We start from the raw sequence: 55590 nt of genomic DNA, 5'->3' as shown, positions 1-55590 counted from the left end.
GGAACTTGTCCACCGACAGGAAGTCGTCGCTGCGCAGGTGCGTGTCGCGGTCGGCGCTACCGGTGTCGATGCTGGCGGACTGGATGGTCAGCTCGGCCGACGAATCAAGCGGGTTCTCGGCGATCGTAACGCTTCCGGAGAACTCCCCGAACCGGCCGCGGACCTTGCTCACCATCATGTGCTTGGCACTGAAGCCGATGCGGGTGTGCGCGACATCCAGGTCGAAGGTGCCGGGCTCGGGGATCGTGAGGCCTTCCCAGGCGCGAGTGCTCATGTGCCATCTCTCCGTGAAACGAGTAGTTGCCGTGCGGATGTCTTCTCCAACAGATGTCTACACGAGGAATATTCCTCACGTCAACTAACGTCGTCTAGACTATGAACGTGATTCCAGCTGATGATCCAAGGCTCACCGCGATGGGCCTGCTCTCCGAGGTCCACTCCGGGCTGGCGGCCAAGATGAACCCCGTCTTCGCGGAGGCAGGGCTGTCCGAAATCGACTGCGAGACCCTGATCCGCCTGGCGCGATCCCCCGCGCGCAGGCTGCGCATGAGCGACCTGGCGGCCCAGACGTCGCTCTCGACCAGCGGGGTGACCCGGGTCGTCGACAGGCTGGAGCGCGAGGGGCTGGTCGAGCGCGTGGCCTGTGCCAGCGACCGGCGCGCGTCCTACGCCACGCTGACCGACGCCGGCGTCGCCCGCCTGGAGGCGGTCATCCCCGAGCACCTCAAGGACATCGAGACCTGGTTCACGGGCCTGCTGGCTCCCGATCAGCTGGAGACGTTCCTGAGCGCCCTGCGGATCATCCGCGACGTCGTACGGCCGTGCGCCACCGCCGGCGCCGTCGAACCTGGCGCCGTCGAACCTGGCGCCGTCGAACCTGGCGTGGTCAGCTCTCAACGATCGTGAGCTCGCCCCGGGCGTGCATCTCGCGCAGGGCGCGTTTCGCGAACTTGCCGACGCTCGTCTTGGGCACCGTCTCGACGAACGCCCAGCGCTCCGGCACCTGCCAGCGCGCGACCTTGGCCGACAGGAACTCACGGAGCTCCGCCACTCCGGTCGTACCGTCGAGCACCACACACGCCAGCGGACGCTCCCCCCAGCGTTCGTCCGGCACGCCGATGACCGCCGCCTCCACCACGGCGGGATGGCCCATCAGGGCGTTCTCCAGCTCCACCGAAGAGATCCACTCCCCGCCGGACTTGATGACGTCCTTGGCCCGGTCGGTCAGAGTCACGTAGCCGCCGGCGTCGAGCCTGCCCACGTCCCCCGTGCGCAGCCAGCCGTCGTGGAACCGTGAGGTGTCCTCGTCCAGGTGGTACGCCCCGGTGACCCACGGCCCGCGTACCTCCAGCTCGCCCACCGCGACCCCGTCGGCGTCCAGCACGGTGTCGCCCGCGCCGACGAGCCTGCCCTCGACGCCCGCCAGGAGCCTGCCCTGGGTGACCCGCAGATCCCACGAGTCGCCGTGGGCGACGGTCGCGAGCGGTGAGGTCTCGGTCATCCCCCACGCCTGCACGACGCGGACGCCGAACTCCTCCGCGAGGGCCCGCATCAGCGACTCGGGCACCGCGGAGCCGCCGCACGTCACCAGCCGCAGGGACGACAGGTCGGAACCGTGCTGGCGGGCATGGCGCAGCACGTCCCCCCAGATCGTCGGAACCGCGCCCGAGACGGTCGGCCGTTCCTCGGCGACGACCCTCGTCAGGTGCTCCGCCTGCAGGAACCTGTCGGGCATGACCAGCGAGGCTCCCGCCATGAGCGCGGCGTACGGCAGGCCCCAGGCGTTGGCGTGGAACATCGGCACGATCGGCAGCACCCGGTCGCCCGACGAGAGGCCGACGGCGTTCGCCGTGCAGACGCTCATCGAGTGGAGGTAGGCCGACCGGTGGCTGTAGACGACGCCCTTGGGATGGCCGGTCGTACCGCTCGTGTAACACATGGAGGCCGCGGCGCGCTCGTCCAGTTCGGGCCAGTCGAAGCCGTCGGGCGCACCGTCGAGGAGCGTGCGGTAGTCGTGCAGGTCCTTGCCCGCCGACCGGAGCGCCCCGGTGTCCGCCTCGCCGACGACGATCACGTGCCGCACCGTCTTCATCTCGGGAAGGATCGGCGCGAGCAGCGGCACCAGCGAGGCGTCGACGATGACGACGTCGTCCTCGGCGTGGTTCGCGATGTAGGCGACCTGCTCGGGGAAGAGCCGGATGTTCAGCGGGTGCAGCACCGCCCCCATGCTGGGCACGGCGAGATAGGCGGTCAGATGGTCAGTGGTGTTCCAGCTGAAGGTGGCGACACGCTGGTCGCCGTCCACACCGAGCCCGCGGAGGGCGCCCGCCAGGCGAGCGGCCTCCCGCCCCAGCTCGCGGTACGGCAGGCGGTGGTACCCGTCGCCCGTGTACGTGACCACCTCGTGGTCGCCGTACAGGCCGGTGCCGTGCCGCATGATCGAGGTGATGGTGAGCGGGTAGTCGGGCATGGTGCTGCGCATCAGTGCCACCTCCGCTTTCCGAGTCTGGCCCGGGGACGGTCCTGAGACAAGCGCTCGGTCGGACCAGCGACCAGGCCCGCGACCCGTGCGCAAGCCCGTAGCCAGGTGCCGAGCCCGTAGCCCGGGATACGCCATAGGTAGCCCGGGATCCGTCGTGAGTAGCCCGGGATCCGTCATAAGTGGGCCTGGACCTCGGGCTGCCGGGACTCCACGATGACCAGATCGCCGCGGAGCTTCGCCATCGCGCGCGACACCGTGCTCTTCACGGTGCCGATGCTGATGCCGAGGGCCTTGGCGATCTCCGGCTCGCTCATGTCCTCGTAGTAGCGCAGCACGATCGCCGTACGCTGCCGGGTGGGCAGCCGGTTGATCGCCTCCTCCAGCAGCTCGTGGATCTCCCCGGGGCTAGGGCCGTCCCTGACCGGGGTCTCCGGCAGCTCCTCCGACGGGTACTCCTCCAGCTTCCTGCGCCGCCACCACGAGATGTTGATGTTGACCATGGCCCGGCGCACGTATCCGTCGAGCGAGGCCCTGTCGTTGATGCGGTCCCAGGCGAGGTAGGTCTTGGCCAGGGCGGCCTGAAGCAGGTCCTCCGCGTCGGCGGGCTGGCCGGTCAGCTGGTACGCCACGCGCAACAGTGCAGGACCGCGGGCAACCACGTACTCGCGGAACTCCTCGTCTTTACCGCTCATGCGATCACCGGTGCCATGACGAAGGGCCATGATTCATTCGAATCTCGTGGTCAGAATCGCAGCCGGAAGCCATAATGCGGCTGATCCTCAATCCAGGTTTCGCCCCGTCAACGGCAAAGATCGTTACAGTCGGGTGACCCCGTGGGGCGGCGAGTAGTTCATCCTGGAGTAGGTAATTTGCTACGCGCACTGATACGGGGGGAAAAAATCGCCCCGCCAGAGCCGGTGCCGGTGGCGAACCGTGTGACGCTAGCGGACGACCGAGGAAACTCGCGACGGCAACCGGGGAGGGGCCGATGGGAGTTGAGCGTCGCTATGCGCTGGCATCCGCCGCACTCGGCCGGAGCGGCGTCCCGCCGCAGGCCGAGGTGGAAGAGCGCCCGGCGCTCAGCGGGGTGACCGGCGAGATCCTCGACATCAGCCCGCACCTCGTCATCCTGGAGAACTCCGAAGGCGTGGAGGAGCGCCTGGTCATCGCGCCGTGGGCCACGGCCTGGCACGGCCGGCCGGTCGTACCGGCCGAGCTCCCCGTCGGCGCCCGCGTCGTCATCCGGGCCCGGCAGTCCGGCCGCGTGGCCGAACGTCTCTGGGGTGACGTCACGCGCATCACGGGCGTGATCCTCTCCCTGGGCACGGAACGCAGGGACCTGACGGTCGAGCTCGACTGCGGGCCGCACCGGGGCACTCGTACGGTCGTGATCCCCTACGGGGCCTCGGGACGCCTTCGCGTACGGCATCCGCAGCTCGAACCGGGCTTCCTGTTCGACGCCATCGGAACGCGGGTGGAGGGTACGACCTTCGCGCGGCTCCCCGCGACCTCGCAGCCCGCCTACCGGGCGACCGCCGTGCCGCCTCCCCCGCCCGCGTACGGCGGGATCCAGTCGAGGATCTCCGGAGCCGCCGCCTGGTCGGACGCCTTCGACGACGGGGAGGCCGGAGCCGCGTACCCGATGTTGGAACGTGCCGATTCCGGCTGCGAGGACGCGGGGGTGTCGTGCACCGGTCTGCCCTATCTCGCGCTGGGCTCGATGCTCTACGTCGGCAACGTGTGTGAAAGCCGCGCCCTGGTCTTGCCGATCGTCGCCTGCGGATGTATGGCGGGGCGCTTCTGCGACCGGTGCGTGGAATGCGGCACCTCGCCACGGGGCCGAATCGTGGAACTGTCACCGGTCTCCTTCGTCGAGCTCGGTGGAGACCTCGCCAAGGGATGCTTCAACGCCCGTGTCGGATTGGGGTGACCGTGGAGGTCGCAACGCTCGCCGCCGCCGCACTCACGCTCCTCGTACTGCTTCTCGTCCTCGGAAGCGTTGCCAAGATCGCGACTGCCGGGACCGACGCCGAGCCCGGCGGTCTCAGCCGGCTCGGCCCCGCGATGCTCGTCCCCGAACGCTGGCGCAAGCCTGTGCTGATCTTCTGTGCCACCGTTGAGACCACGCTCGCCTGCGGTCTGGTGCTCACCCGCAGCCCGCTGCCCCGGTGGGGGACGATCGCGTTCTTCGCCCTCGCCACGTACGTGCTGTGGGAGCTGCGCCGCCGGCGGCCCGATGTGGGGTGCGGCTGCTTCGGCGAGGCGAGCGGCTCGCCGGTGGGCCTTCGCGCGATCGGCCGGGCCGTCGTGCTGACCGCGATGGCGGTGACGGTCACGCTCGTTCCCGTAACGGGCGCCGATGTCCTGTCCGGGCTTTCCTGGGATCTGGCGATCGCGCTCGCCGCCGGCGTCGCGCTGCTGTCCGTCCTCTCCACCGAGTTGGAGGAGGCGATCGCGCGCGTCAGGTATCGCGCGCCCTGCGAGCAGCGGCCCGTACCGGCCGCGAGGACCCTCTCGCGCCTGCGGTCGAGCAGCGAGTGGCGGTCGCACGCGGCGCTGCTCGTCTCCGGGGAGCCGGAGGACACCTGGCGCGAGCTGTGCTGGCGGTTCTTCGTCTACCCCGGGCGCACCGCCGCGGGGGCCAAGGCCGAGGTCGTCTTCGCCGTGTACCTCAGCGGGCGGCGTCCGCCCGTACGGGTGGCCGTGGTCGGGGCCGAGGGGACCGGCGGGACTCTGCACGAATCTACTGGCCTATCGGCCACGCGCTAGAAACCCCTAGACAATCTAATCAAGGCGGGCGCGAAGGCCCCAGCCTGGCCCTCGCGCCCGCACACCTCGCGGCCTTCCGATGCTCGGCACCGCGAATACGACTCTCTACGGCTCTCTAGCTTCCCCTCTAGAAAGCCGTAGAGAGATCAATGGGAGCGCAGAAGACCGCGCTCGGCTTGTGGGACCCGGCGCGGCCTACAGCGGCTGCGCTCGGAGGAACTTGCCGAAGTGCGGCACGGTGAAGGCGATCAGGCCGCGCTCGGCGCTGAAGATGAGTCCCTTCTTGATGAGGCTGTCGCGGGCCGGAGACAGGCTGGACGGCTTGCGCCCGAGCAGCTCGGCGACGTCGGACGTCGGCACGGGCTCGTCGCCGACGGAGGCCATGGCGTGCATGTAGTCGCGTTCGGCGGGAGTGGCGCGCTCGTAACGGCTCCCGAAGAACCCGACCGCCAGCTCCTCCTCGGCTTCGGGAGAGGCGACCCTGATGTCCTCGGCCGTGATGGGACTGCCGGGAGCGAGATCCCAGGCGACCTTGCCGTAGGCCTGGACGAAATAGGGATAGCCGTCGGCCGCCTCGTACAACGCGTCGAGCGCCTCTTGGGTGAACTCGACCTGCTCACGCTCGGCGGGGGCGATCAGGGCGAGGTCGGCGGCCTCCCGGTCGAGGCGGTCGATGCGCGCGTAGCGGAACAGGCGCTCGGAATAGCTCTTGCTGGCGCTCAGCACACCGGGAAGGTGGGGCAGACCCGCCCCCACCACGATGAGCGGGCCGCCGCTCTGCGACAGCTCGTGACACGCGGCGCACAGGGCGGAGATGTCGGGCGCCTGCACGTCCTGCATCTCGTCGATGAACAGGGCCACGCCGACGCCCAGGTCGGTCGCGACCGAGGCCGCGTCGACGAAAAGCTCGGTGAGGTCGATCTCAAGGTCGCCCGAGTCGGCCCGGCCCCTGCCCGCGGGGACGTCGATCGCCGGCGACCAGTGGGACGTGCCCTTGGCCGCGGACGGGTCGCGCATGGCGAAGGCCTTGAGCACGCCGAGGAACTCCTCGATGCGCTCGGGGGCGCGGTGGCGGGGGGCCAGCTCGCGGATCGCCATGTGGAGCGCCGCGGCGACCGGACGGCGGATCGACTGCTCGGGACGGGCCTCGATCTTGCCGGTGCCCCAGAGCCGCTGCATGGCCATCGACTTGAAGGTGTTGAGCAGCACGGTCTTGCCGACGCCGCGCAGCCCGGTGAGGACCATGCTGCGCTCGGGGCGGCCACGGGCCACCCGCTCAAGCACGACCTCGAACTGCTGCAGCTCACGATCACGCCCGGCAAGCTCCGGAGGGCGCTGCCCCGCACCGGGGGCATAGGGATTGCGCACGGGGTCCACGCTCTCGGACTTTATGACCGGATATAGCGGCCGTCCTAGATTTTCGTAGAAAGGGCTACGGCGTGTCGCGGATCTGGGTGGGGCGCACGCCTGCCTCGCGGGCGGGGAAAGCAACGCCATGGCACACCACCCCTCACCTGGGACCTCTCGGACCGAACCCCTGTTCGATCCGATGGCCACGACTGTAGCGCTCCCTCGAACATGTGCGCGAGGATTTCCGAGTAAAACCTGCGACACAGATCCCGAACGGTCTGGTTACGCCGACACATTCGGCCGAGATCACGATTTCGTCACGAGCGCGGGCGGGGTGCCCTTACCCTGGCGTATGTCCGAGATACGAAAGCTTCGCCACCTGGGCGTTCTCGCCCTGGCTTGCGTGTCGGCCACCGTCACCGCGTGCGGCACCAGCTCCGGCGTCACCGCGGAACCGCCGCCGTCGTCCACAGTGGCGTCGCCCTCCGGCCAAGCCCCCGCCTCACCGTCCGGCGAAGCCTCGTCCGCTCCGTCGGATGAGGGCTCCCCGGCAGCCGAGAGCTCCCCGACGCCGTCCGCTTCCGCGGCACCCTCTCCCTCAGAGCCGCCGGCCTTCACGTCGAAGGTCTCCGAGGTGACGGCCGGCCAGCTCAAGCATTCGTGGCGGCCCGGCTGCCCGGTCTCCCCCGAGAGCCTGCGGAAGGTCACGCTGACGTACTGGGGCTTCGACAAGAAGGCCCACAGCGGGGAGCTGATCGTCAACCGCGGGGTCACCGACGACGTGGTCGCCCAGTTCGAGCAGCTGTACGAGTGGCGGTACCCGATCGCCCGCATGGTGCCGATCGACGTCTACAAGGGCAGCGACTTCGACTCCATCGAGGCCGACAACACCTCGGCGTTCAACTGCCGCAGGACCACGGGCGCCAGCAGCTGGTCCAAGCACTCGTACGGCAGGGCCATCGACCTCAACCCCCGGGAGAACCCCTGGGTCGAGCCCGACGGTTCGGTCGCCCACGACAACGCCAGGCAGTTCGCCAGGCGCCCGCTGCACAAGCCCGGCGTCATCAACGCGGACGACCGCGTGGTCAAACTGTTCGAGAAGCACGACTGGCAGTGGGGCGGCTACTTCAACGGCGCCAAGGACTACCAGCATTTCGCCAAGGGCGGTGGCTGACACCTGCGAGAACACTCACAGGACCGTGATCTTGCTCGACTGTCGGGGTTTCCGCGTTCACCGTAGGGGTGAGTGCATCCGGAAGTTGGTCAGGACGCTTCCGCGTCGCTCTACGCGTTGCTCGGCGATGACGGTGAAGCCGCGGCGTTCGAAGAACGGCCGGGCTGTGAGGCTCGCGTTGACGGTGAGTTCACCTATCCCCTGGGACCGGGCGATTTCCGTCACACGGCCGAGGAGTGCGGTGGCGACTCCAGCGCGTCCGGCTTGGGGGTCGACGAACATCATGTCGATATACCCGGTCGAGTTGATGTCGGTGAAGCCGACCACCGTGCCGTCGACTTCCGCCACCCAGGTTTCCGCTTCCTTCCGGTAGGTCGCCCAGTCGGCCGGGTCGATGTCCGGCGATGCCCAGGCGGCGAGTTGGTCGGGGTCGTAGTCGCGCGACGCCGTGACGCGGATCGCCCGGTAGAAGACGTCCAGGGTGGCTTGGGCGTCGTCGGCCCGATATCGACGGATCACGGGCGCGATTCCGGTCATAGATCTCTCCCAATCTGCGTCATGTAGTTGGAGTCCCAGGCGCCAGACCAGCCCGGACGGCACCCCACATCATCGCGGTATCCTGAGCGGCCATGGACGCCGAGGCTTGGGAAACCGTCGACCGGCTCGTGGCCTGGCTCGACGCCGAAAGCGCGCTGGCACCCGATGTCGAACTGCTCCTGCGGTTCATGAAACTGTCGGAAGAGACGGGCGAGGTCACCGAGGCCGTCATCGGCGTCCTCGGCCAGAACCCTCGCAAGGGCCTCACCCACACCTGGGACGACGTCGACAGCGAGTTGTGCGACGTCATCCTCACCGCCATGGTCGCCCTGAGAACCCGCAACCCCGACGCGGCGAACATCTTCAAGGCGCACATGGCATCGGTGGCGAGCCGCTCACTCACGACCACGAACCGACCGCCGCACTCCCGAGAGAACCCGCCAAGAGCGAGGCCCGTTGTTCGTGCGCAACCGGCCGGAAGTACGGTCCGGGGCGCTGTGAACCCAACGTTCGACTGATCCGGAGCCGGGACGGAGGGCCGCAGGATGTGGCCCCATGGCACATGAAACGCTCCCCCCACCGCCGGAAGCCACGGGACCCGGTCAGCCCACGACGACTTCCTCCGGCAGGCCGCGTGTCGCCGCGCTCGACGTGCTGCGCGGGTTCGCCCTGTGCGGAATCCTGCTGGCCAACGTCAAGCCGATCGCCCACATGGTCGACGCCGCACCGGTCACGCAGCCTGTGGTGGCGGCGACTCGGGACGGCGCCTGGCTGGGGCTGCTCGTCGACCAGCGCTTCTTCCCGATCTTCTCCCTACTGTTCGGCATCGGTTTCTCGCTGCTGCTGGACTCCGCGGGACGCCACGTCCTCCACCCGCGGGTGCTCATGCTGCGCCGGCTCCTGGTGCTGCTACCGCTGGGCCTGGCTCACATGTTCCTGCTGTGGCGGGGCGACATCCTGACCATCTACGCCGTCGTCGGCCTGCTGGTGTTGCTGCCCTCCACCTGGTTGCCGCCCTGGGCCGTCGCGGGGCTCGCCGCCGTCCTCATCGCGACGCCGCTGATCCTCGGCGGCAACGGCGTGCCGCTGGTTCCTGGGCTGTTCCTGCTGGGCTCGGCGCTGACCCGGTACGGCGTGATCGACCGGATCGAGCGCTCCGCCCGCGTCCCGGCCGCGCTGGGCCTGGTCTTCGCGGCGGGGGCGGTGCCCGCCCTGTGGCTGCAGATCGGCGACACGCAACGCGCCTTCAGCACGTGGTTCTCCCTCGCCGGGCTGCTGATCGCGGGCGTGTACGTGTGCGCCCTGCTGCTTCTGCTCAAAACGCCGCTCCGGCCGGCGCTCCAGGCGGTTTTCGTGCCGTTGGGCCGGATGGCGCTGACCAACTACCTGTCCGCGACGATCCTCGTCCTGGTGACCGCCCACGTCATCGGCGGCTCGCCAGAGGGCTGGTCGGCGGCGGCGGTGCCTCTGATCGCCGGATCCATCCTCGTCTCCCAGTGGCTGGTGTCCACCCTCTGGCTGCGCCGCTACCGCCAAGGGCCCCTGGAATGGCTCTGGCGCTGGGCCACCTGGGCCCACCGCCCACCCCTGCGCCGCACCCCCTCTGGAGCCAGGCCAGGAGGATCCCAGCGAAAGCTCAGCGAGGCCCGCTCGATCTGACTTTCGGAGTTGGGGCAGGATAGAGGGATGGCGGCGAAGGACGGCGACGGCTGGGCGCTGTGCGAGCGGGGTCATCAGCACTGGGGGTTGCACGGGGCCTCGGGCCTGCTGGCCGTCCACTTCGACACCGGCGGCACGCCGCACATCCTCATGCAGAAGCGGTCGTGGTGGAGCCATCACGGGGGCACCTGGGGCCTTCCCGGAGGAGCCCTCGACAGCCACGAGGACGCGGTCACGGGCGCACTGCGAGAAGCCCTGGAGGAGGCGGCCCTGAAGGGCGACGGCCTGCGCGTCCTCGGCGTCTACACCGACGACCACGGCGGCTGGTCCTTCCAGACGGTGATCGCGGAGGCGGAGGCCCGCTTCCCCTCCGCTCCGGCGAACGGCGAGAGCACCGAGATGCGGTGGCTGCCCGCCGACGAGATCGGGGGCGAGGACCTGCATCCGGGCTTCGCCGAGACCTGGCCGGAGATCAGGTCCGCCCTGCCGCCGTCCGTGGTCATCCTGGACGCGGCCAACATCGTGGGCGCGCGTGCCGAGCACGGCTGGTGGCGCGACCGTGCGGGGGCGGCGAAACGCCTGCTGGATGACGTCGACGATCTGGCGAGGCACGGCCTGCGCCCTCCGGAGGGGTTTCCCGCACCGGCCAAGTGGTTCCCCCGGATGATCATGATCATTGAGGGAGCCGCAAAGGGGGTCGGCTCCGAGGGCATGGTGAAGGTCATCGACGCGCCCGGCAGCGGCGACGACGCGATCGTGGACACCGTAGGGGAGATCCGGCAGACCAGGCCGTGGGAGCGAGCGCTGATCGTGACCGCCGATCGCGAGCTCCGGCAGCGGGTCCGGGCGCTGGGCGCCGAGGTCGCCGGGCCCGGTTGGCTACTTGGGCAACTGCGACCAAGGGGACGGGTGTAGCGTCAAGACGTCTAACACCCCGCAACACCCGCCCATCAGCGCGTATCTCCCGATATCAAGAAATATCTCTTAAGCCATTTATGAGCGACCGAACCACACTCGACTGGACCGATGAGCCCGACAGTCCGGTCCCCCCGCCGACGTGGGGACGGCGAGCTCCCGAAGCACAGGTTCTCCCCTGGGTCTTCGCGGCCCTGGTGGGCTTCCTGTTCCTCGGCAACCTCCTCCTCTCACCTCACCTGACCGCGCCGGCCCTGCGCGCCTGGTCCACGATCTTCGTGGCGATCTGCGTGCAGGCCGTCCCGTTCCTGGTGTTCGGCGTGGCACTGTCCGCGGCGATCACGGCATTCGTGCCGCCGTCCTTCTGGACCCGCGTGCTGCCGCGCCGGCCGTACGCCGCCGTGCCCGTCGCGGGCGTGGCCGGGCTCGTGCTGCCCGGATGCGAGTGCGCCTCGGTGCCCGTGGCGTCGGGCCTGATGGCGCGCGGGGTGACCCCGGCGGCGGCTCTCGCCTTCCTGCTGGCGTCCCCGGCCATCAACCCGGTAGTCCTGGTGGCGACCGCCGTGGCGTTCCCCGGTCAGCCGCTCATGGTCGCCGGCCGGTTCGCGGCCTCCCTGCTCGTCGCCGTACTGGTCGGCTGGGCCTGGCAGCTGCTCGGCCGTCCCGGCTGGCTGCGCATCCCTTCCCGTACGGCGAGTGAGGGCGAGTCGCGGTGGGCGGCGTTCCTGTCGGCGATGCGGCACGACTTCCTGCACGCGGGCGGGTTCCTGGTCGTGGGCGGCCTGACCGCGGCGACGCTGAACGTGGTGGTCCCCCGGTCCTGGCTCTCGTCCGTGGGCGACGTTCCCTGGCTGTCGGTGCTGGTCCTCGCGGTGCTGGCGGTCATCCTGTCGATCTGCTCCGAGGCGGACGCCTTCGTGGCCGCCTCGCTCACGGCCTTCTCCCCGACCGCCAAGCTGGCCTTCCTGGTGGTCGGGCCGATGGTGGACCTGAAGTTGATCGCGTTGCAGGCGGGGACGTTCGGCCGGGCCTTCGCGCTTCGCTTCGTCCCGCTGACGTTCACGCTGGCCGTTCTGGTGAGTGTTCTGGTGGCGTGGGTGCTTCTGTGAACCGTATGGCCCAGAGCCTGGTGATGACCCTGCTCGGCGGGGCGATCCTGCGCGTCTCCGCCCTGTCCACCATGTACGTGAACTACGTCAAACCCGGCTTCCGGCCGCTGCTCGTCGCGGCCGGTCTGGTGATCTTCGCGCTGGGCGCGCTCGGCCTGGTCCAGGAGTGGCACAAGCCGTACGTCCCGAAGGCGCAGGCCGCCGCCGAGCACGGACCGGCGGGGGAGCACCGGCACGGGCCCCGGGTGGCCTGGCTGCTCTGCCTTCCGGTGATCGCCATCTTCCTCATCGCCCCGCCCGCACTTGGATCCTTCGCCGCCGAGCGGGACGAGACACCCCAGCCGCGACCGTCGGCGCTCGACGCGTACGACGTGCTCGCACGGGACAGGCCGGCGGTCATGCCGCTCGGCGAGTTCATCGGCCGGGCCTGGGGCGACGCGAACCGCTCGCTGCTGGACAGGCAGGTCAAGCTGACCGGCTTCGCGATCCACTCCAAGAAGAGGGGCCAGTGGTACCTCACCCGCATGCAGCTGCGGTGCTGCGCGGCGGACGCGTTCCCCCTGAAGGTGGCCGTGCTCGGGGTCCCCGCGCCGCGTGACGACACGTGGGTCGAGGTGACGGGCGCGTGGGTGCCCACCCCGTACGACCAGCTGCCGAAGGGTACGGTGGCCCCCGAGCTGAGGGCCACCGCCGTCGTCAAGGTCAAGCAGCCCGACGAGCCGTACGAATGACGGGCCGTAGGAAGGACGAGCCGTACGAATAGGGCCGTACGACGGTTACTCGCGCGCGAGCGCCCGCCCGGCACCGCTATCGTTGGTGTCGCACTGGAGGGTTCGCATAGTGGACGAGTGCAGCCGCCTTGAAAGCGGCCAGGTCGGCGACGGCCTCGTGGGTTCGAATCCCACACCCTCCGCCACAGGCCCTCCGGAGTCAGGCGTGGGCGCCTCCGAAGTTGTCGCCCACCGAGGCCGCCAGAAGCAGGTACGACTCCCGCGTGGCCGGCTGCAGGCGGTCGAGGTCGATCTCGGCGCCCTCCTCCAGATGGGGATCGTAGGGCACGCGGATCACGGCGCGGCAGCGGGCGGCGAAGTGTGCCTCCAGCCGGTCGAGATCGACGGTCGACTTCGAGCGCGGCCGTACGCTGCACAGCACCACCGTCGCGGCCTTGACCAGGTCGGCGTAGTGATGCGCCTCCAGCCAGTCGAGGGTCGCCGACGCGGCCCTCGCGCCGTCCACCGAAGGTGAGCTGACCAGCACGAGCTGGTCGGCCAGGCCGAGGACACCCGACATCGCCGAGTGGAGCAGGCCGGTGCCGCAGTCGGTCAGGCAGATCGAGTAGAAGTTCTCCAGCACCTGGGAGACCGACTGGTAGTCGGCGGCGCTGAACGCCTCCGACACCGAGGGGTCGCGGTCGGAGGCCAGGATCTCCAGCCGCGAGGGCGCCTGGGAGGTGAACGCTCTTATATCGACATATCGCTTGATCTGCTGCCGCTCGTTGAGCAGGTCGCGTACGGTCGCGGACGTCTCCAGCTCCACTTTGTCCGACAGCGTCCCGCGGTCGGGGTTGGCGTCGACCGCGATCACCCGGTCACCCCGTACGGAGGCCAGCGTGGCGCCGAGGCCCACGGTCGTGGTCGTCTTGCCCACACCGCCCTTGAGGCTGAGGACGGCCACCCGGTGATGCCCGGTCGCGACCGGGGTACGGGCGCGCGCGACCAGTTCGCGGCGGCGGCGCACCTCGGGGGACTCCCCCGGCTTGATCAGCCCGGCGGACGCCTTGAAGACGAGCTTGCGCCAGCCGCCCGCAGGAGCGTTCCTGCGTCCGCGCAGCAACGACACCGGGTCGAGGCTGTCGGCGGTCTGCCTGACGCCGATCGCCGCCTTGGCGGCCCCTGTCTGGCGTGTGGGCGCGCCGAAGGCCGGCTGGAGGGAGTGCACCGGCTGCGGCGACTGCCTCCGGCGCGCACGGTAGGGCTCACGCTGCTCGTCGGGCGGGTCTTCCTGCGTCGCCGGCTCGGGGGACGGGGCCGCCTGCGCCTTGGCCTCGGTGGCGGGCGCCGGTGGCCGCTTAGCGGGCGGGGGCTTCTCGGGCTCGTACAGCGCGTGCTCCACGCGCGGCACGACGACATCATCGGTGTCGGGGCCTCCCGCTGAGATGAAGGCGTTGAACCGCTCCTGCTCGGGGTCGGCCTCGACGGTCTCCGCCGCCGGGAGCGCGGCCTCCAGCCAGCCGCGCACCGACTGCTCGCCGGTCGTCTCGGGCTCCGGCTCGTACGGCTTGGGTGTGTCGCCCTTGCCGGAGGTGAGGGGCCCCATAGGGGCCCAGCCGGAGCCGGTGGCGCCCGGAGGCTCCTCGGTCAGCGAGCCGAACGTGAAGCTGTCGGTGTCGTCGCTGACGGACTGCTCCGGGGCGGACGGCGCGGAGGCGGAGGCGGCCGGCGAAGCGGACTCGCCGAAGGCACCGCCGGCGGCGGACGCGGACCTCTCCCCGAACGCGCCTGCGCCCGAAGGCGACTGCCGCTCACCGAACGCCCCGCTACCGGACGGCGACGAGGACCGCTCACCGAAAGCCCCACTGCCGGACGGCGACGGGGACCGCTCACCGAAAGCCCCACTGCCGGACGGCGACGGGGACCGCTCACCGAAAGCCCCACTGCCGGACGGCGAAGGCCTTTCGCCGAACGCGCCGCTGCCTGAGGAGGCGGGACGGTCGCCGAAGGCTCCGAAGGCGCCGCTCCCGGAGGACGGGGAGCGCTCACCGAACGCACCCGCCCCTGAGGACGGGGCTCGCTCGCCGAAGGAGCCGCCCGCGGACGAGGAGGTGCCGGAGCGGGAAAGCGGCTCGGACGGCCCTGTGATGGGCGCCGAGAAGGCGCCGGTCTCGCGCCCGCCGCCCGGCGAGGACGGCGGGACGTCCTCCTTCTTGCCCCAGCCGCCGAGACCCTCGGCCGCCGGTGGACGGAGCTCGGTCGTGTCGTTGCCGCGCTCGGCCGCGGTGTCGTCGGGCTGCGTGGTGCCGTGCACCGGGTCGCCTGCGGCGCGGAACAGCGGCGACGACGGCGCCGGGGGCTCCGCGGGAACCATGGCCCAGGGATCTTTGGGATATGGCGAGACCACGGTGTCGTCCGCGGTGACGGTCACCGGGACGGGCGCCTCCTCGTTCTCCTTGATGGCGTCGAGCCAGGCGAGTTGCTCTTCAAGGGAGTGAGGATCCTCACGATCGTGTCTTGCCACCGTGTTCCCCCTCGGGACTGGGCTAAAGGGGCAGCAAATAGATTGAAGATTACCGCCCGCAATCACGACCAACGTGGTCAACCGCCGACTTGGCTACCCGGATAGTTTGGTCGCATGCGCGCGATCGTTGTATCCCAGCCCGGTGGACCCGAGGTGCTGGAGTGGCGGGAGGTTCCAGATCCCCGTCCAGCACGGGGAGAAGTGCTGATCGAAGTGACCGCCGCCGGGGTCAACCGTGCCGACCTGATGCAGCGGCAGGGCCTCTATCCGCCTCCGCCCGGCGCCCCCGATCACCCGGGCCTCGAATGCTCCGGAGTGGTCGCCGAGGTCGGCGAGGACGTCGAGGGCTTCGCTGTGGGGGACGAGGTGTGCGCGCTGCTGGCCGGCGGCGGCTACGCCGAGAAGGTGGCCGTCCCCTGGGAGCAGGTGCTCCCCGCCCCCTCCGGGATCACGCTCGTGGAGGCCGCCGCTCTGCCCGAGGTCGCCTGCACCGTGTGGTCGAACGTCTTCATGACGGCGCGGCTGCGGCGCGGGGAGACGCTCTTGGTCCACGGCGGCGCGAGCGGGATCGGCACCTGCGCCATCCAGCTCGCCAAGGCCTTCGGCTCCCACGTGATCACCACGGCCGGCACGGCGGAGAAGGTCGCGCGCTGCCTCGAACTCGGGGCGGACGAGGCGATCAACTACCGCGAGGAGGACTTCGCCGAGAAGGTCCGCGCCGACGTGGTCCTCGACATCATGGGCGCGAAGTACCTGCGGAAGAACATCTCCGTGCTGAACACCGGCGGGCGGCTCGCGGTCATCGGCCTCCAGGGTGGCACGAAGGGGGAGCTCGACCTCGGCGCGATGCTGGCGAAGCGCGCCTCCATCCACGCCACCGGCCTGCGCAACCGGCCCGTACCGGAGAAAGGCGTCATCGTCCGTGGGGTCGGTGAGAACGTGTGGCCCCTCGTGGAGGCGGGAGCGGTCCGGCCGATCGTCCACGCGGTGGTGCCGATGGCCGAGGCCGCGGAGGCCCACCGGATCCTCGAATCCGGTGACCATATCGGGAAAGTCCTGCTGGCCAGGTGAGCTAGGTTGAATGGCATGAATGCTGAGGAGAGCACCCCGCACATCGTGGTCGTCGGCCCCGATGGCCTGACGGTCGAGGGGGAGAACGGCGAGCACGAGGAGCGTTCGGAGCGCTCGGTCGCCGAGCTGGTGGAGCAGCCCGCGAAGGTCATGCGCATCGGTAGCATGATCCGTCAGCTCCTTGAGGAGGTCCGCGCGGCGCCTCTCGACGAGGCGAGCCGCAAGCGCCTCAAGGACATCCACCAAAGCTCTATCAAGGAGCTGGAGGACGGCCTCGCCCCCGAGCTCGTCGACGAGCTTGAGCGGCTGTCCCTGCCGTTCACCGGCGGCGACGACAGCCCCCCGCCGAGCGACGCCGAGCTCCGCGTGGCCCACGCCCAGCTCGTCGGCTGGCTGGAGGGCCTGTTCCACGGCATCCAGACCACGCTGTTCGCGCAGCAGATGGCCGCCAGGGCCCAGTTGGAGCAGATGCGGCGTGCCCTGCCCGGCGGCATGTCGCAGGAGGAGCAGCCGCCGCACCGCGCTTCCGGCCCCTACCTGTAGCCGCGGCCCCTCCGGTCACCCGTAGAGCTTCTCAAGGATCAGGGCGACCCCGTCGTCGTCGTTGGCCGCCGTCACATGGGTGACGGCGGCGAGCACGTCAGGATGGGCGTTCGCGACGGCGTACGAGGTGCCGGCCCAGCCGAGCATCGGAAGATCGTTCGGCATGTCCCCGAACGCCACCACCTCGCCCGCGTTGATGAGGTGACGCCTGGCGAGCGTGGCGAGCGCGGTGGCCTTCGTCACCCCCCGGGCGCTCATCTCGATCAGCGCTCTGCCGCTGGAGTGGGTGGCCGTCAGCAGATCGCCCACGGCCTCCGTGACGATGAGGTGGAGCAGGTCGGGGTTCATGTTGTGGTGGAAGGCCAGGAGCTTGGCGCAGGGCCGTGAGATCAGCGTGGCGGCGCCCACGCGGAGCCCTGAGGCCTCACGGCTGTCCCAGCCGCCGAGCCGGAACTCGCTCTCATGGGCGAACCCTCCTTCGTACTCCACGGAGAAGCTGAGCTCGGGGAGCCGGTCACGCAGGCGGCGCACCGCCTCCGAGAGCACCTCGGGGTCGATGAGGTGGGACTCGACGATGCGCTCGGTGTGCAGGTCGTACACGAGCGCCCCGTTGGCGCAGATGGCGAGCCCGCGGTGGCGCACCGCCCCGGCGACGATTCCCATCCAGCGGGGCGGCCTGCCGGTGACGAACACGAGGACCGCACCCGCCTGTTCGACGAGCGCGAACGCGGCCGCCGTGCGCGGGGAGACGGTGCCGTCCGACCGCAGGGCGGTGCCGTCCAGGTCGGTGGCGACGAGTCTGGGGCTGACCATAACAACGTCTAGTTTGCCCTGTGCTGGGCCCAGGTCCGGCGTCAGCCCAGAGAGTAAAAGAATCTCGCCAGGAGGGGGAACAAAGGCGCTCTGATGGTGTTAGATGTGGTGGCGTTGTATTAGCTGAACCCGATGTGCAGAACCAGCTTGACTGTCTGAGCGGCCCCGGGAAGCTGTGCGACACAACCCGGGGTTCGCGAGGTGTGAACCCCAAGATCAATTGCAGGGAGAGCTTTAATGGCTCAGGGAACCGTCAAGTGGTTCAACGCCGAGAAGGGCTACGGATTCATCGCACCCGACGGTGAAGCTCCGGATGTCTTCGTGCACTTCTCCGAGATCGTCGGCAACGGCTACCGCAGCCTCGAAGACGGCCAGCGGGTCGAGTTCGAGGTCACGCAGGGGCAGAAGGGCCCGCAGGCGTCGCAGGTCCGCGCCGTCTGACCACTGACACACAGAAGGCGGGGTTCGCGTCAGGCGAACCCCGCCTTCGTGTCGTATAACAAGCCCGCCGTTCTGACAAAGCGGACATTCGTAACAGACAGTGTGAGAGTTAGCCGCTTACCCGCAAGTCGGGATAAGCGGCTTACTCATCACAAAAGCGTCTACTTGACCGGCTCCAGCACGTCCAGTCCGACATATGGGCGCAGTGCCTTGGGCACCACCACAGAGCCGTCGGCCTGCTGGTGGTTCTCCAGGATGGCCACGATCCACCGTGTGGTCGCCAGGGTGCCGTTGAGGGTGGCGACGTGCCTGGGCTTCTCCTCGGCGTCCCTGTAGCGCACAGCGAGCCGCCTGGCCTGGAACTCGGTGCAGTTGGACGTCGAGGTCAGCTCCAGGTAGCGGTTCTGCGTCGGCAGCCAGGCCTCGCAGTCGAACTTCCTGGCGGCGCTCGAACCGAGGTCGCCCGCCGCGGTGTCGATCACCCGGTACGGCAGCTCGACCTTGGCCAGCATCTCCTTCTCCCACTCCAGAAGGCGGGCGTGCTCCTCGCGCGCGTCCTCGGGACGGCAGTAGGAGAACATCTCGACCTTGTCGAACTGGTGGACCCGGATGATGCCCCGCGTGTCCTTGCCGTACGACCCCGCCTCGCGCCGGAAGCACGACGACCACCCGGCATAGCGCATCGGGAGGGACTTCCCGTCGAGGATCTCGTCGGAGTGGTAGGCGGCCATGGGGGCCTCCGAGGTGCCGACGAGATAGAGGTCGTCGGCCTCCAGCCGGTAGACCTCCGAAGCGTGCGACCCGAGGAAGCCCGTGCCCGCCATCGCCTCGGGCTTGAGCAGCACCGGGGTGATCATCGGCGTGAAGCCGGCCTCGATGGCCTGCTGCATCGCCATGTTGAGCAGACCGAGCTGCAACCGGGCGCCCGCGCCGGTCAGGAAGAAGAACCGGGCACCCGACACCTTGGCGCCGCGCTCGGTGTCGATCGCCCCGAGCATCTCGCCGAGCTCCAGGTGGTCGCGGGGGGTGAAGTCGAAGCTCGGCTTCTCCCCGACCTCCTCCAGCACGACGTAGTCGTCCTCGCCGCCGACGGGGGCGCCCTCCTCGATGATGTTGGGCACGGCCATCAGCAGCGCGTCGAGCTCCTTGGCGAGCTTCTCGGCCTCGGCCTCGGCGCCCTTCACGCCGGCCGCGAGCGTCTTGGCACGCGCGAGAAGCGCGGCCCGCTCGTCGCCGGAGGACGTGGACACCGACTTGCCGACGCTCTTCTGCTCCGCGCGCAGCGACTCGTAGCCGCTCAGCGCGCCTCTGCGGCGTTCATCCAGGTCGAGCAGCGTGTCGACGACGGAGTCGTCCTCACCGCGGGCACGCTGCGACGCCCGTAGCCGGTCCGGGTCCTCACGAAGGGTACGCAGGTCAATCACGTGACAAAGGCTACCGATGTCCGACCGGCGCTCGCGCGCCTATTGCGGCCGGATGTGATCTGTTACACCTGTCCCGTACGGATCCTGGTGATCCAGTCGGCCGCCTCGGCGAAGTCGGAGTCGGTCGTACCCCTCTTGAGTTGCGGCGAGAGCCCGTCCGCCCGGGGGTAGCTGCCGAGGAAGCGCACATCGTCGGAGAGCCTGCGCAGGCCGGAAAGCGCCTCGCCGACGCGCTCCTCGACGACATGCCCCTCGGCGTCGAAGTGGAAGAAATAGCGCCCGATGCCGTCGCCGGTCGGACGCGACTCGATGCGGGTCAGGTTGACGCCGCGTACCGAGAACTCGCTCAGCATCTCCAGCAGCGCGCCCGGGTGGTCGTCGCGGAGGAAGGCGACCAGAGAGGTGCGGTCGGCCCCCGTGGGCTCGGGCAGCGCCCCCGGCCGGGAGACGCGGACGAACCTCGTGACGGTGTCGTCGCGGTCGCCCATGCGCGACGCCAGCTCGACCAGCCCGTAGTGCTCGCCCGCGATGGCGGGGCCGATCGCGGCGTCGTACGGGGAGCCGGACATGGAGACCTCAAGCGCGGCGGCGGCCGTCGACGGCGCGGCGACGACCACGGCGTCGGGCAGCTCGCGGGCCAGGAAGTTGCGGCACTGGGTGATCGCGGCGGGATGGGTGTAGACCCGCTTGATGTGAGGCATCGCGGTGCCGGGCCGTACGAGCAGCGAGAACTCCACGGGCAGCAGCAGCTCGGCGGTGATCAGGAGAGGTTCGCCCCAGGCCAGCTCGTCGAGCGTGACGGTGATCGCGCCCTCGACGGAATTCTCCAGGGGGACCACGGCGCCGTCGGCCTCGCCACTCCGCGCGGCTTCCAGCGCCGCCGTGACGTTGGCACAGGGCAGGCGCTCGGAGTCCGGTGCGAGGATCCGCAGGGCCGCTTCACAGAAGGTGCCCTCGGGTCCGAGGTAGGCGAGTTTCGGCATACCAGAGAGGCTACCGGCCGGTGACCACCCCCTACCCGGCATATTTACGCCTTTTACCCGATTTTACGTGGGACGATACGGGGCTCAGCTGACGCGTCATCGGAGCCGCTCGTACGGCCCGTCGTGGCCGGGGCGCCGCTCGTACGACGGGCGAGCAGCCACATGACGCCGATCGCGCCGAGCCCGAAGGCGTCCTGGACGATCCGCCCGGCCACGGGGCTGAGGACGGGAATCTCCGCGGCGCGCAGCGAGACGCCCCACCAAGGAATCGGCAGCACGTAATAGATCCAGGCACCCACCGGCACCCAGAACCAGGCCGGGCCACGGAGCCGGTTCCACAGGCCCACTGTGGGAGCTCCCGCGCTTGTGGCGGCTCCCGCGCTTTCAGGGGGCGGAGCGGCGCGCAGGCGGGATCCGGCGAGCGCGGCGAGGGCCACGACCATCCAGGCGAGGTGGTGGATCCACGCGACCGGCGAGAGCAGCACGGCCAGCAGTCCCGTCAACGCCACCGCGGTCATCCGGTCGCCTTCGAGCAGGGCCCGGCGGGCGTGGCGGAAGCCGTACCACGCGACGACGGCCAGCAGTGCGAGCCAGAGCACCGAAGTGATCCACCCGGGCAGGTAGAGGCGGAGCAGCATCCCACGGATCGACTGGTTGGTCGTGGAGGTGTTGGACCCCACGCGGTCGGAGTCCAGCAGGGCGGAGAACCAGAAGTCGGCGGCGTCGTGCGGGATCACCAGAAAGGGCAGCACCGTCAGCAGCGCCGTGGTGAAGGCGGCCATGAAGAAGGTCTTCCGCTGCTCGGGCACGCCGTCCTTCCCGAACCCGGTGATCAGCAGATATATCAGGAAGACACCGGGTGTGAGCTTGACCGCCGTGGCGAGCCCGATCAGCATGCCGCGCGGCCACCAGGGCCTGCGGGCCACGCAGTCGACCAGGCAGAGCATCACCAGGAGGATGTCGACCTGGCCGAAACGGACCTGATCCCTGATCGGCATCAGATACATGCACGCCACCGTGAGCACGCCGCACAGCACGGCCACCGCCCACACGCGCCGCCTCGGGCGTACGAGATGCTCGGCGCGTGCCAGAAGCTCCCGGAAGCTGTACCAGACCGTCACGGTGAGGCAGGCGAGGACTCCGAGTGTCCACACCCACTGGGCCACCGGCCACGACATCGCGGCGAGCGGAGTGGCCAGCAGCGCGGCGATCGGCGGATAGGTGAACGGCAGCAACTGGGGCGCGGGGGTGATCACGTCGTAGACCGGGAGCCCCAGCAGGACGCTCTCGCCGCCGGTGCGGTAGACGTCCAGGTCGACCAGGCGCTGATCCGCGGGATTGGTCAGCCAGTAACTCACCAGCGGAACCGCGGCCACGCCGATGATCAGCAAGACGAGCGGCCATGTCCACCACCGCCGCCCGGCCACCGCCACCTCACCAGTCCCCACGACGTGGCAGGCTACCGCCTGCCCTCGCGAAACCTGGTCCGCGGTCGAATCCCCGCTTCCGGCCGGTCGTCCACAAGATGATCTTTGAGCTGCGAAGAAGGCCCGGGGTTCTGGCTAAGGTTTCAGGCGAAGTCGTCCTCAGAGGGTGGAAGCGAGGTTCCCGTTGCACACGCGAGACGCCACGACCCACCCCGTCCCGCCCCCTCTCGTGGGTCGCGAACAACCACCCCGCGATCTCTCCCGGGCACAACCCCAGCGCCAAGGAAGCTCTCGACTCCGAAGATGGCCCGACCCCGAGACCCGGCGGGCCGGCGGCCCGGGTCATCAGGGGCTCTTCCAGCCGCGGCGCGGGCGTCGGGGGGGTCCTCGGTTTCCGGCGTGGTCTGAGCGTGCTCCGCGTGCCTGGGGGGTGATGGTGTGCGTCCTTGCGTTGGTGGCTCTATGGGGCGGTGCGGCGCAGGCGGCTTCGCGTGGCGGTGCTCCGGCGAGCGCCCTCGTGGCGCCGTCGCGGCATGTGGTCCTGGTCGGCGTCCCCGGGCTGCGGTGGGCTGATCTCAACGAGACCGGCACGCCGAACCTGTGGGCGCTGGCCGGGAAGGGCGCGTCGGCGTCGATGTCGATCCGCGCCTATCCCCGGCCGAACCATCCGAGCACCTGTCCCGTCGCCGGGTGGCTGACGGTCTCGGCCGGCCAGCGGGCGGGCTCGGAGGCGAGCGAGTGTGCCCTCCCCCCGGCGCCGAAACGGGCCGCAGACGGCTCGGCGACCGTGCCGGGGTGGGCCGAGCTGGCGGCCTTCAACGCCGCCACCTCCTACCGCGCCACGATCGGCCTGCTCGGTCAGGCCGTACGCGACGCCGGGGGCACCGTGGCGGCCGTCGGCCCCGGAGCCGCGCTCGGCGCAGCCGACAAAACCGGGAAGATCTCGAAATATGCCGACAGCGCCGGTGCTCTCGGCGACCTGAGCCGGTACGCGCTGGTGGTGGCCGACGTCGACGACCTCGCCCGAGCCTGGATCACCCAGCCGGGGGCGACCGCGACCGCGACGCCCCCCGACCTGACCCGGCGGGCCCGCGCCCAGGCGGTGGCGGGCGCCGACCGCCGGGTGGGCGAGATCCTGCGGCTGCTGCCCGCCGGAGCCACCACCCTCGTCGCCGGCCTGTCCGACGCGTCCGCCTCCTCACACCTCCACGTCGCCATGGCCGAGGGGCCGTCCCCGGCCGGGGCACCGTACCGCCGTGGCCACCTGACGGCCTCGTCGACCCGCCAGGATGCCCTGGTCACCGTCACCGACCTGACGACCACGGTTCTCGGGCTGCTCGGCGCGCCCGTTCCCGAGGGATCCGTCGGACGCCCCTGGATGTCCGGCGGCGCGGCATCGCCGTCCGTCTCGGACAGCGTCAGGGAGCTGTCCGACGCCGACCTGGCCAGCCAGGTCCTCGTCAAGGTGCGCGCGCCCTTCTACGCGGTCCTCGTCACCGTCCAGTTGCTCTTCTACGGCCTCGCCGCCCTCGCCGTCCGCCGCCGCTGGGGTGGTACACGGGTTCTGGCGGCCACGCGGGTTCTGGCCGTGGCGAGTGGCGCGGTGGCGGTGTCGACGTTCCTGGCGCAGCTCGTTCCCTGGTGGAACCTGTCCCACCCGATGGCCGCCCTGATCCTCACGATCATGGGCTTCGCCGGGCTGCCGGCGGCGCTCGCCTTCGCCGGGCCGTGGCGTGCCCACGTGCTCGGCCCCCTCACCGTGGTGGCGGGCGTGACGTCCCTCGCGCTCATGATCGACGTGATGACCGGGTCGCGCCTCCAGGTGAACGCCGTCACCGGCTACGAGCCGGTCACCGGCGGCAGGTTCTACGGCTTCAGCAACATCGCCTTCGCCGTGTACGCGACGGGCACGATCCTGGCTCTCGCCGGAGTGGCGCAGGTGCTCATGGAGCGCGGGCGACGCGTGACCGCCCTGTCCGTCTGCCTCGCGTACGGCCTGCTCGCGATCTTCGCCGACGGGTGGCCCGCGTGGGGCGCCGACTTCGGCGGCGTGCCCGCGTTCGTCCTCGGCTTCGCGGTGTTCTTCATGATGCTCGCCGGCCGGCGCGTGACGGCGGGCAGGCTCGCGCTCGTCGCCGTCGCCGGGGCGGTCCTCATCAGCGTGATCGCGCTGGCCGACTGGCTGCGTCCGAGCGACCAGCGCACGCATCTGGGGGCGTTCGTCCAGCAGGTGATCGAGGGCGAGGCGCTGCCTGTCATCGGCCGCAAGCTGAGCTCGATGCTCGGCACGCTCGGAAACTGGCAGCTCACCGCGCTCTCGCTGGCTGCGCTGGCGTTCCTCTACCTCGTGCTGGCCCGCCCGTCGCGGTGGGGCGCCTCGGCGCTCAGCCTCGCCTACACGCGTGCCCCGGCGCTGCGGGCCGGGTTGTTCGGCGTGCTCACCACCGCGCTGGTCGGCTTCCTGATAAACGACTCCGGCATCGCGATCCCGGCCATGGCGCTCACGGTCGCGGTGCCGCTGACCCTCGCCGCGTCGATCCGCGCGCTCCAGCGCTCAGGGCCCACCACACCAGGACGACCGTCAGCGCCAGCAGGATCCACGGCACCACCTGACCCCGCACCACCGTGACCAGCCATCGGAGATCGAGAGGCTGGTCGTCCTGGCGTGCCGGAAGGTACGCCAGGGAGAGGACGGCCAGGCGCGCGACCATGAAGCCGTCGAGGGCCGTCGCCGATACCGTCGCCAGCAGCGCGAACGCCAGCCCGTCGTACCAGGGAAGGGCGTACGGCGTGGCGAACAACCAGGCGACGACCACCCCCACGGCCACCCACGCCCCCTCACTTCCACCGGGCGGCACCTCACTCCTCCCACCAGGCGACACCTCGGTGCCGAGACGGAGGAGGGAGGCGGCGATCAGGGCGAGGAGGAGGAGCGATCCGATCTGGATCCAGACGCGATAGGCGCCCGAGCCGAAGAGTGCCTGGAGGCCGCCCTGGACGAGGTGCCAGGGGGTGGCCCACGAGATCGACTTGCTGGCGTGCAGCACCTGGTCGAGCGAGTGCGGACCCGCCAGCAGATAGGCCACCAGCACGGTGAGCGTCGCCGTGCCCGCCACGACCGCGAGCTTCCTCGGCTGCCGCCGCAGCTCCCATGCCGGGCCGAGCGCGACCAGCCCCGCGTTGACCTTGACCGCGATGGCCAGGCCCAGCAGCGGCCCTGTGGCCCACCAGCGCCTGCCTCCCACGGTGACCAGCGCGGCGACCGCGAAGACGACGGCCAGCGTGTCGACGTGCATCCCCGCGACCAGTTGGTAGATCACCAGGGGGTTGACCGTCCACAGCAGCGCCGTGCGAGCCTGCCGCGCCCGGTCGTCCCTCGTGAACCTGTGGAGCAGCAGCGCCGTGGCGACGAAGGCGGCGGCGTTCACGACGGCGAGCACGAAGACGATCAGGCGAACCGAGTCGCCGCCGATCAGGCCCGCCAGAGCCTGCACGGCCGTCGCGACCGGGCCGTACACGCTCGGCTCCTCCTGCCAGGGTCTTTCGACCGCATTCGCCACCGGGTCTCCGCGCAGTGCGATCGCGCCCGTGGCGTAGGGATCGTGGCCGAGGGCCGCCATCCGGCCGTACGCCGCGTAGTTCAGATGGTCGGCCGACCCGGACGGCGGCAGGAAGGCCAGGACCGCGACGGCGAGGCATCCGGCGAGCAGGAGCCTGCGGGGATCGGGTGCCCAGCCGCGCCGCGCGGCGATCAGCCCGGCGCCGAGACCGAGGGCGCCCAGCACGATGGCCACCGCCTCCATGGCGATGACCAGGTGGCCGCCGGGGTGCGCGCCCAGGGAGTAGGGCGGCTGCCACGCGGGCCCGCGCAGCGCGGGGACCACGGCCGACGGGCCGAGTGCCCCGATGGCGATCGTGACGGCGACGCTGAGCGCGATGCCCGCGACGGCGACCACCGCCGGCCCGCCACGCCCCCGCATCACGTCCCGATCCACCGGACGATTCCAGCACACCCCGCGACCCGCTCGCGCCACCTCACCGGCGCAGCGCTCAGCCCGCTCCAGCCCCATCGATGGCGCGCGACCTTTCAGGCGGTTTCAACGCTTCACTTGGACGTGAGGTGGTCGGTCAGCGGGGGGTGTTCGTGGGGCGCTTCAGGGTGGTGAGGACGTGTTCGCGGGTGGCCAGGGCGAGGGCTACGTCGCGGAACTGGCGGGCGCGGTGGAGCTGCGCGTGCCAGTCGGTGCCGGTGGCGCGATGCGCCATGTCGACCTCGACCTCGACGACCCGGAATCCCTTGCGGACCAGGTCGATCGTCAGGCCGGTCTCGACGCCGAACCCGTGGGCCAGCGGACGCGCCGCCTCGAACGCCGCCCTGGTCAGGCAGCGTTGCCCGTTGAGCGGCTGGCCGGCCGCGAAGCCGGAGGCCCGCTTGATGCCCTCGCGCGCCAGCCGTACGACGAAGCCGTGGCCGCCCAGCTTGACGCGGGTGCTGAACGCGGCGATGGTCATGTCGGCCGAACCCGCGCGGACCGGCGCGATCAGCCGCGCGGCCTCACCCGCGGTGTCGCCCAGATCGGCGTCGAGGAAGAGCAGGTGACGGGCCTGCTCGTCGTCGAACAGGCGCACGGCTTCCGCGCCGCTCTCCATCGCCGCGGCCTTGCCACGGTTGCGGCTGTGGCGCACGACGCGCGCGCCGGCGGCCTTGGCCACCCGCCCCGTGTCGTCGAACGAGCCGTCGTCGACCACCACGACCAGGTCGACCCCGGGGATGGCCAGGGCGGCGGTCACGGTGGCGCCGATGCGGTCGGCCTCGTCCTTGGCCGAGATGATCACCGCTGTGTCCGGCTTCGCGGATGGGTCGCTCATCGCTCCTCGTCCGATTGGCTGCCGTTGACGACCGGTCGACGCTAGCCCGGATGCTCCGCCGTGAGCAACTCCGCAGGGATGGTGTCGTGCACGGTGAACACCGAGTCGAGACCGGTCACCTGGAGGATCTTACGGACGGCCGGACGCGGCGAGGCCACCTCCAGCCTGCCGCCGCGTTCTCGCATGCGCTTGAGTGCGGACAGCAGCACGTTCATGCCCGTGGAGTCGCAGAACTCCACCCCGGACATGTCTATGACGACCCTGTTGGGCCCGGTCTCCAGCAGGCGGGTGAACTCCGCCTGAAGACGAGGCGCGGTATATAGGTCGATTTCGCCGACGACCGTCAAGATGGCGTGATCGGCATGTGATCGAGTCGAGACCTTGAGCTCCACAGCGGGCACACTAGCGCCGTACCGCCCTCGGGTCACGCTCTACCGCGATAACCGAAGAGTCGTCCGCCCTTAGTTCCCCGTTTCCGCCCCACGAAAACGCTGAGTACGCAAAGCTTAACGCTATGCGACACCGGCTCGGCCGGAAGGGGGGGAGGCCCGAAACCTCCACGTCCGGTCATCACTTCGACAAGGAGGGGCGGGCGTGGAACGCGACGGGCCCGACAGCGCGAATGAACAGTGAGATCCCTGAGGATCCCCAGCGACAATGCATGCGCGAGCGACTGGAAGCCATCCTCGCCCGCACCGACAGGGCCCGCGCCTGGGGGGACGCGGCCCTGCCATTCCAGTCCCTGATCAACAGAGATGGTTACGTTCCGATCAAGACACGCCTGCATGTCGACGATCTGGACATGCTCGTGGGCGCGCGCGCGGAGTTGCTGTGCTTCTCCGAGCTCGGCCTGCGCCTGCTCGACCTGCACCAGCCCCGTGACGCAGGCGGCATCACGAGCGACGCCGCTCACCCGATCCTGCGCTGCAGGAGCTGCATGTGGCGCTGGCCGTGCCCGACGTTCCGGGCGATGTCGGAGGCGCTCGACGCGCTCCCCTTGTACGAGCGTGCGAGTCCGGCCTCCGAGTACGCCTCGGCCGAGTACGCCGCCTCCGGATACGCCTCGGCCGAGTACACCTCCGCTGAGTTCGCCTCGGCCGAGTACGCCTCCGCGCCGGGCGACGACTGTCGCGAGACCTACCAGGGCACGGGCGACTACTCCGGACCGAGCAGCCCCCTCGACACGAACACCTCGTTCCGCCTGAACGGGGCACTCGGCGCCAAGGGGTCCATCGACATCTCCGGCTACAGGTTCACCGGCGGCCCCGCCGAAGGCCCCCTGACGGGTCTCCAGAACGGCACGTCAGGCCGCCGGACCGCAGACCGGAAGCATGATCTCGAAACGGCAGCCCGCGCCTTCGTTGACGACGGCGATGGCCCCTTCATGCGCTTCGACGATTCCGCGCGCGATGGCCAGGCCGAGTCCCGCTCCCCGATCGGGGCCAGGGGTCCGCGCGGCCTCGCCCCTAAAGGCCACTTCGAAGACCCGTGGTAGGTCGTCCTCGGGGATGCCCCCGCAGCAGTCCGCCACCGAGAGGCGCACGGTGCCCATGTCGGCGACCGCGCGTACGACCACGGTGCCGTCCTCCGGGGTGTGCCTGATCGCGTTGACCACGAGGTTGCGCAGGGCACGCCCCAGCTCGGCGGCGTCGGCGTACACCGGGAGCACCGGCTCGGCCTCGCCCTCAAGGCGCACTCCCCTGGCCCTGGCCAGGGCCTCCACCCCCGCGAGCGCGTCGGCCACGAGGTCGCCGAGCCCGATGCGCCGCGGGGAGAGCCGTAGCGCGCCCGCGTGGATGCGCGAGAGTTCGAAGAGGTCGTCGACCATGTGGGACAGCCGGTCGACCTCCACCCTGATCTGGTTGTGGTAGCGGCGCACGGTCGCGGCGTCGTCCACGACCCCGTCCTCCAGCGCCTCCACCATGGCGCGCATGCCCGCCAGCGGAGTACGGAGGTCGTGGCTCACCCACGCGACCAGCTCGCGCCGTGCGCCCTCCAGGGCCCTCTCACGCTCCCGCCCCGCGCGCAGCCGCTCGTACGCCTGGTCCAGGGCCCTGGAGATGGTCTCCAGCTCCGCCGGGAGCCGGCCGGGCGGCGGGATGAAGTCACGCGACGGCGAGACGGCCTCCACGGCGGCCACGAGCCTCCTGCTGGCCGCGACCACCTGCCGGGCCACCACCATGGCGACCCCGAGCCCGACCAGCCCGGCGACGGCGACGACGGTGAGGACGACGTTCTTGGGATGCCCGTCGATGATCATCTCGATGGTGATCGCCACCACCCCGGCGAGCGTGGCCGTGACGGTGACCACCGCGACCACGGCGAGCATGATGCCGATCGAACGTCCACGCAGCAGCCACAGGCCCGCTAGGCCGGCCCCGCCGACCAGTAGCCCCAGGCCGGCGGTGACGGCGACGATCTGGAGGATCACGGGCCCTCCACAGTGACCGGAGCCGTGAGGGCCATCACGGCCGTTCGCCGCCCGTGTCGTCCTCGACCGGCTCGTACCGGTACCCGACTCCCCACACCGTGACGATGCGTCGGGGCGCGGTCGGGTCAGGCTCGATCTTCTCCCGGAGCCTGCGGACATGGACGGTCACCGTGGAGGTGTCGCCGAACGACCATCCCCACACCTGGCTGAGCAGCGCGGCCCGGCTGAACGCCTGACGCGGGTTGCGCATGAGGTACGCCAGCAGGTCGAACTCGCGGGCCGTGAGGGTGATCTCGTGCTCGCCCAGCCGTACCTCATGGGCCCCCACGTCCACCAGCAGCTCTCCGTCGCGCAGCACGCCCGTACCCGACGTGACCAGCGCACCGCGCGCCCGCCGCAGGACCGACTGCACGCGCAGGGCCAGCTCACGGGGGCTGAACGGCTTGGTGACGTAGTCGTCGGCGCCCGTTTCGAGGCCCACGACCCGGTCGATCTCCTCGCCGAGGGCGGTCAGCATGATCACTGGGACCGGCCAGCGCTCCCTGAGCCTCTTGCAGACCTGGAGGCCGTCCATGCCGGGGAGCATCAGATCGAGGACGAGCAGGTCGGGCGGGTTGGCGAGGGCCCTGCGCAGCGCCTCGGCGCCGTCGCCGACGCTCTCGACGATGTGCCCGTCGCGTTCGAGGTACTTGACGACCACCTCGGCCACGGTCGGGTCGTCGTCCACCACGAGGATCCGAGGTCGGGGCGTCACGCTCATCACCCCACGGTAGGGCTGATCCGGCCGCCCACACGACTCGCGTCACTACTTCGTAAGACGGATGCCGGCTCGTGAGACCGATACCGGCTCGTAGAGCCGGCTGCCGGGCCCAGAGGTCACGATCTCGACCAGAGATCGTCGTGCGCTCGCGGCCGGGCCCCGTGCGACGTACCTTCTGGATATGGCCCGCATCGTTCTTTCAATCCTCGGCGTCGTGCTCGCACTCTACGTGGTGTTCGGGCTCGTGCTCCCGCTCGTCCTGGGGATCTTCAAGCTCCTGCTCGTCATCGCCGTCGTCGCCCTTGTGGCCGTCGCCGCCGTCACCGTCGTCGGAAAGCTGTCGAACAAGTAGGATGACCGGCTTCCCCACCACCATCGCGCTGCTCGCGCAGCTCCTCGCCTGGCCGACCAGCCCGGCGACGCTGACGACGGCCGGGCTCGTGGGGGTCACCCTTCTGCTTTTCGCCTGGGCTCTCGGGCGGCTGGCGTCGGCGCCCGCGGTCGCTGTGGCCTCGGGTCACCGTCCGCGGGCCGCGCACACCGTCTTCGTACGGATGCTCCACCCGGCCGCCGCCGGTCGCCCACGCCCCAGAGCGCCATCCTCAGGCCCCGCGCCCGTCTAGCGTCCCGGTAGTCGTGCCGCTCACGGGCGCTTTCGTCATGTTCATCCACATAGACGAAGGGGCTTGTCCCGCCATGTTCGACACCGTCATCGACTCCGCCTACCGGCTCATCAACGGCCTTGGATCCCTCACGGGCGCGGCCTTCGCGATCGTCCTGTTCACCCTGGCCGTGCGCCTGCTCCTCCTGCCGCTCAGCGTGCGGCAGGCGAAGGCCCAGAAGGCGCGCCTGCGCCTCGCGCCGCAGGTCGAGGCGCTGAGGAAGCGCTTCGCCCGCGACCCGGAGCGGCTCATGCGGGAGACCTCCAAGCTGTACGCCGCCGGGGGGACGTCGATGTTCGCGGGAATCATGCCCGGTCTCGCCCAGGCGCCGTTCCTCATGATCACCTACCGGGTGTTCGTCTCGGCGACCATCGCCGGGCACCCCAACCTCCTGCTGGCCCAGAGCGCCCTCGGCGTTCCGCTCGGCGAGCACTTCGCCGCCGTGCTCGCGGGAAGCGGCCTGGGGGGCGGAGCGGGCGATCCTGTATCCCAAGCCGGCCTGATACGACGCCCTCATGCAGATTGGGGTACTTGTGCGCCACTAACGTTGAATGTTGGAACGACGTGGTTTCAATCGGGAGGGTCGAACGATGAACGGTGCCGACAGCGAGGTCGGGCGGCTGGAGACGGTCATGCTCCACCGGCCGGGTGCCGAGCTCAAGCGGCTGACCCCCCGTAACAGCGACAAGCTGCTCTTCGACGGCATCCCATGGGTCGGCAGGGCCCAGGAGGAGCACGACGCGTTCGCCCAGTCGCTCCGCGACCACGGGGTCGAGGTTCTCTACCTCACCGAGCTGCTCCAGGACACGCTGGAGTACGACTCCGCACGCCAGGAGATCATCCCTGCCGTGCTGGAGGAGCGGCAGCTCGGCGACAGGCTCGCGCAGCTGACGCGGGACCACCTGGAGGAGCTCGACCCCGAGGACCTCACCCAGACGCTGATCGCCGGGCTCGCCCGCGAGGAGCTGAAGACCGGCCGTGGCCTGGTGTACGGCCTGATGGACCGGCACGACTTCGTCGTCGACCCCCTGCCGAACCTGCTGTTCACCAGGGACTCCAGCGTGTGGATCGGCGACCGGGTGGCCGTGACCAGCCTCGCCATGCCGGCCCGTACGCGAGAGAGTCTCCTGACCCGACTGATCTACACCTACCACCCGAGGTTCGCCGGGGTGGACCACCTGTACGAACCCTGGCTCGAACACGTCGAGGGCGGTGACGTGCTGCTGATGGCTCCGGGGGTCATCGCGGTGGGCACCGGTGAGCGTACGACGCCGGCGGGGGTGGAGCGCCTCTGCCGGCGCGTCTTCGCGGCCGGGCTGGCGCACACCGTGCTGGCGGTGCCGATCGCCCAGCAGCGGGCCACCATGCACCTCGACACGATCTGCACGATGGTCGACGTGGACACCGTGGTCATGTATCCGCCGGTGGCCTACTCACTCCAGGCCTACACCGTGACCTCGATGGAGAACGGCGAGCTGCGCGTGTTCGAGCCCCGCCCTTTCCTGGAGGCGGCGGCCCAGGCCATGGGCATCGAGCGGGTCAAGGTCATCGACACCGGGCTCGACCCCGTCACCGCCGAACGCGAGCAGTGGGACGACGGAAACAACACGCTCGCGCTCGCCCCGCGGGTCGCGGTGGCCTACGAGCGCAACGTGGAGACGAACGCGCGCCTGGAGGCCTCGGGGGTGAAGGTCATCCGTATTGCGGGCAGCGAACTAGGAAGCGGCCGGGGCGGCCCGCGCTGTATGTCCTGCCCTATCAGCAGGGAACGTCTAACCACACTCGCGTAGGGCGCCCATTTCGGGTGTTCTGACTTGCGAATTAAGGACAGCGACCGGGGCATGGAGGACCGCCCACACCGTGGTCACGTCACCGTCATGGCGTACGCCCCAGCGCACGGCGAGGAACTCGACGATTCCGAGCCCCCGCCCGCCGAGCGAGGAGAGGGTCGGCCGTCCCGCGCGGGGCTCCGTGGCCGCTCCTCCGTCGCTCACCGTGACCTCGAGATGTTCGTCCGCCCAGTCCCAGGTGGCCATGATCTGGCCCGATGGCAGCGGGTGGGCATGACGCAACGCATTGCTCAGCAGTTCGCTCACCACAAGAACGGCGTCTTCCACCGCGGCGGCGAACACTCCCCATGCCTCAAGATCGGCGCTGAGACGCTGGCGTGCGACGGCGACGCTGGTCGGCGCATACGGCAACAGCACGACGCCCTCACTTCCCCGTTCTCCTGCATTTCCCCCTGAGGAAAACACATCCCAGTACGACCGAAATGCCCCGTTCGATGGTTCTGGAAACCGTGCGGCGATCATTGCTTGTGCAGATTCGACACTAGATGAGTCCAGCCGTGACCTGCCCGTTACCGGTTCGGTGTGTCGGATCCGATATAGGCCGGTGCGGTGCCCAGGATGAATCTCATTCGGGTGCCCCCGCCGAGCCGCGAATGGGCGGTCACCTCGCCGCCCTGGGCGCGCGCGAGGCTGCGTGCGATGTAAAGCCCGAGCCCCACGCCGCCGAACCTGCGGCGGTCGCCGCTGTCGGCCTGGACGAACCGTTCGAAGACGCGCTCGTGGTCGTCGGGCGCGATGCCCACGCCCTCGTCGTCCACCACGAGGACGACGCGATCGCCCTCGGCCCACGCGAGCACGCGGATCAGCCCGCCGTCCGGCGAGTACTTGAAGGCGTTCTCCAGGAGCTGGGCGAGCAGGATGTCGGTGGCCAGCGCGTCGCCGTCGACCAGGGGAAGGTCGCGGGGGATGTCCACCTCCACGCGATGCCGGTCGGACAGGACGGGCATCCCCAGCGTGGCCGCGCGCACCCGTTCGCCCAGGTCGAAGCTCTCCACCCGGACCTTCAGCTCCTCGGCCCCGGCCCGCGCGCCGAGCAGCAGGTGGTCCATGAGCTGCCCCAGCGCCCGGGCCCGCTCCGCGATGGTCCGCACGGCGGAGCGGCGCTCGACGTCCGACAGCTTGTCCCAGCGCGCGTCGAGCGTGCTGGCGAACCCCTGGACCACGGTGATGGGCGTGCGCAGTTCGTGGCTGGTGGTGGCGAGGAACAGGTCCTTGGCCTCCTCCAGCTCCTTGGCGCGCGTGACGTCACGGAAGTCGACCACGATCTCGGCGGTGTCGTTGATCTCCGCGCTGACCACGTCCAGCCAGCGACCGCACGGAAGCTGGGTGGTGAGCTTCTCCCCCGGCGCGGGCAGCGGGAACGGCGGCCGGTCGCCGATCACGTCGTCGGCCCGCACCCCGGTCAGCTCCTCGGCCGCCGGGTTCCACTGGCGGACGTACCCCATGCCGTCGAGCACCGCGATGCCGTCCGCGCTGGCGTCGACGACCGCCCGCTCGTGAGCCCGCTGCCGCACGGCCTCCTGGTACGCCATCGCGTTGGCGAGCGCGATGCCGGCGTGCCCGGCCAGCAGCTCAAGCAGCTCAAGCTCGACGTGGCCGGCCTTGCGCTCGGCGAACAGCGCGTACAGCGCCCCGTACGGCCGGCCGCCGACCGCCGCGACGCCGAGCGCGATGGTGTGCAGGCCGGGCAGCTGCGACCAGATCAGATCGTCGAGCACGGCCTGGTCGCCGGTCTCCAGCAGGACGGTCTTCCCGGTCCGCAGCAGCTTGCCCACCAGGCTCGTCCGCAGGTCGGCGGTCGCGCCCCGGAGCCTGTCGGGCAGCCCGTGCGCGCTGACCAGCCGCAGGCGGTCGTCCTCGATCAGAACGAACCCGCCCGCGTCGGCCCCGGTCAACTCGGTGAGGCTTCCCGCGATGCGGTCGAGGACGGATGACAGCTCCAGCTCGGCGTTGATGTCGCCCACCACGTCGGTGAGCCGCCGGACGAGCCTCGCCCTGCGGGCGCCCCGGTCGCGGGCCGCCGAGTCGTTCTCCAGGGAGTGGTAGACGCTCACGTAGCCGAGCAGCGCGCCGGCCTCCGAGCGCAGCGCGCTCAGGTCCACGCCCACGTCGACGAGCGAGCCGTCGCTGCGCAGGCGCTTGGTGCGCAACGAGACGGGCCCTCCCGTGCGGACCCGTTCCAGCACGGCGTTGTGCTCCACCACCAGCTCGTCGGGGACGAGCGGTGCCCTGCGCCCGGTCATGTCGCCCGCGGTCCAGCCGAACAGGCGCTCGGCGGCGGGGTTCCACAACAGGACGGAAAGGTCACGATCGAGGGCTACGACGGCATTCGGGGAACTCGCGAGGACAGCACGGGCAATGCCGTCATCGGCGTTCTCTACCCTGTCGTCACTCATGACCCCCATCGTGCCCGTTTTTGCCCCCGCGTCTTGGCACTTTTGATGTACGAATAGTCGCATTCGTCGGGACTGTACCCTCTCGGGGTCTTCTACGGCGCGCGGCGCGTGGCCGTCGCGGCCGGTGGGACCCTCCGCTCCTATACGCTGCCTGGTAGCGGGACCGGGAGGGGTGCGGCCATGTCGACAGGGGATCTCGAAGCCCTCGTGCGGGTGACCGCTCCCGGCTATGTGGGCGAGACCCCACCCGACGTCGCTTTCGGGATGACCGACACCCCCGTCGGGCGGCTGGCGCTCGCCGTCACCGTGCGCGGCGTGGTCGCGTGCAGCTACGAGAACGAGCACGTCGTCTTCGCGCGCATCACCCGCGAGATCGGCTCGTTCATCGGGCCCGACCCGCGGCGCCTCGATCCGATACGCCGTGAGCTCGACGCGTACTTCTCCGGCAGGCTCAGGGCCTTCACCCTTCCCGTCGACCTCCGGCTGGCCACGCCGTTCGCGCGTACCGTGCTCCAGATGACGATGGCCGTGCCCTACGGAAGCGTCACGACATTTCCCGAAATCGCCGAGCGCATCGGGCGGCCCCAGGCGCTACGCGCGATAGGCAACGCGCTGACCGCCAACCCGGTCTGCGTCATCGTCCCGTGTCACCGGGCGATCGAGTCGCAGGGGCATCCCGGAGGCTACGCCGGAGGCCTCGCCGCCAAGCAGTTCCTCCTCCGCCTCGAAGACCCCGCCCGCTGAACGCCTGCCCGAGCAGCGTCGCCAGCGCGGCGACGACGAACGCGGCGAGCGCGGCGTTCATCCAGACCTGCCGCTCGAAGCCGATCGCGCCTCGGAGCGCCGTCCAGACCGAGTCCCACCACGCCACCGTCGGCGTCGCCGTGACCAGCCAGTACGCCACGAAACCGAGCACCCACGGCACGACCATCCCCCACCGCGAGGGCGCCCCCGCCGAGGTGTCCCACCTGGCGGCCCCGCCGAGCAGGAAGTAGTCGACCACGAGGACGGCGAACATCGGGACGAAGACCGCGCCGATGACGCCGAGGAACGCCCCGTAGGATTTCACGTCGGCGAAGAGCGCGATGACGGTGGTGAGCACGCCGACGACGATCGAGAAGACGCGCCGGTCCACCCTAGGCAGGAGGTTCTGCAGGGACATCGCCGTGGAGTAGACGTTGGCGAACGACTGGTCGGCCTCGCGCAGCACCAGGATTCCGAAGAACAGCCCCCCGAGGGGCACCGCGACGAAGGCGTCCCACACCCGGTCGGGGTCGTTCCCGACCAGGGCCAGCGCGAGGACGCCGATGACCAGGCACGCGACCTGGGCGATCGTGTAGCCGCTGACCACCCCCGCGAAGGCCGCCCGCCCGGACCGCGAGTGCCGCGCGTAGTCGGCCGCCACCGGCACCCAGGAGACCGAGAGCGCGATCACGTAGTCGACGGCCGGGGCGAAGGCGTTCCAGTTCCCGCCTCCGAGGGTGGGTGCCTCGCGCAGCAGCGCCACCGCGAGCCACACCATCGCGACGACCACCCCCGCCGTCACGAACCGCCGGAGCAGGCGGATCGCCCCCAGCGGCCTGATCGTCAGGGCGATGGTCAGCAGCCCCGCCGCCACCACCCACACCCAGTACGGCACCGCGTCACCGAAGATCGCACGCGCCCCGGTGGCGATCACCCACAGCTCGAAGGCCCCCCAGCCGAGCATCTGCACGACGTTCAGGACCGTCGGGACGTACGAAAGCCTGGCCCCGAACAAGCCCCGCAGCAGCACCATCGCCGGCGCGCCTGTGCGCGCGCCCGGCACCGCCGCGAGGCCGACCATCACGGTGCCGATCAGGCTTCCGGCCACGGCCGCGAGGACGGCCGCGCCGAGGCTCAGCGGGACGTCGCCCAGCGGGTTGATCAGGTAGAGGGCCCCCGAGAAGCCGAGGAGGCTCACTCCGAGGTTGGCCCAGAAGGCGCCCTGGTCGAGCAGGCCCAGCGTCTTCGGGGGGGCCTCGTCGAGTGTCAGGGGGACCTCGCCGACGGCGGACGTCATCGCACGCTCCCTACGCCGGCATTACCCGGACAGGTTCATGCGGTCGGCGGCGCGCCCAGTGTCACTGGGAACCGCCCTCTCAGCCCGGTTGCGCCCGAGCTCCCGCGGTATGGATTTTGACCGAATTATTACACTCCGCCGCTAGGCGACGAAGGGCTGCCCCCCGTTTTCGGCCACCATCGGACGGCCGGCCGCGGCCCACGACTGCATGCCGCCACCGACGTTGATCGCCTCTCGGCCCACGTGGTTGAGCCACGCCGCGGCCCTCGCGGACCTGCCTCCGACCCGGCAGACGACGTAGACCGGCACGCCGGCCGGGACCTCGTCGACCCTCTGCTGCAGCGCGCCGAGCGGGATGTGGACGGCCGCCGGAGCGTGCCCCGCCAGCCACTCGTCGGGCTCGCGCACGTCGAGCAGGAAGACATCGTCGGGTACGGCCTTGGCCTCGATCTCAGGGACGTTCATGCCGTTCATTGTCCCCGCTCTGCGAGCTTTCCGTCCGCTAACGGAGGGTTGTCATTACTGACCGAGCGTTGATTTCTCCCCGAGAAGGCCCCGGTGGGCTATTTGAGAAGGCGGGACAGCCTGCGGTCGGCTAGCGGCTTCCCGCCGGTCTGGCACGTCGGGCAGTACTGCAGGGAGGAGTCGGCGAACGACACCTCCCTGATCGTGTCCCCGCACACCTCGCACTGCTGCCCGGCACGCCCGTGGACCCGCAGACCCGACTTCTTCTCGGTCTTGAGATCCTTCGCGGCGATGCCGCGAGAGCGCTCGACGGCCGCCCGCAGCGTGCTGACGATCGACTCGTGCAGGCCCGCCACCGCGTCGTCGGTCAGCGACCCCGCGATCTTGAACGGGGACATCTTGGCCACGTGCAGCACCTCGTCGGAGTAGGCGTTGCCGATGCCGGCGATCACCTTCTGGTCGCGCAGGAGCCCCTTGATGCGGGTGCGGCTGCCGCCGAGGATGCCCTTGAGCACGTCCACGGTGAACTCGGGCGCGAGCGGATCGGGGCCGAGGCTCGCGATGCCGGGAACCTCGCCGGGGTCGCGGACGACGTAGACCGCGAGCCGCTTCTGGGTGCCCGCCTCGGTGAGCTCGAATCCGGGCTGCCTGCCGTCGTCGCCGGGCGCGAACCGCACGCGGGCCGCGAGGGGGCCCTTGCCGGGACGTACGGGCTTGGCCCCGGAGAAGTCGTCGCGCCAGCGGAGCCAGCCGCCACGGGCGAGGTGGGTGATGAAATGGAGCCCGTCGCAGTCGAGGTCGAGGAACTTGCCGTGACGGGCGACACTCGTCACCGTCAGCCCTGCCAGCGAGGTCACCGGCGGGTCCACGGTCTTCAGCGCCTGGAAGGCCACCACGTCGACGGCGGCGACCGGGCGGCCGACGGCCCGTTCGCGCAGGAACTCGGCGAGCGACTCCACCTCGGGAAGCTCGGGCATGCCATCACACTAACCGCTCGCGAGGACCCGCGACGCGCGCCTGAGCTGTACCCACAGCGCGCGTCGCGCCTGCTCCTCGCCCCGGCGCGCGCCTGCTCCTCGGCTCGGCGCGCGTCCGCCCCCTCGGCTCGGCGCGCGTGTCGCGCCTACTTGGTGAGGACGTCCTCCGGCACCGGCTTGTCCTCGGCCAGGGCCTTGAAGAGCCGCAGAGCGCGCTCGGTGTCCCACTTCACGACGGAGGCGCCGTTGATCGTGGGCAGCGAGCCCACGGGCACGGCGGTGGCGATCGGATCGCCGCTCATCGCGAGCCCCAGCGACAGCATGTCGAAGGCTCCCGTGCCCGGGTCGACCGCCACCGAGTCGGTCGCGCTCATCGCCAGCGGGATCGAGCGGAACGGGTTGACCAGGACGCCCGGGCTCGCGGCCTTCTTCACCACGGCGCCGAAGAACTGGCGCTGGCGCTGGGTGCGGTCGAAGTCGGGCAGCGCGCCGGTCGCGCGGGTGCGGACGTACCCAAGGGCGGTGCCGCCGTCCATGTCCTGGCAGCCCTTCTTGAGGTTGATGCCGGCCTTGTGGTCCTTGATGTTCTGCTTGACGCAGATGTTGACGCCGCCGATCGCGTCCACGATGCCGACGAAGCCGCCGAATCCGATCTCCATATAGTGGTCGACACGGATGTCGGTGACCTTCTCGACCGTCTTGGTCAGCAGCTTGGGGCCGCCGAAGGCGTACGCGGCGTTCAGCTTGTCGCTGCCGTGCCCGTCGATGGGGACGTAGGAGTCGCGGGGCAGGCTGACGAGGGTGGGCTTGCCGCCGCCGCTCGGGATGTGCAGGAGCATCATCGTGTCGGTGCGCTTGCCGACGGCACGGCCGGTGGCGAGCTTCTTGCGCTGGGCGGCCGTCAGCCCGGCCCGGCTGTCGGAGCCGACCAGCAGCCAGTCTTCGCCGGGGGTGGCAGCGGGACGGCCGTCATAGTCGGTGAGCGACTCGACGCTGGTGATGCGGGAGTTGATCCAGAAGAACCCGACCAGGCCGAGCACGAGCAGCACCACCAGCAGGATCACGAGGATCCTGACCACCAGACGGCCCGTCCGCCTCGGGCCGCGGGCCTTCGGCTCGGCGGCCCCGGGGCCGCCGGACGGATGCGTCTTGGGCGTCTCCGGGCTCGACAGGGGCCGGATCGGCGCCTGGCCGGACCGCGGCTTGCCGTACACGCGCGATCTCCCCTTGGAGGGCTCTCCGGAAGCCGGTGCCTCCCCGCCTCCGGGGAAGGCCTGCTGGCGGGTTCGCTCCTCGTCCTCGGAGCCGGCCCGGCCGCCCCGGTCACGCGAGCCCTGCGGGAAGCGGTGCGCCGGCTGACCCGCCGAGTAGGGCTCGTCACCGTCCCCGCCCGCCGGCGGATACGCCCCTTCGCCTCCGGCTCCGGCCGGACGGCGCAGAGCCCGGGTCGGCCCCTCGTGGGACCCCTTCTCGTCGGACCCCCCCGACCGGTCTCCAGGCCAATCGCCCACGTTGTCGTCCCCGTCCTGTGGCTAGAGCCGCTTTGCTTTCGAAGCTACGCCGTCGCGTCTACGCGGGGCGTTCCGTCACCAAGCTTTTCTCATGTAAAAGTACGCAGAGTCACAGTAAGTCACCAATGTCGTGCCGCGGGAAACATTGGTCGAGCCTGGACCGTTACGGTTATCGACGACCTCTAGCGAAAGGACAGTCGTGTCCGCTCCCGACCCGTGGAGTACATGCCCGTGCCACGGCACGGGCCCAATTCAATCGGGGATGGCAGACCAGTGACCATGGTTCTCGGTCTGCCGGCCGTACTACTTCTCACCCTCGCGACCGGCTACTTCGTCGCGCAGGAGTTCGCGTTCATCGCGGCCGACCGGTCGACCCTCCGGGAGCAGGCCGCAGCGGGCGACGCCGCCGCCGAGCGGGCGCTCAAGGTCACCGGAAGGCTCTCGTTCATGCTGTCGGGCGCGCAGCTCGGCATCACCGTGACCACACTGCTCGTGGGCTTCGTCACCGAACCCGCCCTCACCCCGCTGATCAGCCCTGGCCTTTCCGCCCTGGGCGTCCCGGAGGCGGTGGTCCCCGGCATCGCGGTGGCCCTCGGCCTGGTGATCGCCACGATCGTCCAGATGGTACTGGGTGAGCTGATCCCCAAGAACCTCGGAATCGCCCGGCCCGAGCCGGTCGCCAAATGGCTTTCCAGGTCCACGCTGATCTACATGGCCGTCGCGGGCCCCGTCATCCGGCTCTTCGACGCCTCGGCCACCCGCCTGCTCCGCCTTGCCGGCGTGGAGCCGGTGGAGGAGGTCGAGCACGGTGCCACGCCGGAGGAGCTGTCGCGCATCATCGCCGAGTCCGAGGCCGCCGGGGAGCTTTCCGAGCGCCTGTCGGACCTGCTGGAGCGCGCGCTGGAGTTCGGCGACCGCACCGCCGAGGACGTCATGGTCCCCCGGCCCCGGGTGGTCTCGCTCCGCGCCGGACGGCCCGCGTCCGACCTGCTGGAGGCCGTGAAGTCCTCGGGCCACTCCCGCTACCCCGTGCTGGGCGCGGACGGCGGCGACGTCGTCGGGGTGACCGGCCTGAGCGAGCTGCTTCGCGGCGAGTCCTACGACGAGCCCATCGAGCGCATCACCGGCGCGCCCCTGCTCGTGCCCACCACGCTGCCGCTGCCCGCGCTGCTGGAGCGCATGCGCACGGCCGGCAGCGAGCTGGCGTGCGTCATCGACGAGTACGGCGGGCTCGCCGGCGTCGTGACGATGGAGGACCTCGCCGAGGAGCTCGTCGGCGAGCTGATGGACGAGAACGACCCCGAGCCGGACGAGGCCGTGGCCCAGGACGACGGCACCTGGGACGTGCCCGGCACCCTGCGGCTGGACGAGGTCGAGCGCGCGACCGGCCTGGGGCTTCCCGAGAGCGAGGACTACGACACCGTGGCCGGCCTGATCATGGCCCGCCTCGGCCGCCTGGCCGAGCCGGGCGACGAGGTCACCGTGCCGCTGACCACCGAGCGGGACCTCCTCGACGAGGACGAGCCCGCCGAGAAGCACGTCCTGCTCACCGTGCTCGATGTGCAGCGCAGGGTCCCCGGCCGGGTACGGCTCGCGCCCCGGGTCGCCGACGCGGCGATCGTGGGAGGTGAGGCCCGATGAACACCGTGACCGCACTGCTGCTCGGCGTCGTCCTGCTGATCGGCAACGGCCTGTTCGTCGCGGCCGAGTTCGCCGTGGTCTCCTCCAAGCGGCACCGCCTGGAAGAGGCGGCAGCCGGCGGCGGCCGCCTGACCAGGACGGCCGGACGGGCCGCGCTCCGCAACGGGCGCGAGCTGTCCCTCATGCTGGCCGGAGCCCAGCTGGGCATCACGCTGTGCTCCCTGGGCCTCGCCATGGTCACCGAGCCGGCGATCGAGCACCTGCTGGAGCCTGTCTTCGGACTGGTCGGCCTTCCCGAGTCGGTGCGGGTGGGCGTCGCGTACGTCATCGCGCTGGCGATCATCACGTTCCTGCACATGGTGGCGGGGGAGATGGCGCCCAAGTCGTGGGCCCTGACCCACCCCGAGCGGGCCGCGATGGCGCTGGCGCTGCCCTTCCGCGGTTTCACGTGGATCGCCCGGCCGGTGCTCGCGACCCTCAACGGCCTGTCCAACGGGCTGCTGCGGGCGTTCGGCGTCCGGCCGAAGGACGAGCTGGCTACCACGCGCACCCCGCCGCAGCTCGCGATGCTGGTGGGCGAGTCGGGCCGTATGGGCCTTCTGGACAGGGACGAGCACGACCTGCTGACCCGGGCGCTCAAGGTGCAGTCGCAGTCGGTCGAGCGGCTCATGGTGCCGATCGAGACGGCCACGGCCGTGCCGGCCGGGGCGCCGGACGACCTCGTCCGCGACGTGGCCGCGTTGAGCGGCCACCTGCGCCTGCTGGTCAACGGCGGCTCCCCCGAGGACGTGCTCGGCGTGCTGCACGTACGCGACACGCTGATCAACCCCGGCAACGCGCCTGAGAAGCTCATGAGCCCCGCTCCGCGCCTGGAGGCGTCCACGACGGTTCCGGAGGCCGTGGCGCGCCTCCAGGACGCCCACGCGCACCTGGGGCTCGTCACGGACAAGGATGGGCGGGTCACCGGCCTCGTCAGCCTCACCGACCTCGTCGGCGAGCTTCTCAACACCCGTACGGCCACCGCCGGCGCCCGCGCGAGGTAGCCGGGACGTCGGGTCAGGTGCCTTCGGGGGGCGTCGCGAGGGCGGCGGCCAGGGCGAGGGCCCCCGCGAGGCCGAAGGCGGCGCCGAATCCGGTCTGGGTGATGAGCACGCCCAGCGCGGCGGGGGTGGCCGCCGCGGCCACGTTCTGCACCGTGTTCTGGCCGCCCAGCGCCCGGCCCGCCCAGGCCGCTCCGGCCATCTCGGACACGGCGGTGAACGCGAGGCCGTTGCCGCTCATCGAGATCACCAGCGCGGTGATCAGCAGCGGCGTCCCCGCCGTGGAGCCCGCCTGCACCGCGAGCGCCAGCAGGACCATCACGCTCGCGTTGACGAGCGCGAGCTGCCGCATGGGACGTACGCGGCTGCGCGCCCAGTCGGACCACCGCCCGCACAGGAGGCGCCCGCCCGCCCCCGCGAACTGCGCGACCGCCACGAGCTGTCCCGCGCTCGCGGGATGCCAGTGGCGCTCGGCCACCAGATAGGTGAGCGCGAACGTCGCCGTCGCGAACTGGGGGACGACCAGCAGCATGCTCGCCGCGTGGACGCGCCACAGCCGCGGGGAGCGATAGGGCGACTCCGTCCGCTCTCCCGGCCGGGCGCGGCCGCGCGGAGGGTCGACGACCATGGACGCGACCGCGACGGCCGTGACCAGGCAGATGCCGGCCATCGTGAGGAGGGCGGCACGCAGGCTTCCCATGGACGGCAGGACGGCGCCCGCCACGGCCACCCCGATGGGCTGCGCGGTCTGCCGCCAGCCCATCGCCACACCGCGCCGCTCGGCGGGGAACCACCCGAGGACCACCCGGCCGCTGGCGGCGTTCGCCGAGGCCCCCGAAGCGCCGGCGAGGGCGAGCAGGGCGGCGAGGGGCCCCGCGGTGGTGGTGAAGGCGGCGCAGACCAGGAACATCGTCGCCAGCCCCAGGCCGAGGGCCATCGCCAGGCGCTCGCCGTACCGGTCGGCCACCCAGCCCCAGGCGATGAGCGTGAACAGCATCCCCGCGCTCGGCGCGCCCACGACGAGGCCCGCCCGCGCCAGGCCGAGGCCCAGCTCCTCGCGGAGGACCGGGACGAGGAACGGCAGGCCGTACATGAACACGCAGCCCGCGCCCTGGGCGGCCATGCCCAGGCTGAGCATCGCCCAGCGATTCGGTGCCCTCATGCGGGCACCATAGAACCTATCTCGCCCGATAAGACAATCTGTTCCGGATTATGAGACATGTGGATGTCTTGTCAGGTGGGGATCGCGCGGGAGGAAGCATGAGGCCTGGTGACGTGCCGCGTGCAAGCACGTCGAAAGTGATCTGAAAGCCGGGCGCACTAGACAATCCGAGGTGGGCGAGCCGAACTCAGCGAGTAAAGGAAAGGACTCGGACCTCCGGCCGGGGCTTCTCTCCCCGGGTGTCACCCACTACCTTGATCGGAGCCCCTCAACCAGAGGGGTGTCCTGTGTGTCACAAGGGCCGAGTGCCGGCGGGAGCCACAGGACTTCGGGCCTTCGGGGTTTCATGTGCCGGCTCCTTGGAAGCACCAGACCCCGGAGGAGAACGAACATGACACAGAACACACAAAAGCCCCGGGCGAAGAAGCTTTCGCTTCGACCATCCGGGGATCTTGTGGGCGAGGAGGGATTTGAACCCTCACGTCCTTGCGGACACACGGACCTGAACCGTGCGCGTCTGCCGTTCCGCCACTCGCCCTCTTTGAGTGCGTGGAAAGGCTAGCACGGATCCGTGCATGCCACCGAACCCGGATACGATCCTCCTAGACGATGGAGGAAGGGAGGTACCCGGTGGGAGTCCTTCAGCGCTTCGAGCGAAGGCTCGAAGGCTTGGTTGAGGGGGCCTTTGCGCGGGCGTTCAAATCTGACCTTCAGCCGGTCGAGGTCGCCAGCGCGGTGCAGCGGGAGATGGACGAACGAGCCGCGATCGTGGCACAGGGTCGCACTCTTGTGCCCAACGACTTCGTGGTGGAGCTGTCCACGACCGACAGCGAGCGTCTGGAGGTGTACGCCGACAGCATCAGTCATGAGCTCGCCAACCTCGCCAGGGAGTACGCCAAGGAACAGGGGTACTCGTTCGTGGGACCCGTCCGGGTTCGCTTCGAGACCGCCGACGATCTGGCGGTCGGCCTGTTCCGTATCCGCTCGGGAGTCATCCGGGGGGCCACGGTCGAGCAGGACGAGATCCGGCAGCCCGTCAGCGATCTTCCCGCGAGCAAGCCGAGCGCGTTCGGCGGCCGCCCACGCCTGCTGGTGTCCACTCAGGACGACCCGCAGGGCCAGCGGTCCTATGAGCTGACCACCCCCGTGACGCTTCTCGGACGGGGCACCGACTGCGACCTGCGGTTGGTGGACCCGGGCGTCTCCAGGCACCATGCCGAGCTCAGGGTCGAGGGCACGCTTGTGGCCCTCGTCGACCTCGGTTCAACGAACGGCACTTTCGTCAACGGCCAGCCGGTACGCCGGATCGAGCTCCAGGACGGCACCCGAGTCACCTTGGGTCGCACAACCCTGGTGTTCCGGCGCGATTAAGGGTAGACAAACGGTCCATGTCCGAGCTCACTCTGCTGCTGATCCGGCTCGCGTTCCTCGCGGTGCTGTGGTTCTTTGTGATTGCCGCGGTGGGTGTGATCCGGACAGACTTGTTCGGATCACGTACGGCGGCTCCTGCAGCTGTGCGCAAGCCAACCAAACCCGCACGTCAGCCGGCGAAGCCGAAGAAGGGGGAGCCGCGACAACTGGTCGTTACCGGTGGTCCCCTCCAAGGGACCATCATCAACCTCACGGAGACGCCAATCACTATCGGTCGGGCGAATGACGCCACGCTGGTACTCAGCGACGATTACGCTTCCAGCCGGCACGCCCGGCTGTTCCCCCAGGACGGTCAGTGGATCGTGGAAGACCTCGGCTCGACCAACGGCACGTATCTCGACCGCTCCAAAGTGACCCGTCCGATGCCGGTGCACCTCGGCGTTCCGATTCGCATCGGCAAAACCGTCATCGAATTGCGCAAATGACAATCGCACTCCGCTACGCCGCCCGCTCGGACGTCGGCCTCCTCCGTGAAGGAAACGAGGACTCGGCGTACGCGAGCCCGCGCCTGCTCGCCGTCGCAGACGGCATGGGCGGGCACGCTCACGGTGAGGTGGCCAGTTCGGTCGCCATCACCGCCATGTCGTCCCTTGACCGGGACGCGTCCGGGGGTGACCTGCTCAGCGCCATCGAGGCCGCGGTGCGCGATGCCAATCGCAAGCTGCACGAGATGGTCGGCCGTGATCCCAGCCTCAAGGGCATGGGCACCACACTCACGGCGATGCTGTGGTCAGGCACCCGCGTCGCCCTTGTCCACGTCGGCGACTCCCGCGCCTACCTCCTCCGCAACGGCGAGCTGTACCAGATCACTCATGACCACACCCTGGTGCAGTCGCTTGTGGACGACGGAAGGATCACGCAGGAGGAAGCCGCCAGCCATCCACAGCGTTCGATCCTGCTCCGGGCCCTCGACGGGAGCGGCGAGGTCGATCCCGACCTCTCGCTTCGCGAGGCCCAGGTCAACGACCGCTACCTCCTCTGCTCAGACGGTCTCTCCAGCGTGGTCAGCGCGGAGACCCTGCACCACACCCTGACCACGGTCGAGGAGCCGGACTCTGTGGTCCGCCAGCTCATCGACCTCGCCAACCGGGGCGGAGGCCCCGACAACATCACCTGCATCGTCGCCGACGTGGTCGAGATCGAGGAAGGCCAGGTGGTGGCGGGAGACGCCGCGGTGGTAGGCGCCGCCGGGTCGAACCGCCTCCGATCCCAGCCTCCTGACACTCCGGCCGGGCGCGCGTCCACGATCACCGCTCCGCAGCCCGTGATCGTGGACGACCTTGACGACGAGCGTGCGGGCGGCCCGGCGGCGAACGCCGTGGCCGCCCCGCGGCGTGTCAGACGCCGTCGCCTGTGGCCGGTCGCGCTGGTCGTGCTCGTCCTGCTGGTGCTGGTCCTCGGGGGTGGCGGCTACTACGGCTACAAGTGGACCCAAGATCAGTACTACGTCGGGGCCCAGGGTGACGAGCTAGTGTTGTTTCGCGGGGTCGACAGCACCATCGGACCGATCCAATTGAACTCCGTGGCCCAGAGCACCGGCTTGTCGGTGTCCTCGATCCCCGAACCGGAGCGCGAGCAGGTGCGACGGGGGATCCCGGTAGCCGACCTCCAGGCGGGAAAGACCAAGATCAACGATTTGAAGGCCAAATCCGGTGGTAACCAGAAGACCACCGAGCCCACGACTTCCCCCAGCCCCACGGAGTCCTCCTAAGTGAGTGCTGTCGACGTCGCGGCCGTCCCCATGACCGCCAAACGGCGAGGGGCGCAGCTTGTCATGCTCGCCTTCGCCGTCGCGATCGTCATGGTCGCCTACGCAAACGTCGGGCTGGGCAGGAACGGCCAGGTCCCCGCGGGCATGCTGACCTACGGCCTCGGCCTGGGCGGCCTGATGCTCGCCGCCTACTTCGTGCTGGCCAGGTTCGCCCCCTGGGCCGACCCCCTGGTGCTTCCGCTGGTGACGCTGGTCAACGGCCTCGGCCTGGTGATGATCTACCGCATCGAGCAGGCCACGCCGAAACTCGCCTCCGCCAGCAGCCAGCTCTTCTGGACCGCACTCGGCGTCGTCATGTTCTCCGTCACGCTCATCGTGCTGCGTGACCACCGCGCCCTCCAGCGGATGACCTACACCGCGGGCTTCGTGGGCCTCGGGCTGCTGATCCTCCCTCTGTTGCCCTTCCTGGGCAAGGAGATCAACGGCGCCCGCATCTGGGTCGGCGTCGGCGGCTTCTCGATCCAGCCGGGTGAGTTCGCCAAGCTGTCGCTGGTCGTCTTCTTCGCCGGTTACCTGGTCGCCAAGCGCGACGTGCTGGCGCTCGCCGGGCGCCGTCTGCTCCTGATCGACCTTCCCCGCGCCCGCGACCTCGGCCCCGTGCTCATCACCTGGGTGGTCAGCGTCGGCGTGCTGGTCCTGGAGAAGGACCTCGGCACCTCCCTGCTGCTGTTCGGCGCGTTCATCGCGATGCTTTACATCGCCACGCAGCGCACCTCCTGGGTGCTCATCGGCGTTCTGCTCTTCATCGGCGGCGCGTTCGTCGCCGGCCAGATCTTCAGCCACGTCGGCGCTCGGTTCGACGTCTGGCTGAACCCGAGCAGCCAGGCTCTCTACGAGCGTGACTTCGGCAGCAGTTACCAGCTGATGCAGGGCCTGTTCGGCATGGGCTCGGGCGGCATCCTCGGCACCGGCCTCGGCCAGGGCCACCCCGACCTGATCCCGCTGTCCTTCTCCGACTTCATCTTCCCCGCCACCGGCGAGGAGCTCGGCCTCACCGGCCTCATGGCGCTACTCATGGTGTACGCCCTGATCGTCGAGCGCGGACTGCGCACGGCGGTGGCCGCGCGCGACCCGTTCAGCAAGCTCCTGGCGGGCGGCATCTCGTTCATCCTGGCGTGGCAGGTCTTCATCATCGTCGGTGGCGTGACCAACCTGATTCCCCTTACGGGCCTGGTCACGCCGTTCATGTCGCAGGGCGGCTCCGCCCTCCTGGCTAACTGGATCCTTATCGCCTTGCTGGTACGCATGTCAGACGCCGCCCGGCGCCCGCCGCCGCAAGCCATCCAGGACGAGGGACTCACGCAGGTGTTTCAACGATGAACGGCACGCTCAAGCGGGCCTCCGTGGCGTGCCTGCTCATGTTCGGCCTGCTAATGATCAATATCAACTACCTGCAGGCGGTCAAGGCCGACGAGTTGCGCTCTGACGGCCGCAACCAGCGCAGCTTCTACGCCCGCTACGAGAACGAGCGCGGCATGATCACCGCGGGTGGCGAGACGCTCGCCAAGTCCGTGGACACCGGCGCGGCGAACACGTTCCGGTTCCAGCGCAAGTACACCGACGGCCCGGTCTACGCGCCGGTCATCGGTTTCTTCGCTCCTGAGAGCGCGCAGGGCATCGAGGGCGCCGCGAACAAGTACCTCGACGGCACCCACCCCGACCTGTTCGTCCGCCGCACGGTCGACCTGATCACGAGCAAGCCGACCCGCGGCGCCGCCGTAGACCTCACCCTGGTGCCCAAGGCCCAGAAGATCGCTTACGAGGACATGCAGCGGAGCGGCAAGCGTGGCGCCGTGGTGGCGCTCGACCCGAGGACCGGGGCGATCCTCGCCATGGTCTCGCTGCCGACCTTCGACCCGAACACCATGGCGGCCCCCGACAAGGCCAAGGCCGCGAGGGCCTACAACAAGCTCGACAAGGACGACAACAAGCCACTGCTGAACCGCGCCATCTCGACCACCTACGCCCCCGGCTCGACGTTCAAGGTGGTCACCTCGGCGGCCTACCTCAGCGAGGACAGCTCGCGCACCGCCCAGACCGAGGTCGACGCGCCGAACGTCCTGCCGCTGCCGGGCACCACCATCGGCCTGCCCAACTACCACGGCGAGTCGTGCGGCGGCCGGGCGACGCTCGTCGCGGCCCTGACGATCTCGTGCAACACCGCGTTCGGCACGATGGGCCTCGAAATGGGCTACGACAAGCTCAAGGAGCAGGCGGCGAAGTTCGGGATGGGCCAGCCCATGGCGATCCCGCTCGACGTGGTCGCGAGCGACATCGGCCCCGACGAGGGCAAGGCGGCGCTGGCCCAGACCTCGATCGGCCAGCGCAGCAACCAGATCACGCCGCTGCAGATGGCCATGGTCGCCGCCGCCGTGGCCAACGAGGGCAAGGTCATGAAGCCCTACCTCGTGAACAAGATCGTGAGCCCCGACGGCGACGAGATCGACAGCGCGCGGCCCCAGGAGCTCGACGAGGCCGTCACCCCGGAGGTGGCCGACGAGCTCCGCAAGATGATGATCAGCGTGGTGCAGAACGGCACCGGCAAGGCCGCCCAGCTCCCCGGCATCACCGTGGCGGGCAAGACGGGAACCGCCGAGACCGCCAAGGGCGCGGCCTCGCACGCCTGGTTCATCGCCTTCGCGCCCGCCGAGGACCCCAAGGTCGCCGTCGCGGTGTTCGTCGAGTCCGGCAGCGCCGGAAACGACGCGACCGGAGGCGCGGTCGCCGCGCCCATCGCGCACGACGTCATGCAGGCGGTGCTCGGGCAGTGACCTCCGTCAACCGGGTGCTGAGCAACCGCTACCGGCTGACCGCTCGCATCGCGACCGGTGGCATGGGGGAGGTCTGGCGCGCGTCCGACCAGCTCCTGGGCCGTGAGGTCGCGGTCAAGCTCCTGCGCCAGCACGTGGCCGCGCAGCCGGAGTTCCGCGAGCGCTTCCGCAACGAGGCGAGGATCACCGCCGGACTGGCCGACTCCGGCATCGCCCAGGTCTTCGACTACGGCGAGCAGGACGACATCGCCTACCTGGTGATGGAGCTGGTCCCGGGCGAGCCGCTGTCGGCGATCCTGGCCCGCAACGGCACCCTGAGCCCCGAGGTCACCCTCGACGTGATCGGCCAGACCGCGCGGGCGCTGCACACCGCCCACCGGTCGGGCATCATCCACCGCGACATCAAACCGGGCAACATCCTCGTCACCGAGACCGGGGTCATCAAGGTCACCGACTTCGGCATCGCGCGGGCCCTCGAAGGCTCCCGCATGACCATGACCGGCACCGTGCTCGGCACCGCGCAGTACGTCAGCCCCGAGCAGGCGTCGGGGAGCGTGCTGACCCCGTCGACCGACATCTACTCCCTCGGCGTCGTGGCGTACGAATGCCTCACGGGGCGGCCGCCCTTCACGGCGCCCAACCAGGTGGCCATCGCCCTTCTCCACCTGAACGAGCAGGTGCCCCCGCTTCCCGACAGCGTGCCGAAGCCCGTCCGCGACCTGGTCATGGCCATGCTGGCGAAGAGCCCCGACCACCGGCCCGCCACCACGCGGGAGCTGGCCGACCGGGCGATGGTGCTGCGCGACTCGCTCTCCACCCCGAGCGCGTCCGATCTGAGCATGCTCACCGACCCGTCCGGTTTCGCCATCCGCGAATCGCTGGAGCGGTCCGGGGCGCTCGATCAGCCCGGCGACCCGTTCGAGGGTCTGTACGAGACCGCCGCCACGGCCGTCCCGCCGCGCGCGTCCACGCGCATCGGGCATCCCCCGGCCGGCCCCCGTAGTCCCCGTCCGACGGCGGCGCCGAGGCGCAGACGCAGGCGCGCGGCCATCGGATTCTTCGCCGCGGCGGGCTGCGCGGCGGCGGTCGGATTCGGTGCCCTGGCGGCGGGCGGGCTTCCTGAGCTGGGGCTCGACAGCGGCCCGTCGCAGCCCGTCAACCCGACGAGCGGCGACCCCACGCGGTTCTCGTCCCCGTCGAGGACGACGACGACCTCGCTTCGACCGAAACCGGTGAAGTCTGTCAGGCCCTCGGTGTCACGGTCGGCTACGGTAAGCACATCGGCGACACCGACTCAGCGACGGACGCCGACGCCCACTCCGTCTCCTAGTCCAACCCCTACTCCGACGCCCACACCGACCCCCACGCCGAGTGAGACGCCAATCCCCAGCTCATCCGCAAGCACCACAATCCCCCCGAACGGGGAGACGTAATGCGGCGCGGGGTCGATGATGGACACCGGCAGCCGCACCGCGGGCCGGTACCCAAGATGAACGGCAAGGGACAGTGCAGGAAATGACTCAGCCTCGGCTACTCGGTGGTCGCTACGAGCTCGACGGGGTCGTCGGGCGCGGCGGCATGGCCGAGGTGTATCGCGCCCGGGACATCCGGCTGGACCGTGTTGTCGCGATCAAGACACTGCGTTCTGATCTGGCCAGAGACCACATCTTCCAGGCCCGTTTCCGCCGTGAGGCCCAGTCCGCGGCGTCCTTGAACCACCCCTCGATCGTCGCGGTGTACGACACCGGCGAGGACATGACCGACGGCACCCCCGTGCCGTACATCGTCATGGAGTTCGTCGACGGGCGCACCCTCCGCGACCTGTTGCGCGCGGACCGGCGCCTGCTTCCCGAGCGGGCGACCGAGCTGGTCGACGGCATCTTGAGGGCCCTGGACTACAGCCACCGCGGCGGCATCGTCCACCGCGACATCAAGCCCGCCAACGTGATGATCACGCTCGCCGGCGACGTCAAGGTCATGGACTTCGGCATCGCGCGCGCGATGGCCGACTCGGCCGCCACGATGACCCAGACCGCGCAGGTCATCGGCACCGCCCAGTACCTTTCGCCCGAGCAGGCCAGGGGCGAGCGCGTCGACGCCCGCAGCGACATCTACTCCACGGGCTGTGTGCTGTACGAGCTGCTGACCGGGCAGCCGCCGTTCACCGGCGACTCCCCGGTGGCGATCGCCTACCAGCACGTGCGCGAGGACCCGATCCCGCCGTCGCAGATCGACCCCGACATCCCTCAGTGGGCCGACGCCATCGTGCTCAAGGCCATGGCCAAGGACCCCGCCCACCGCTACCAGAGCGCCGCCGAGATGCGGGCCGACATCCAGCGGGCGATGTCCGGCATGCCGGTCGACGCCCAGACGATGGCCCTGAGCCAGCAGAACTACACGGGCCAGCAGACCCGCACGCTCAACGCGCCGGGCGGCCCCGCCACCCAGCGCACCAACGCGGTCCCCGCTTATGACTACGCGCCGACCGAGACCGGTGGCCGCTACGAGCGCCGCCGCGCCAACTCGGGGAACACCGCGCTCAAGACGGCCGCGTGGATCCTGGTCCCGCTGCTCGTCATCGCCGCCTTCATCGGCATCGGGTACGCCTTCCTGAGCTCGCCCGGCGGCACGGACGTGGCCAGCCAGGTCCAGATCCCCTCCTTCAAGGGCCAGACCGCGGAGGCCGCGCAGGCCAAGCTGGAGAGCCAGGGCCTGAAGGTCAACGTGGTCGAGGAGTTCAACTCCGACGTCGACAAGGGCACCGTGATCGAGACCGACCCCGCGGCGGGCCAGGAGGTGGCGAAGGGCTCCACGGTCGATCTCAAGGTCTCCAAGGGCGTCAAGCAGGTGGCCGTGCCCGACGTGGTCGGGAGCAGCGTCGACGACGCCACGAGCACCCTCGAATCGAACGGGCTCAAGGCCCAGATCGTCAGCGTCGTCTCCGGCAAGGAGCAGGAGAAGGTCTTCCAGACCAAGCCGGCCGCCGGTGCGAAGGTCGACGAGAACAGCATCGTCAAGATCTACGTGCCCAAGCAGCAGACCGATGTCCCGGACGTCACGGGCCAGACGGTGGCGGACGCCAAGGCCACGCTGACGGGGGCCGGGTTCAAGGTCAAGACCGTCCAGCAGACCAGCCAGGATGTCCCCAAGGGCAGTGTCATCAGCCAGAGCCCCCGTGGAGGCGCCAAGCTGACGCCCGGCATGACGATCACTCTGGTCGTCTCCACCGGCCCGCCCGAGCAGACCTTCCCGACGGACGAGCCGACCACGCCGACCGACCAGCCCACCGACCAGCCGTCGGACGAGCCGACCACCGACGACCCGTTCAGCGACCCACCGACGGACGACTTCGGCAACTGACGACCCGCCGCCGGACGACCCCGGCGGCCGACGACCCGCCGCGAGCGGCCACCGACGCGAAGACCTCTCACCAAGGATCTTCGCGCACGGTGGCCGCTCGTGCGATGAGCGGCCACCGTGGGGCTCCCTGCGGCCTACCGGTGCCTCCCCGGCACTCGCCGTACGCGTTCAACGACCCCTTTGGGAGGCTTCATGGCGGACTTCCGCATCTCGCACGCCCCGCTCACCGGACCCACCGCGCGCGCGCTGATCCTGGAGCTGAACGCGGAGCTCGCGGAGCTCTATCCCGAAGAGGGGGCGAACCACTTCCGGCTCGACCCCGAGGAAGTGCGGCCCGGCCGAGGCGCGTTCCTGATCGCCGACGACGGCGAGACGGGCACGCCGCTGGGCTGCGGGGCCGTACGCCTCACCGAGCCGGGTGTGGCGGAGATCAAGCGCATGTACGTCCGCTCGGACGCGCGCGGCCGCGGAATCGGCCGTGCGCTGTTGCTCGCTCTACTGGACCAGGCCGCCGCTCTCGGCGCGGCACGCGTGGTCCTGGAGACGGGCGAACGGCAGGCCGAAGCGCTCAAGCTCTACCGAGGGGCCGGGTTCGCCGAGACGGAGCGGTTCGGCGAGTACGTCGACTCTCCGCTCAGCGTGTGCATGGCCAAGACGCTGACATGAGAAGAGGGTCTCCGCCGCTCGGGGGCGACGGCGGAGACCCTCATCCGATAGTCGTCACAGAGGCCCTCGGCGTTACACGATCTGAGCCAGCCAATTCGCGAGAAGTCTGTGCCCGTGGTCCGAGAGCACCGACTCGGGGTGGAACTGCACGCCCTCGACGCGGGCGGTCCGGTGCCTGAGCCCCATGATCACCCCGGAGCCGGTGACGGCGCTGACCTCAAGGACGTCGGGCACGGTGTCCGGGACGACGGCCAGCGAGTGGTACCGCGTCATGGTGACCGGCGAGGGAAGCCCCTCGAACACCCCCTTGCCGTCATGGGCGATCTCGCTCGTACGGCCGTGCATCAACTCGGGCGCGCGGGCGACGACGCCTCCGTACGCGACGGCGATGGCCTGGTGGCCGAGGCAGACGCCGAGCAGGGGAAGATCGGACTCGGCGCAGAAGGTCACCAGGGGGACACTGACCCCGGCCGCCTCGGGCGTGCCGGGCCCGGGGCTGACGACCACCCCGTCGAATCCCTCGGCGTCCTCGACGCGCACGTGATCGCGGGGCCGGACGTCGCACTCGGCGCCCAGCTGCCTGAGATACTGCACGATCGTGTGGACGAAACTGTCATGGTTGTCCACGATGAGCAGGCGGGTCATTGTCCTACGGTCACCCTGTCGAGGGGCACGTGCGGCTCTAGCTTGGGAAACACCACGTACCAGAGTACGACCCCCGCCAGGCCCGCGAGCAACAGCACGGTGACCACCTTGACCCCGGTCCCGCCGGGGATGACCCGCCAGATCCATCCGTACATCGGCTCCCCCTCACTTCGGCCCGCGGCGGGGCCGTTTCGGTGTGGCCGTCCGGCGGCTCGCGCGTACGGCAGGGCTGTGTCAGGCCGCTCGGCGGTCCTGCTTGCTCGAAAGGACGCCGAAGACGATGAGCCGTTGCCGGGCGGAGTACTCCGGATGGCAGGTCGTCAGAGTGATCATGGCTTTGGCCGGCCGGCTGCCGGGATGTCCGGGAACGGGGGCGATGACGTCCACGTCGGCCGGGTAGACGACCTTCTTGCTCGACACCCGGTAGGTGTAGCGCGCTTCGGGGGCCTCGATGACGATGGCGTCGCCGCGGCGGAGCTCGTCGATGCGGTTGAAGGGGGCGGCGTAGGTGGTGCGGTGCCCGGACAGGACGAAGTTCCCGACCTCGCCCGGCAACGCCGTGCCGGGGTAGTGCCCCGGCCCCCGGCGCAGGTCCTCGGAGGTGACGCCTTCGAGGATGGCGTACTCGTAGTCGCGTCCGAGGCGGGGGATCTTGAGGAGCGCGACGGCGTCGCCCAGGTCGAGCTTGGCGAGCTTCGCGTGCTTCGGGCCGTCCAGCAGTTGCTGCTTGAGGACGCGCTGGTACCACTCGGTGTACGAGCTGGTGCCCCACAGCAGGTAGCCGCAGAACAGGAGCATGACGAGGCCGCCGGTGATGCTCAGCTCGCCGCAGGTGCGCAGCAGGGCTCTCATGGCCGTTCAGCCACCCCCATGACGCACCCGGGCCTCCTCCGGGCGGCCGGCGGGCATCCTGGGCTCGTCGAGCCTTCTCACCGAGTACATGCGTCCACAGCTGAAACATCCGGATCAGGGTCGGCGGCGCGTGTACCACGCCCTGCGCAGTGAGGGTATTCACGCCGAAAGCGCGCCGCCTGGACGACACCCGGGCCTTGACCGGGACTTTGCGCGACCGCCTTCCACGATTTCGTGCCGTGAACGAAAGCTTGTTCGGCCTGGAATCGCCGTTCGACGCCCGCGCCGACTAGGCTTACTCGGGTCTTCCTACACCAGCGACTACGCTGGCTGCCAGAGCCCGCGACACCGCGCGGGT

General features: G+C 70.1%; 52 protein-coding genes, 2 tRNA genes and 1 riboswitch (1 of these 55 running past the window's edge). Of the genes, 28 read left to right on the top strand and 26 right to left on the bottom strand.

All coding sequences use genetic code 11. The features are described from left to right. Positions 1-274 carry the start of a YceI family protein gene (locus ACGFIV_RS12525; protein WP_358551001.1) on the bottom strand. It extends 290 nt beyond the left edge of the window, so the window shows 274 of its 564 coding nt (coding positions 1-274); its start codon is at positions 272-274; the stop codon falls past the left edge of the window. A gap of 101 nt (positions 275-375) precedes the next feature. Between ACGFIV_RS12525 and ACGFIV_RS12520 the strand changes: the two genes are divergently transcribed. Then, positions 376-906 carry a MarR family winged helix-turn-helix transcriptional regulator gene (locus tag ACGFIV_RS12520; RefSeq protein ID WP_392834394.1) on the top strand — a complete coding sequence of 177 codons (531 nt, stop codon included), beginning with the start codon at positions 376-378 and terminating at the stop codon, positions 904-906. Here the strand turns inward: ACGFIV_RS12520 and ACGFIV_RS12515 are convergent. After that, positions 887-2482 carry a long-chain fatty acid--CoA ligase gene (locus tag ACGFIV_RS12515; protein WP_358550997.1) on the bottom strand — a complete coding sequence of 532 codons (1596 nt, stop codon included), beginning with the start codon at positions 2480-2482 and terminating at the stop codon, positions 887-889. The genes ACGFIV_RS12520 and ACGFIV_RS12515 overlap by 20 nt on opposite strands. Positions 2483-2655: 173 nt before the next feature. After that, entirely contained in the window at positions 2656-3174 is a 519-nt protein-coding gene (locus ACGFIV_RS12510; protein ID WP_358550995.1) for a SigE family RNA polymerase sigma factor, read from the bottom strand. 296 nt (positions 3175-3470) lie between these two features. Here ACGFIV_RS12510 and ACGFIV_RS12505 point away from each other — a divergent pair, with 296 nt between their 5' ends. Together ACGFIV_RS12505 and ACGFIV_RS12500 are read left to right on the top strand one after the other, a co-directional pair. Further along, positions 3471-4412: a hypothetical protein gene (locus ACGFIV_RS12505; protein ID WP_358550993.1), complete on the top strand. Its 942-nt coding sequence runs from the start codon at positions 3471-3473 to the stop codon at positions 4410-4412. 2 nt (positions 4413-4414) lie between these two features. Beyond that, complete coding sequence (locus tag ACGFIV_RS12500) at positions 4415-5251, top strand: MauE/DoxX family redox-associated membrane protein (protein WP_358550991.1); 837 nt, start codon at positions 4415-4417, stop codon at positions 5249-5251. Between the two features lie 195 nt (positions 5252-5446). On the opposite strand, the gene ACGFIV_RS12495 is transcribed toward ACGFIV_RS12500, so the two are convergent. Next, the gene (locus ACGFIV_RS12495; RefSeq protein WP_358550989.1) at positions 5447-6628 is read right to left on the bottom strand and encodes an ATP-binding protein; all 1182 of its coding nucleotides are present in this window, start codon (positions 6626-6628) and stop codon (positions 5447-5449) included. A gap of 607 nt (positions 6629-7235) precedes the next feature. On the opposite strand from ACGFIV_RS12495, the gene ACGFIV_RS12490 reads away from it, so the two are divergent. Next, on the top strand, positions 7236-7775 hold the full coding sequence (locus ACGFIV_RS12490) for a M15 family metallopeptidase (protein WP_392834387.1): 540 nt from the start codon (positions 7236-7238) through the stop codon (positions 7773-7775). Positions 7776-7832: 57 nt separating this feature from the next. Here the strand turns inward: ACGFIV_RS12490 and ACGFIV_RS12485 are convergent, their stop codons facing one another. Continuing rightward, positions 7833-8312, bottom strand: coding sequence for a GNAT family N-acetyltransferase (locus tag ACGFIV_RS12485; protein WP_358550985.1), 480 nt, complete (start codon positions 8310-8312; stop codon positions 7833-7835). Between the two features lie 92 nt (positions 8313-8404). Here ACGFIV_RS12485 and ACGFIV_RS12480 point away from each other — a divergent pair, with 92 nt between their 5' ends. From ACGFIV_RS12480 to ACGFIV_RS12455, 6 genes are all read left to right on the top strand, one after another. After that, complete coding sequence (locus tag ACGFIV_RS12480; protein ID WP_392834383.1) at positions 8405-8830, top strand: MazG-like family protein; 426 nt, start codon at positions 8405-8407, stop codon at positions 8828-8830. Positions 8831-8867: 37 nt separating this feature from the next. Beyond that, positions 8868-9971 (top strand): DUF418 domain-containing protein, encoded by a 1104-nt coding sequence (locus ACGFIV_RS12475; RefSeq protein WP_392834380.1) that lies wholly within the window; start codon positions 8868-8870, stop codon positions 9969-9971. A gap of 27 nt (positions 9972-9998) precedes the next feature. Next, positions 9999-10886, top strand: a complete 888-nt coding sequence (locus ACGFIV_RS12470; RefSeq protein ID WP_358550975.1) for an NUDIX hydrolase — start codon at positions 9999-10001, stop codon at positions 10884-10886. Between the two features lie 80 nt (positions 10887-10966). Continuing rightward, complete coding sequence (locus tag ACGFIV_RS12465; RefSeq protein WP_392834376.1) at positions 10967-11995, top strand: permease; 1029 nt, start codon at positions 10967-10969, stop codon at positions 11993-11995. Positions 11996-12000: 5 nt separating this feature from the next. Continuing rightward, positions 12001-12726: a TIGR03943 family putative permease subunit gene (locus ACGFIV_RS12460; protein WP_392834482.1), complete on the top strand. Its 726-nt coding sequence runs from the start codon at positions 12001-12003 to the stop codon at positions 12724-12726. Between the two features lie 95 nt (positions 12727-12821). Then, positions 12822-12911: transfer RNA gene (locus ACGFIV_RS12455), tRNA-Ser, on the top strand. Between the two features lie 14 nt (positions 12912-12925). Here ACGFIV_RS12455 and ACGFIV_RS12450 read toward each other — a convergent pair. Then, positions 12926-15229, bottom strand: a complete 2304-nt coding sequence (locus ACGFIV_RS12450; RefSeq protein ID WP_392834373.1) for an AAA family ATPase — start codon at positions 15227-15229, stop codon at positions 12926-12928. Between the two features lie 114 nt (positions 15230-15343). On the opposite strand from ACGFIV_RS12450, the gene ACGFIV_RS12445 reads away from it, so the two are divergent. Together ACGFIV_RS12445 and ACGFIV_RS12440 are read left to right on the top strand one after the other, a co-directional pair. Beyond that, a complete protein-coding gene (locus ACGFIV_RS12445) occupies positions 15344-16300 on the top strand; it encodes an NAD(P)H-quinone oxidoreductase (RefSeq protein ID WP_358552718.1) in 957 nt (318 codons plus the stop codon). A 15-nt stretch (positions 16301-16315) separates the two neighbouring features. Continuing rightward, a complete protein-coding gene (locus tag ACGFIV_RS12440) occupies positions 16316-16843 on the top strand; it encodes a bacterial proteasome activator family protein (protein ID WP_358552720.1) in 528 nt (175 codons plus the stop codon). Positions 16844-16858: 15 nt separating this feature from the next. Here the strand turns inward: ACGFIV_RS12440 and ACGFIV_RS12435 are convergent, their stop codons facing one another. Next, positions 16859-17656 carry an HAD-IIB family hydrolase gene (locus ACGFIV_RS12435; RefSeq protein ID WP_358552722.1) on the bottom strand — a complete coding sequence of 266 codons (798 nt, stop codon included), beginning with the start codon at positions 17654-17656 and terminating at the stop codon, positions 16859-16861. A 237-nt stretch (positions 17657-17893) separates the two neighbouring features. Here ACGFIV_RS12435 and ACGFIV_RS12430 point away from each other — a divergent pair, with 237 nt between their 5' ends. Further along, the gene (locus tag ACGFIV_RS12430) at positions 17894-18097 is read left to right on the top strand and encodes a cold-shock protein (RefSeq protein ID WP_262840623.1); all 204 of its coding nucleotides are present in this window, start codon (positions 17894-17896) and stop codon (positions 18095-18097) included. Between the two features lie 161 nt (positions 18098-18258). Here ACGFIV_RS12430 and serS read toward each other — a convergent pair whose 3' ends face one another. The 8 genes from serS to ACGFIV_RS12390 form a co-directional block, all read right to left on the bottom strand. Next, on the bottom strand, positions 18259-19521 hold the full coding sequence (serS, locus tag ACGFIV_RS12425; protein ID WP_358552724.1) for a serine--tRNA ligase: 1263 nt from the start codon (positions 19519-19521) through the stop codon (positions 18259-18261). A 62-nt stretch (positions 19522-19583) separates the two neighbouring features. Further along, the gene (gene pheA / locus ACGFIV_RS12420; protein ID WP_358552726.1) at positions 19584-20504 is read right to left on the bottom strand and encodes a prephenate dehydratase; all 921 of its coding nucleotides are present in this window, start codon (positions 20502-20504) and stop codon (positions 19584-19586) included. 53 nt (positions 20505-20557) lie between these two features. Next, a complete protein-coding gene (locus tag ACGFIV_RS12415; RefSeq protein ID WP_392834365.1) occupies positions 20558-21952 on the bottom strand; it encodes a glycosyltransferase 87 family protein in 1395 nt (464 codons plus the stop codon). A gap of 2480 nt (positions 21953-24432) precedes the next feature. Beyond that, positions 24433-25926: a polyprenol phosphomannose-dependent alpha 1,6 mannosyltransferase MptB gene (gene mptB / locus ACGFIV_RS12410; protein WP_358552730.1), complete on the bottom strand. Its 1494-nt coding sequence runs from the start codon at positions 25924-25926 to the stop codon at positions 24433-24435. A gap of 133 nt (positions 25927-26059) precedes the next feature. Beyond that, positions 26060-26800, bottom strand: coding sequence for a glycosyltransferase (locus tag ACGFIV_RS12405; protein WP_358552732.1), 741 nt, complete (start codon positions 26798-26800; stop codon positions 26060-26062). A 41-nt stretch (positions 26801-26841) separates the two neighbouring features. Continuing rightward, positions 26842-27192 (bottom strand): STAS domain-containing protein, encoded by a 351-nt coding sequence (locus tag ACGFIV_RS12400; RefSeq protein WP_358552734.1) that lies wholly within the window; start codon positions 27190-27192, stop codon positions 26842-26844. 911 nt (positions 27193-28103) lie between these two features. Then, positions 28104-29231, bottom strand: coding sequence for a HAMP domain-containing sensor histidine kinase (locus ACGFIV_RS12395; protein WP_358552736.1), 1128 nt, complete (start codon positions 29229-29231; stop codon positions 28104-28106). 34 nt (positions 29232-29265) lie between these two features. Further along, on the bottom strand, positions 29266-29991 hold the full coding sequence (locus ACGFIV_RS12390) for a response regulator transcription factor (RefSeq protein WP_358552738.1): 726 nt from the start codon (positions 29989-29991) through the stop codon (positions 29266-29268). A 181-nt stretch (positions 29992-30172) separates the two neighbouring features. On the opposite strand from ACGFIV_RS12390, the gene ACGFIV_RS12385 reads away from it, so the two are divergent. The 4 genes from ACGFIV_RS12385 to ACGFIV_RS12370 all read left to right on the top strand — a co-directional run bounded on the left by ACGFIV_RS12385 (position 30173) and on the right by ACGFIV_RS12370 (position 32443). Next, positions 30173-30343, top strand: coding sequence for a hypothetical protein (locus tag ACGFIV_RS12385; protein WP_358552740.1), 171 nt, complete (start codon positions 30173-30175; stop codon positions 30341-30343). Position 30344: 1 nt separating this feature from the next. Further along, positions 30345-30614 carry a DUF6412 domain-containing protein gene (locus ACGFIV_RS12380; RefSeq protein WP_358552742.1) on the top strand — a complete coding sequence of 90 codons (270 nt, stop codon included), beginning with the start codon at positions 30345-30347 and terminating at the stop codon, positions 30612-30614. 73 nt (positions 30615-30687) lie between these two features. After that, complete coding sequence (locus ACGFIV_RS12375) at positions 30688-31332, top strand: YidC/Oxa1 family membrane protein insertase (protein WP_392834357.1); 645 nt, start codon at positions 30688-30690, stop codon at positions 31330-31332. After that, positions 31244-32443 (top strand): arginine deiminase, encoded by a 1200-nt coding sequence (locus ACGFIV_RS12370; protein ID WP_358552746.1) that lies wholly within the window; start codon positions 31244-31246, stop codon positions 32441-32443. The genes ACGFIV_RS12375 and ACGFIV_RS12370 overlap by 89 nt, the downstream gene beginning before the upstream one ends. On the opposite strand, the gene ACGFIV_RS12365 is transcribed toward ACGFIV_RS12370, so the two are convergent. Further along, positions 32426-32860 carry an ATP-binding protein gene (locus tag ACGFIV_RS12365; protein WP_358552748.1) on the bottom strand — a complete coding sequence of 145 codons (435 nt, stop codon included), beginning with the start codon at positions 32858-32860 and terminating at the stop codon, positions 32426-32428. The two genes, ACGFIV_RS12370 and ACGFIV_RS12365, sit on opposite strands and share 18 nt — an antisense overlap. A gap of 152 nt (positions 32861-33012) precedes the next feature. Further along, positions 33013-34899, bottom strand: a complete 1887-nt coding sequence (locus tag ACGFIV_RS12360) for a PAS domain S-box protein (RefSeq protein WP_358552750.1) — start codon at positions 34897-34899, stop codon at positions 33013-33015. Between the two features lie 180 nt (positions 34900-35079). Here ACGFIV_RS12360 and ACGFIV_RS12355 point away from each other — a divergent pair, with 180 nt between their 5' ends. Further along, positions 35080-35643 carry a methylated-DNA--[protein]-cysteine S-methyltransferase gene (locus ACGFIV_RS12355; protein ID WP_358552752.1) on the top strand — a complete coding sequence of 188 codons (564 nt, stop codon included), beginning with the start codon at positions 35080-35082 and terminating at the stop codon, positions 35641-35643. Here the strand turns inward: ACGFIV_RS12355 and ACGFIV_RS12350 are convergent. The 4 genes from ACGFIV_RS12350 to ACGFIV_RS12335 form a co-directional block, all read right to left on the bottom strand. Then, positions 35534-36940, bottom strand: a complete 1407-nt coding sequence (locus ACGFIV_RS12350; RefSeq protein WP_358552754.1) for a cytosine permease — start codon at positions 36938-36940, stop codon at positions 35534-35536. The genes ACGFIV_RS12355 and ACGFIV_RS12350 overlap by 110 nt on opposite strands. After that, positions 36931-37057: riboswitch (TPP riboswitch) on the bottom strand. (Overlaps the previous gene by 10 nt.) A gap of 24 nt (positions 37058-37081) precedes the next feature. Beyond that, positions 37082-37414, bottom strand: a complete 333-nt coding sequence (locus tag ACGFIV_RS12345) for a rhodanese-like domain-containing protein (protein ID WP_358552756.1) — start codon at positions 37412-37414, stop codon at positions 37082-37084. Between the two features lie 89 nt (positions 37415-37503). Next, complete coding sequence (locus tag ACGFIV_RS12340) at positions 37504-38382, bottom strand: DNA-formamidopyrimidine glycosylase family protein (RefSeq protein WP_358552758.1); 879 nt, start codon at positions 38380-38382, stop codon at positions 37504-37506. Positions 38383-38528: 146 nt separating this feature from the next. Next, complete coding sequence (locus ACGFIV_RS12335) at positions 38529-39893, bottom strand: LCP family protein (protein WP_358552760.1); 1365 nt, start codon at positions 39891-39893, stop codon at positions 38529-38531. A 279-nt stretch (positions 39894-40172) separates the two neighbouring features. Here ACGFIV_RS12335 and ACGFIV_RS12330 point away from each other — a divergent pair, with 279 nt between their 5' ends. Both ACGFIV_RS12330 and ACGFIV_RS12325 read left to right on the top strand, forming a co-directional pair. Beyond that, positions 40173-41534, top strand: a complete 1362-nt coding sequence (locus ACGFIV_RS12330; protein WP_358552772.1) for a hemolysin family protein — start codon at positions 40173-40175, stop codon at positions 41532-41534. Then, positions 41531-42577, top strand: a complete 1047-nt coding sequence (locus ACGFIV_RS12325) for a hemolysin family protein (RefSeq protein WP_392834349.1) — start codon at positions 41531-41533, stop codon at positions 42575-42577. Before ACGFIV_RS12330 ends, ACGFIV_RS12325 begins: the two co-directional genes overlap by 4 nt. 13 nt (positions 42578-42590) lie before the next feature. Here ACGFIV_RS12325 and ACGFIV_RS12320 read toward each other — a convergent pair whose 3' ends face one another. Both ACGFIV_RS12320 and ACGFIV_RS12315 read right to left on the bottom strand, forming a co-directional pair. Beyond that, on the bottom strand, positions 42591-43736 hold the full coding sequence (locus ACGFIV_RS12320; protein WP_392834346.1) for an MFS transporter: 1146 nt from the start codon (positions 43734-43736) through the stop codon (positions 42591-42593). A gap of 455 nt (positions 43737-44191) precedes the next feature. Beyond that, positions 44192-44274: transfer RNA gene (locus ACGFIV_RS12315), tRNA-Leu, on the bottom strand. A gap of 92 nt (positions 44275-44366) precedes the next feature. Here ACGFIV_RS12315 and ACGFIV_RS12310 point away from each other — a divergent pair. The 8 genes from ACGFIV_RS12310 to ACGFIV_RS12275 all read left to right on the top strand — a co-directional run bounded on the left by ACGFIV_RS12310 (position 44367) and on the right by ACGFIV_RS12275 (position 53735). Further along, entirely contained in the window at positions 44367-45107 is a 741-nt protein-coding gene (locus tag ACGFIV_RS12310; protein WP_358552766.1) for a DUF3662 and FHA domain-containing protein, read from the top strand. 17 nt (positions 45108-45124) lie between these two features. Continuing rightward, a complete protein-coding gene (locus ACGFIV_RS12305; RefSeq protein ID WP_358552768.1) occupies positions 45125-45592 on the top strand; it encodes an FHA domain-containing protein in 468 nt (155 codons plus the stop codon). Beyond that, a complete protein-coding gene (locus ACGFIV_RS12300) occupies positions 45589-46878 on the top strand; it encodes a Stp1/IreP family PP2C-type Ser/Thr phosphatase (RefSeq protein ID WP_392834341.1) in 1290 nt (429 codons plus the stop codon). The genes ACGFIV_RS12305 and ACGFIV_RS12300 overlap by 4 nt, the downstream gene beginning before the upstream one ends. Before the next feature lie 30 nt (positions 46879-46908). Continuing rightward, entirely contained in the window at positions 46909-48258 is a 1350-nt protein-coding gene (locus ACGFIV_RS12295; RefSeq protein ID WP_358557142.1) for an FtsW/RodA/SpoVE family cell cycle protein, read from the top strand. After that, positions 48255-49709 (top strand): penicillin-binding protein 2, encoded by a 1455-nt coding sequence (locus ACGFIV_RS12290; RefSeq protein ID WP_358557085.1) that lies wholly within the window; start codon positions 48255-48257, stop codon positions 49707-49709. Before ACGFIV_RS12295 ends, ACGFIV_RS12290 begins: the two co-directional genes overlap by 4 nt. Continuing rightward, positions 49706-51142, top strand: coding sequence for a serine/threonine-protein kinase (locus ACGFIV_RS12285; RefSeq protein WP_358557088.1), 1437 nt, complete (start codon positions 49706-49708; stop codon positions 51140-51142). The genes ACGFIV_RS12290 and ACGFIV_RS12285 overlap by 4 nt, the downstream gene beginning before the upstream one ends. A gap of 82 nt (positions 51143-51224) precedes the next feature. After that, positions 51225-53069, top strand: a complete 1845-nt coding sequence (gene pknB, locus ACGFIV_RS12280; protein WP_358557090.1) for a Stk1 family PASTA domain-containing Ser/Thr kinase — start codon at positions 51225-51227, stop codon at positions 53067-53069. A 192-nt stretch (positions 53070-53261) separates the two neighbouring features. Then, on the top strand, positions 53262-53735 hold the full coding sequence (locus ACGFIV_RS12275; RefSeq protein ID WP_392834335.1) for a GNAT family N-acetyltransferase: 474 nt from the start codon (positions 53262-53264) through the stop codon (positions 53733-53735). 72 nt (positions 53736-53807) lie between these two features. Here the strand turns inward: ACGFIV_RS12275 and ACGFIV_RS12270 are convergent, their stop codons facing one another. From ACGFIV_RS12270 to ACGFIV_RS12260, 3 genes are all read right to left on the bottom strand, one after another. Further along, entirely contained in the window at positions 53808-54380 is a 573-nt protein-coding gene (locus ACGFIV_RS12270) for an anthranilate synthase component II (protein ID WP_392834332.1), read from the bottom strand. Continuing rightward, positions 54377-54535 carry a hypothetical protein gene (locus tag ACGFIV_RS12265; RefSeq protein ID WP_358557099.1) on the bottom strand — a complete coding sequence of 53 codons (159 nt, stop codon included), beginning with the start codon at positions 54533-54535 and terminating at the stop codon, positions 54377-54379. Before ACGFIV_RS12265 ends, ACGFIV_RS12270 begins: the two co-directional genes overlap by 4 nt. Before the next feature lie 79 nt (positions 54536-54614). Beyond that, positions 54615-55232 carry a class E sortase gene (locus ACGFIV_RS12260; RefSeq protein WP_358557102.1) on the bottom strand — a complete coding sequence of 206 codons (618 nt, stop codon included), beginning with the start codon at positions 55230-55232 and terminating at the stop codon, positions 54615-54617. Positions 55233-55590 lie beyond the last annotated feature (358 nt).

Source organism: Sphaerisporangium sp. NPDC049003 (genome assembly GCF_043197795.1).
Taxonomy (GTDB): Bacteria; Actinomycetota; Actinomycetes; order Streptosporangiales; family Streptosporangiaceae; genus Sphaerisporangium.
The sequence above is the reverse complement of the archived record's forward strand: the minus strand, read 5'-3'. Positions and strand labels throughout refer to the sequence as shown.

What these genes read in the sequence shown, in the direction of transcription:
- ACGFIV_RS12290 (WP_358557085.1), top strand. Translation starts at nt 48,255, where the DNA reads ATGAACGGCACGCTCAAGCGGGCCTCCGTGGCGTGCCTGCTCATGTTC.
- ACGFIV_RS12515 (WP_358550997.1), bottom strand. Translation starts at nt 2,482, where the DNA reads ATGCGCAGCACCATGCCCGACTACCCGCTCACCATCACCTCGATCATG.
- ACGFIV_RS12275 (WP_392834335.1), top strand. Translation starts at nt 53,262, where the DNA reads ATGGCGGACTTCCGCATCTCGCACGCCCCGCTCACCGGACCCACCGCG.
- ACGFIV_RS12485 (WP_358550985.1), bottom strand. Translation starts at nt 8,312, where the DNA reads ATGACCGGAATCGCGCCCGTGATCCGTCGATATCGGGCCGACGACGCC.
- pknB (WP_358557090.1), top strand. Translation starts at nt 51,225, where the DNA reads ATGACTCAGCCTCGGCTACTCGGTGGTCGCTACGAGCTCGACGGGGTC.
- ACGFIV_RS12430 (WP_262840623.1), top strand. Translation starts at nt 17,894, where the DNA reads ATGGCTCAGGGAACCGTCAAGTGGTTCAACGCCGAGAAGGGCTACGGA.
- ACGFIV_RS12445 (WP_358552718.1), top strand. Translation starts at nt 15,344, where the DNA reads ATGCGCGCGATCGTTGTATCCCAGCCCGGTGGACCCGAGGTGCTGGAG.
- ACGFIV_RS12370 (WP_358552746.1), top strand. Translation starts at nt 31,244, where the DNA reads ATGAACGGTGCCGACAGCGAGGTCGGGCGGCTGGAGACGGTCATGCTC.
- ACGFIV_RS12465 (WP_392834376.1), top strand. Translation starts at nt 10,967, where the DNA reads ATGAGCGACCGAACCACACTCGACTGGACCGATGAGCCCGACAGTCCG.
- ACGFIV_RS12385 (WP_358552740.1), top strand. Translation starts at nt 30,173, where the DNA reads ATGGCCCGCATCGTTCTTTCAATCCTCGGCGTCGTGCTCGCACTCTAC.
- ACGFIV_RS12505 (WP_358550993.1), top strand. Translation starts at nt 3,471, where the DNA reads ATGGGAGTTGAGCGTCGCTATGCGCTGGCATCCGCCGCACTCGGCCGG.
- ACGFIV_RS12520 (WP_392834394.1), top strand. Translation starts at nt 376, where the DNA reads ATGAACGTGATTCCAGCTGATGATCCAAGGCTCACCGCGATGGGCCTG.
- ACGFIV_RS12350 (WP_358552754.1), bottom strand. Translation starts at nt 36,940, where the DNA reads ATGACGTCCGCCGTCGGCGAGGTCCCCCTGACACTCGACGAGGCCCCC.
- ACGFIV_RS12345 (WP_358552756.1), bottom strand. Translation starts at nt 37,414, where the DNA reads ATGAACGGCATGAACGTCCCTGAGATCGAGGCCAAGGCCGTACCCGAC.
- ACGFIV_RS12320 (WP_392834346.1), bottom strand. Translation starts at nt 43,736, where the DNA reads ATGAGGGCACCGAATCGCTGGGCGATGCTCAGCCTGGGCATGGCCGCC.
- ACGFIV_RS12260 (WP_358557102.1), bottom strand. Translation starts at nt 55,232, where the DNA reads ATGAGAGCCCTGCTGCGCACCTGCGGCGAGCTGAGCATCACCGGCGGC.
- ACGFIV_RS12360 (WP_358552750.1), bottom strand. Translation starts at nt 34,899, where the DNA reads ATGAGTGACGACAGGGTAGAGAACGCCGATGACGGCATTGCCCGTGCT.
- ACGFIV_RS12510 (WP_358550995.1), bottom strand. Translation starts at nt 3,174, where the DNA reads ATGAGCGGTAAAGACGAGGAGTTCCGCGAGTACGTGGTTGCCCGCGGT.
- ACGFIV_RS12340 (WP_358552758.1), bottom strand. Translation starts at nt 38,382, where the DNA reads ATGCCCGAGCTTCCCGAGGTGGAGTCGCTCGCCGAGTTCCTGCGCGAA.
- ACGFIV_RS12460 (WP_392834482.1), top strand. Translation starts at nt 12,001, where the DNA reads ATGGCCCAGAGCCTGGTGATGACCCTGCTCGGCGGGGCGATCCTGCGC.
- ACGFIV_RS12405 (WP_358552732.1), bottom strand. Translation starts at nt 26,800, where the DNA reads ATGAGCGACCCATCCGCGAAGCCGGACACAGCGGTGATCATCTCGGCC.
- ACGFIV_RS12265 (WP_358557099.1), bottom strand. Translation starts at nt 54,535, where the DNA reads ATGTACGGATGGATCTGGCGGGTCATCCCCGGCGGGACCGGGGTCAAG.
- ACGFIV_RS12330 (WP_358552772.1), top strand. Translation starts at nt 40,173, where the DNA reads ATGGTTCTCGGTCTGCCGGCCGTACTACTTCTCACCCTCGCGACCGGC.
- ACGFIV_RS12380 (WP_358552742.1), top strand. Translation starts at nt 30,345, where the DNA reads ATGACCGGCTTCCCCACCACCATCGCGCTGCTCGCGCAGCTCCTCGCC.
- ACGFIV_RS12355 (WP_358552752.1), top strand. Translation starts at nt 35,080, where the DNA reads ATGTCGACAGGGGATCTCGAAGCCCTCGTGCGGGTGACCGCTCCCGGC.
- ACGFIV_RS12435 (WP_358552722.1), bottom strand. Translation starts at nt 17,656, where the DNA reads ATGGTCAGCCCCAGACTCGTCGCCACCGACCTGGACGGCACCGCCCTG.
- ACGFIV_RS12325 (WP_392834349.1), top strand. Translation starts at nt 41,531, where the DNA reads ATGAACACCGTGACCGCACTGCTGCTCGGCGTCGTCCTGCTGATCGGC.
- ACGFIV_RS12300 (WP_392834341.1), top strand. Translation starts at nt 45,589, where the DNA reads ATGACAATCGCACTCCGCTACGCCGCCCGCTCGGACGTCGGCCTCCTC.
- ACGFIV_RS12475 (WP_392834380.1), top strand. Translation starts at nt 8,868, where the DNA reads ATGGCACATGAAACGCTCCCCCCACCGCCGGAAGCCACGGGACCCGGT.
- ACGFIV_RS12390 (WP_358552738.1), bottom strand. Translation starts at nt 29,991, where the DNA reads ATGAGCGTGACGCCCCGACCTCGGATCCTCGTGGTGGACGACGACCCG.
- ACGFIV_RS12470 (WP_358550975.1), top strand. Translation starts at nt 9,999, where the DNA reads ATGGCGGCGAAGGACGGCGACGGCTGGGCGCTGTGCGAGCGGGGTCAT.
- ACGFIV_RS12375 (WP_392834357.1), top strand. Translation starts at nt 30,688, where the DNA reads ATGTTCGACACCGTCATCGACTCCGCCTACCGGCTCATCAACGGCCTT.
- ACGFIV_RS12305 (WP_358552768.1), top strand. Translation starts at nt 45,125, where the DNA reads ATGTCCGAGCTCACTCTGCTGCTGATCCGGCTCGCGTTCCTCGCGGTG.
- ACGFIV_RS12480 (WP_392834383.1), top strand. Translation starts at nt 8,405, where the DNA reads ATGGACGCCGAGGCTTGGGAAACCGTCGACCGGCTCGTGGCCTGGCTC.
- ACGFIV_RS12440 (WP_358552720.1), top strand. Translation starts at nt 16,316, where the DNA reads ATGAATGCTGAGGAGAGCACCCCGCACATCGTGGTCGTCGGCCCCGAT.
- ACGFIV_RS12295 (WP_358557142.1), top strand. Translation starts at nt 46,909, where the DNA reads ATGACCGCCAAACGGCGAGGGGCGCAGCTTGTCATGCTCGCCTTCGCC.
- ACGFIV_RS12270 (WP_392834332.1), bottom strand. Translation starts at nt 54,380, where the DNA reads ATGACCCGCCTGCTCATCGTGGACAACCATGACAGTTTCGTCCACACG.
- pheA (WP_358552726.1), bottom strand. Translation starts at nt 20,504, where the DNA reads ATGCCGAAACTCGCCTACCTCGGACCCGAGGGCACCTTCTGTGAAGCG.